Source organism: Martinezella paranaensis (assembly GCF_014200235.1).
Taxonomy (GTDB): Bacteria; Pseudomonadota; Alphaproteobacteria; order Rhizobiales; family Rhizobiaceae; genus Rhizobium; species Rhizobium paranaense.
Window position 1 is genome coordinate 171,162 of sequence record NZ_JACHBI010000004.1, and the last position, 57,671, is coordinate 228,832.

General features: G+C 61.4%; 46 protein-coding genes (1 of these 46 only partly in view). 24 read left to right on the forward strand and 22 right to left on the reverse strand.

The window, feature by feature from the left end; translation table 11 throughout:
• On the reverse strand, positions 1–477 hold the 5' portion of the coding sequence (locus GGD50_RS12080) for a formimidoylglutamate deiminase (protein ID WP_107109738.1). Its footprint begins 867 nt before the window's first position; the window shows 477 of its 1,344 coding nt (coding positions 1–477); it begins with the start codon at positions 475–477; the stop codon falls past the left edge of the window.
• 101 nt (positions 478–578) lie between these two features.
• On the opposite strand from GGD50_RS12080, the gene hutI reads away from it, so the two are divergent.
• The 7 genes from hutI to GGD50_RS12115 all read left to right on the forward strand — a co-directional run bounded on the left by hutI (position 579) and on the right by GGD50_RS12115 (position 8,416).
• Positions 579–1,835: an imidazolonepropionase gene (hutI, locus tag GGD50_RS12085; protein WP_107109737.1), complete on the forward strand. Its 1,257-nt coding sequence runs from the start codon at positions 579–581 to the stop codon at positions 1,833–1,835.
• Positions 1,832–3,367 (forward strand): histidine ammonia-lyase, encoded by a 1,536-nt coding sequence (hutH, locus tag GGD50_RS12090; protein ID WP_107109736.1) that lies wholly within the window; start codon positions 1,832–1,834, stop codon positions 3,365–3,367. Before hutI ends, hutH begins: the two co-directional genes overlap by 4 nt.
• Position 3,368: 1 nt before the next feature.
• Positions 3,369–5,054 carry a urocanate hydratase gene (hutU, locus tag GGD50_RS12095; RefSeq protein WP_104824744.1) on the forward strand — a complete coding sequence of 562 codons (1,686 nt, stop codon included), beginning with the start codon at positions 3,369–3,371 and terminating at the stop codon, positions 5,052–5,054.
• Position 5,055: 1 nt separating this feature from the next.
• Positions 5,056–5,619 carry a HutD/Ves family protein gene (locus GGD50_RS12100; protein WP_107109735.1) on the forward strand — a complete coding sequence of 188 codons (564 nt, stop codon included), beginning with the start codon at positions 5,056–5,058 and terminating at the stop codon, positions 5,617–5,619.
• A gap of 78 nt (positions 5,620–5,697) precedes the next feature.
• The gene (locus GGD50_RS12105) at positions 5,698–6,360 is read left to right on the forward strand and encodes a sulfite oxidase-like oxidoreductase (protein WP_107109734.1); all 663 of its coding nucleotides are present in this window, start codon (positions 5,698–5,700) and stop codon (positions 6,358–6,360) included.
• Between the two features lie 203 nt (positions 6,361–6,563).
• Complete coding sequence (locus tag GGD50_RS12110) at positions 6,564–8,003, forward strand: MFS transporter (RefSeq protein WP_107109733.1); 1,440 nt, start codon at positions 6,564–6,566, stop codon at positions 8,001–8,003.
• Positions 8,004–8,107: 104 nt separating this feature from the next.
• Positions 8,108–8,416 carry a hypothetical protein gene (locus tag GGD50_RS12115; RefSeq protein WP_107109732.1) on the forward strand — a complete coding sequence of 103 codons (309 nt, stop codon included), beginning with the start codon at positions 8,108–8,110 and terminating at the stop codon, positions 8,414–8,416.
• 16 nt (positions 8,417–8,432) lie between these two features.
• Here GGD50_RS12115 and GGD50_RS12120 read toward each other — a convergent pair whose 3' ends face one another.
• Both GGD50_RS12120 and GGD50_RS12125 read right to left on the reverse strand, forming a co-directional pair.
• Positions 8,433–8,828 carry a type II toxin-antitoxin system VapC family toxin gene (locus GGD50_RS12120; RefSeq protein WP_107109731.1) on the reverse strand — a complete coding sequence of 132 codons (396 nt, stop codon included), beginning with the start codon at positions 8,826–8,828 and terminating at the stop codon, positions 8,433–8,435.
• Positions 8,828–9,058, reverse strand: coding sequence for a type II toxin-antitoxin system VapB family antitoxin (locus GGD50_RS12125; RefSeq protein ID WP_107109730.1), 231 nt, complete (start codon positions 9,056–9,058; stop codon positions 8,828–8,830). The genes GGD50_RS12120 and GGD50_RS12125 overlap by 1 nt, the downstream gene beginning before the upstream one ends.
• Before the next feature lie 197 nt (positions 9,059–9,255).
• On the opposite strand from GGD50_RS12125, the gene GGD50_RS12130 reads away from it, so the two are divergent.
• Entirely contained in the window at positions 9,256–10,446 is a 1,191-nt protein-coding gene (locus GGD50_RS12130; protein WP_107109729.1) for an acetyl-CoA C-acyltransferase, read from the forward strand.
• Between the two features lie 252 nt (positions 10,447–10,698).
• Here GGD50_RS12130 and cueR read toward each other — a convergent pair whose 3' ends face one another.
• Together cueR and GGD50_RS12140 are read right to left on the reverse strand one after the other, a co-directional pair.
• Entirely contained in the window at positions 10,699–11,085 is a 387-nt protein-coding gene (gene cueR / locus GGD50_RS12135) for a Cu(I)-responsive transcriptional regulator (protein ID WP_107109728.1), read from the reverse strand.
• 11 nt (positions 11,086–11,096) lie between these two features.
• Positions 11,097–13,580: a heavy metal translocating P-type ATPase gene (locus GGD50_RS12140; protein ID WP_107109727.1), complete on the reverse strand. Its 2,484-nt coding sequence runs from the start codon at positions 13,578–13,580 to the stop codon at positions 11,097–11,099.
• 172 nt (positions 13,581–13,752) lie between these two features.
• Between GGD50_RS12140 and GGD50_RS12145 the strand changes: the two genes are divergently transcribed.
• From GGD50_RS12145 to GGD50_RS12165, 5 genes are all read left to right on the forward strand, one after another.
• A complete protein-coding gene (locus tag GGD50_RS12145) occupies positions 13,753–14,862 on the forward strand; it encodes an RHE_PE00001 family protein (RefSeq protein ID WP_107109726.1) in 1,110 nt (369 codons plus the stop codon).
• A gap of 200 nt (positions 14,863–15,062) precedes the next feature.
• Positions 15,063–16,226: an amidase gene (locus GGD50_RS12150; RefSeq protein ID WP_107109725.1), complete on the forward strand. Its 1,164-nt coding sequence runs from the start codon at positions 15,063–15,065 to the stop codon at positions 16,224–16,226.
• 363 nt (positions 16,227–16,589) lie between these two features.
• Positions 16,590–18,134 (forward strand): efflux RND transporter periplasmic adaptor subunit, encoded by a 1,545-nt coding sequence (locus GGD50_RS12155; protein WP_107109724.1) that lies wholly within the window; start codon positions 16,590–16,592, stop codon positions 18,132–18,134.
• The gene (locus tag GGD50_RS12160) at positions 18,131–21,250 is read left to right on the forward strand and encodes an efflux RND transporter permease subunit (protein ID WP_107109723.1); all 3,120 of its coding nucleotides are present in this window, start codon (positions 18,131–18,133) and stop codon (positions 21,248–21,250) included. The genes GGD50_RS12155 and GGD50_RS12160 overlap by 4 nt, the downstream gene beginning before the upstream one ends.
• A complete protein-coding gene (locus tag GGD50_RS12165) occupies positions 21,247–24,351 on the forward strand; it encodes an efflux RND transporter permease subunit (protein ID WP_107109722.1) in 3,105 nt (1,034 codons plus the stop codon). The genes GGD50_RS12160 and GGD50_RS12165 overlap by 4 nt, the downstream gene beginning before the upstream one ends.
• A gap of 26 nt (positions 24,352–24,377) precedes the next feature.
• On the opposite strand, the gene GGD50_RS12170 is transcribed toward GGD50_RS12165, so the two are convergent.
• The 3 genes from GGD50_RS12170 to GGD50_RS12180 are packed head-to-tail and all read right to left on the reverse strand — an operon-like array spanning position 24,378 to position 29,887.
• Positions 24,378–25,400, reverse strand: a complete 1,023-nt coding sequence (locus tag GGD50_RS12170) for a zinc-binding alcohol dehydrogenase family protein (protein ID WP_107109721.1) — start codon at positions 25,398–25,400, stop codon at positions 24,378–24,380.
• 39 nt (positions 25,401–25,439) lie between these two features.
• Positions 25,440–28,583, reverse strand: a complete 3,144-nt coding sequence (locus tag GGD50_RS12175; RefSeq protein WP_107109720.1) for an efflux RND transporter permease subunit — start codon at positions 28,581–28,583, stop codon at positions 25,440–25,442.
• 8 nt (positions 28,584–28,591) lie between these two features.
• A complete protein-coding gene (locus tag GGD50_RS12180; RefSeq protein ID WP_245407525.1) occupies positions 28,592–29,887 on the reverse strand; it encodes an efflux RND transporter periplasmic adaptor subunit in 1,296 nt (431 codons plus the stop codon).
• Positions 29,888–29,986: 99 nt separating this feature from the next.
• Here GGD50_RS12180 and GGD50_RS12185 point away from each other — a divergent pair, with 99 nt between their 5' ends.
• A complete protein-coding gene (locus tag GGD50_RS12185) occupies positions 29,987–30,670 on the forward strand; it encodes a TetR/AcrR family transcriptional regulator (RefSeq protein WP_107109946.1) in 684 nt (227 codons plus the stop codon).
• A gap of 140 nt (positions 30,671–30,810) precedes the next feature.
• On the opposite strand, the gene GGD50_RS12190 is transcribed toward GGD50_RS12185, so the two are convergent.
• The 6 genes from GGD50_RS12190 to GGD50_RS12215 form a co-directional block, all read right to left on the reverse strand.
• Complete coding sequence (locus GGD50_RS12190; protein ID WP_028751435.1) at positions 30,811–31,053, reverse strand: hypothetical protein; 243 nt, start codon at positions 31,051–31,053, stop codon at positions 30,811–30,813.
• 136 nt (positions 31,054–31,189) lie between these two features.
• Complete coding sequence (locus GGD50_RS12195; protein WP_107109718.1) at positions 31,190–31,912, reverse strand: TfuA-like protein; 723 nt, start codon at positions 31,910–31,912, stop codon at positions 31,190–31,192.
• A complete protein-coding gene (locus GGD50_RS12200) occupies positions 31,909–33,129 on the reverse strand; it encodes a YcaO-like family protein (protein ID WP_245407535.1) in 1,221 nt (406 codons plus the stop codon). Before GGD50_RS12200 ends, GGD50_RS12195 begins: the two co-directional genes overlap by 4 nt.
• A gap of 40 nt (positions 33,130–33,169) precedes the next feature.
• Positions 33,170–33,385: a hypothetical protein gene (locus tag GGD50_RS12205; RefSeq protein ID WP_107109716.1), complete on the reverse strand. Its 216-nt coding sequence runs from the start codon at positions 33,383–33,385 to the stop codon at positions 33,170–33,172.
• Positions 33,386–33,456: 71 nt separating this feature from the next.
• Positions 33,457–35,409 (reverse strand): AfsR/SARP family transcriptional regulator, encoded by a 1,953-nt coding sequence (locus GGD50_RS12210; protein WP_107109715.1) that lies wholly within the window; start codon positions 35,407–35,409, stop codon positions 33,457–33,459.
• 352 nt (positions 35,410–35,761) lie between these two features.
• Positions 35,762–36,220, reverse strand: coding sequence for a helix-turn-helix domain-containing protein (locus GGD50_RS12215; protein WP_107109714.1), 459 nt, complete (start codon positions 36,218–36,220; stop codon positions 35,762–35,764).
• Positions 36,221–37,530: 1,310 nt separating this feature from the next.
• Between GGD50_RS12215 and GGD50_RS12220 the strand changes: the two genes are divergently transcribed.
• From GGD50_RS12220 to GGD50_RS12235, 4 genes are all read left to right on the forward strand, one after another.
• Positions 37,531–38,544 (forward strand): ABC transporter substrate-binding protein, encoded by a 1,014-nt coding sequence (locus tag GGD50_RS12220; protein ID WP_183937747.1) that lies wholly within the window; start codon positions 37,531–37,533, stop codon positions 38,542–38,544.
• Positions 38,545–38,778: 234 nt separating this feature from the next.
• Complete coding sequence (locus GGD50_RS12225; RefSeq protein ID WP_183937750.1) at positions 38,779–39,792, forward strand: ABC transporter substrate-binding protein; 1,014 nt, start codon at positions 38,779–38,781, stop codon at positions 39,790–39,792.
• A 109-nt stretch (positions 39,793–39,901) separates the two neighbouring features.
• Complete coding sequence (locus GGD50_RS12230) at positions 39,902–40,720, forward strand: ABC transporter ATP-binding protein (RefSeq protein WP_107109712.1); 819 nt, start codon at positions 39,902–39,904, stop codon at positions 40,718–40,720.
• A gap of 13 nt (positions 40,721–40,733) precedes the next feature.
• The gene (locus GGD50_RS12235; RefSeq protein ID WP_107109711.1) at positions 40,734–41,615 is read left to right on the forward strand and encodes an ABC transporter permease; all 882 of its coding nucleotides are present in this window, start codon (positions 40,734–40,736) and stop codon (positions 41,613–41,615) included.
• Between the two features lie 191 nt (positions 41,616–41,806).
• Here GGD50_RS12235 and GGD50_RS12240 read toward each other — a convergent pair whose 3' ends face one another.
• Both GGD50_RS12240 and GGD50_RS12245 read right to left on the reverse strand, forming a co-directional pair.
• Positions 41,807–42,070, reverse strand: coding sequence for a hypothetical protein (locus GGD50_RS12240; RefSeq protein WP_107109710.1), 264 nt, complete (start codon positions 42,068–42,070; stop codon positions 41,807–41,809).
• Positions 42,071–42,302: 232 nt separating this feature from the next.
• The gene (locus tag GGD50_RS12245; RefSeq protein WP_107109945.1) at positions 42,303–42,794 is read right to left on the reverse strand and encodes a GNAT family N-acetyltransferase; all 492 of its coding nucleotides are present in this window, start codon (positions 42,792–42,794) and stop codon (positions 42,303–42,305) included.
• A gap of 350 nt (positions 42,795–43,144) precedes the next feature.
• On the opposite strand from GGD50_RS12245, the gene GGD50_RS12250 reads away from it, so the two are divergent.
• Together GGD50_RS12250 and GGD50_RS12255 are read left to right on the forward strand one after the other, a co-directional pair.
• The gene (locus GGD50_RS12250) at positions 43,145–43,825 is read left to right on the forward strand and encodes a peroxiredoxin-like family protein (protein ID WP_107109709.1); all 681 of its coding nucleotides are present in this window, start codon (positions 43,145–43,147) and stop codon (positions 43,823–43,825) included.
• 317 nt (positions 43,826–44,142) lie between these two features.
• Complete coding sequence (locus GGD50_RS12255) at positions 44,143–44,856, forward strand: DNA helicase (RefSeq protein ID WP_107109708.1); 714 nt, start codon at positions 44,143–44,145, stop codon at positions 44,854–44,856.
• A 39-nt stretch (positions 44,857–44,895) separates the two neighbouring features.
• Here the strand turns inward: GGD50_RS12255 and GGD50_RS12260 are convergent, their stop codons facing one another.
• The 4 genes from GGD50_RS12260 to GGD50_RS12275 form a co-directional block, all read right to left on the reverse strand.
• Positions 44,896–46,311: a sensor histidine kinase gene (locus GGD50_RS12260; RefSeq protein WP_107109944.1), complete on the reverse strand. Its 1,416-nt coding sequence runs from the start codon at positions 46,309–46,311 to the stop codon at positions 44,896–44,898.
• The gene (locus tag GGD50_RS12265) at positions 46,301–46,969 is read right to left on the reverse strand and encodes a response regulator (protein ID WP_107109707.1); all 669 of its coding nucleotides are present in this window, start codon (positions 46,967–46,969) and stop codon (positions 46,301–46,303) included. Before GGD50_RS12265 ends, GGD50_RS12260 begins: the two co-directional genes overlap by 11 nt.
• A gap of 82 nt (positions 46,970–47,051) precedes the next feature.
• Complete coding sequence (locus GGD50_RS12270) at positions 47,052–48,839, reverse strand: alpha/beta hydrolase family protein (RefSeq protein WP_107109943.1); 1,788 nt, start codon at positions 48,837–48,839, stop codon at positions 47,052–47,054.
• A 10-nt stretch (positions 48,840–48,849) separates the two neighbouring features.
• On the reverse strand, positions 48,850–50,364 hold the full coding sequence (locus GGD50_RS12275; RefSeq protein WP_107109706.1) for a lipopolysaccharide biosynthesis protein: 1,515 nt from the start codon (positions 50,362–50,364) through the stop codon (positions 48,850–48,852).
• A 187-nt stretch (positions 50,365–50,551) separates the two neighbouring features.
• Here GGD50_RS12275 and GGD50_RS12280 point away from each other — a divergent pair, with 187 nt between their 5' ends.
• The gene (locus GGD50_RS12280) at positions 50,552–51,406 is read left to right on the forward strand and encodes a glycosyltransferase family 2 protein (protein ID WP_107109705.1); all 855 of its coding nucleotides are present in this window, start codon (positions 50,552–50,554) and stop codon (positions 51,404–51,406) included.
• On the opposite strand, the gene GGD50_RS12285 is transcribed toward GGD50_RS12280, so the two are convergent.
• A complete protein-coding gene (locus GGD50_RS12285; RefSeq protein WP_107109704.1) occupies positions 51,373–52,575 on the reverse strand; it encodes a glycosyltransferase family 4 protein in 1,203 nt (400 codons plus the stop codon). The genes GGD50_RS12280 and GGD50_RS12285 overlap by 34 nt on opposite strands.
• A 402-nt stretch (positions 52,576–52,977) precedes the next feature.
• Positions 52,978–53,214 carry an Lrp/AsnC ligand binding domain-containing protein gene (locus tag GGD50_RS12290; RefSeq protein ID WP_107109703.1) on the reverse strand — a complete coding sequence of 79 codons (237 nt, stop codon included), beginning with the start codon at positions 53,212–53,214 and terminating at the stop codon, positions 52,978–52,980.
• Between the two features lie 211 nt (positions 53,215–53,425).
• Between GGD50_RS12290 and GGD50_RS12295 the strand changes: the two genes are divergently transcribed.
• From GGD50_RS12295 to GGD50_RS12305, 3 genes are all read left to right on the forward strand, one after another.
• Complete coding sequence (locus GGD50_RS12295) at positions 53,426–54,709, forward strand: NAD(P)/FAD-dependent oxidoreductase (RefSeq protein WP_107109702.1); 1,284 nt, start codon at positions 53,426–53,428, stop codon at positions 54,707–54,709.
• Between the two features lie 104 nt (positions 54,710–54,813).
• Positions 54,814–56,349, forward strand: coding sequence for an L-piperidine-6-carboxylate dehydrogenase (amaB, locus tag GGD50_RS12300; protein ID WP_107109701.1), 1,536 nt, complete (start codon positions 54,814–54,816; stop codon positions 56,347–56,349).
• Positions 56,350–56,438: 89 nt separating this feature from the next.
• Positions 56,439–57,428, forward strand: a complete 990-nt coding sequence (locus GGD50_RS12305; RefSeq protein WP_107109700.1) for an Ldh family oxidoreductase — start codon at positions 56,439–56,441, stop codon at positions 57,426–57,428.
• The last annotated feature ends 243 nt before the right edge of the window (positions 57,429–57,671 follow it).

Genomic DNA, 57,671 nt, shown 5'->3' on the forward strand with positions numbered 1-57,671 from the left:
GGCGTAGAAGACCGGCAGCAGTGTCAACCCAATGCCCGTTTCGGCGCTTGCTGCGCCGATGCGCTCGGCCAACTCGGCGACATTGGCGTAAGGGCTGCCGTCCTTGTCGTGATGCAGATAGTGGAACTCGCCGACACGGGAGAAGCCCGCTTCCAGCATTTCCATATAGAGCTGCGCGGCCACTGCCTCGACATGATCGGGGGTCATCGAGAGCGCGAACTTGTACATGACGGTCCGCCAGCTCCAGAAGCTGTCGTTAGCCGGGCCACGAACTTCCGCAAGGCCGGCCATGGCGCGCTGAAAGGCATGGCTGTGGAGATTGGGCATGGCAGGGACCAGAATGTCGTGCCGCTCGTCGCCGGCCTCTGCTGCAACATCAGCCTCGATGCCGGCAATGCGGCCGTCCTCCAGAGTCAGGCGGACATTTTCCCGCCAGCCATCGTGAAGCAGCGCCGAACGTGCATGAAGTTTCGTCATGACCTAGCTCTTTCCTTTTGGATACTGAGTCCAAAATCCCTCTTGTCAGCTCTTTTAATATGTATATACATTATGAGCCCATAAGGAAAGGCGTAAAGCTGATGAGTGGGAACAATTTTTCCAGCGATAGCGTGAGATCCGAGGGCAAAAGCCGCCTTTGGCGCAACACCCGTCTGGCGACCTTGCAAGGCGATCGGCTAGGGCTCGGCATTGTCGAGAAGGGTGCGATCCTGACCAAGGGAAGCCGCATCGTTTTTGCGGGCAATGAAAGCGATGTGCCTGAGACCGGCGATGCCGAAGTCGTCGATCTGGAAGGTCGTTGGATCACGCCCGGTATCATCGATTGCCACACGCACATCGTTCACGGCGGTAACCGCGCCCGCGAATTCGAGATGCGGCTGGAAGGCGCGAGCTACGAAGAAATCGCGCGGGCCGGCGGCGGCATCGTCTCCTCCGTCAACGCAACGCGCGCGCTTTCCGTCAATGATCTCATTGCGACGGCCTTGCCCCGCCTCGATACGCTGCTTGCCGAAGGTGTCACCACGATCGAGGTGAAGTCCGGCTATGGTCTCAGCGTCGAATCCGAATTGAAGATGCTGCAAGCCGCTCGTGCGCTGGAAGACGCCCGTCCGATCCGCGTCGTCACCTCCTATCTCGCCGCGCATGCGACGCCGGCGGACTATAGGGGTCGGAACGACGACTATATTTCCGACGTCGTGTTGCCGGGTCTGGAGCAAGCGCATGCCAGGGGCCTGGCCGATGCCGTCGACGGCTTCTGCGAGGGGATTGCCTTTTCGCCGGCCGAGATCGCCCGCGTCTTCGATCGTGCAAAGGCGTTTGGCATCCCGGTGAAGCTGCATGCCGAGCAGCTTTCCAATCTCGGCGGCGCCAAGCTTGCCGCCTCCTATGGCGCTCTTTCCGCCGACCATCTCGAATATCTCGATGAGGACGGCGTGAAGGCCATGGCGGATGCCGGCACGGTCGCCGTCATCCTGCCCGGCGCCTTCTATGCCATTCATGAAAAGCAGAAGCCGCCGGTCAAGGCGCTGCGCGAGGCAGGTGTTGCGATCGCCATCGCCACCGATTGCAATCCCGGCACCTCGCCGCTGACTTCGATGCTGCTGACGATGAACATGGCAGCGACCCTCTTCGGCCTGACCGTCGAGGAATGCATCGCGGGTGCCACCCGTGAGGGTGCCCGTGCTCTCGGCCTGCTCGCCAAGACCGGGACGCTGGAGGCCGGAAAATCGGCCGATTTCGCCATCTGGAACATCGAAAGCCCTGCCGAGCTTGTCTATCGCATCGGCTTCAATCCGCTTCATGCCCGCGTCTTCAAGGGAGAAAAATTCGACCGATGACCGTCACACTCCATCCAGGCTCCGTCTCGCTGAAACAATTGGCCGCGATCTATTGGACTGGCGAGCCTGCCAAGCTCGATGCCTCCTTCGATGCCGGCATTCTCAAAGCCGCTGCGCGTATTGCCGAGATCGCCGCCGGCAACGCGCCGGTCTACGGCATTAACACCGGCTTTGGTAAACTGGCCTCCATCAAGATCGACAGCGCCGATGTCGCCACGCTGCAGCGCAATCTCATTCTTTCGCATTGCTGCGGCGTCGGCCAGCCGCTGCCGGAGAACGTCGTTCGCCTGATCATGTCGCTGAAGCTGATCTCGCTCGGCCGCGGTGCTTCCGGCGTACGGCTGGAGCTGGTGCGGCTGATCGAGGCGATGCTTGAAAAGGGCGTCGTGCCCGTCATCCCCGAGAAGGGTTCCGTCGGCGCTTCCGGCGACCTCGCCCCGCTCGCGCATATGACCGCCGTGATGATGGGCCATGGCGAGGCCTTCTATGCCGGCGAACGGCTGGATGGCGCAGCCGCGCTGAAAAAGGCTGGACTGACGCCGGTCGTGCTTGCCGCCAAGGAAGGTTTGGCGCTGATCAACGGGACGCAGGTTTCGACGGCTCTCGCGCTCGCCGGCCTTTTCCGCGCCCATCGCGCCGCGCAGGCAGCATTGATCACCGGCGCGATGTCGACGGATGCCGCCATGGGCTCTTCCGCACCGTTCCATTCCGATATCCACACGCTGCGCGGCCATAAGGGCCAGATCGACACTGCTGCTGCCCTTCGTGGCCTGCTTGCCGGCTCGGTGATCCGTCAAAGCCATATCGAGGGCGACGAGCGCGTTCAGGATCCCTACTGCATCCGCTGCCAGCCGCAGGTCGATGGCGCCTGCCTGGATCTCCTGCGTTCGGCCGGCCGCACGCTTGAAATCGAGGCCAATGCCGTCACCGACAATCCGCTTGTCCTGTCGGACAATTCCGTAGTCTCCGGCGGCAATTTCCATGCCGAGCCGGTGGCTTTTGCTGCCGATCAGATCGCGATCGCTATCTGCGAGATCGGTGCGATCTCGCAGCGCCGTATCGCTCTGCTGGTCGATCCGGCCCTGAGCTATGGCTTGCCGGCTTTCCTCGCGAAAAAGCCCGGTCTGAACTCTGGACTGATGATTGCCGAGGTCACCTCCGCCGCGTTGATGTCGGAAAACAAGCAGATGTCGCATCCGGCTTCGGTCGATTCGACGCCGACCTCCGCCAATCAGGAAGACCATGTGTCCATGGCTTGCCATGGCGCACGCCGGCTCCTGCCGATGACCGACAATCTCTTCGGCATCGTCGGCATCGAGGCGCTGACGGCGGCGCAGGGCGTCGAGCTTCGCGCGCCGCTGACCACCAGTCCCGAACTGACCCTTGCCATTGCCACCATCCGCGCCGCAGCACCCACGCTGGATGAAGACCGCTACATGGCAAACGACCTCAAGGCCGCCAGCGACCTCGTCGCTTCCGGCGCCCTCAACGCATCCGTATCCGCCGGCATCCTGCCCTCTCTGGAGATATGACATGACCAACCCACGCCATAATATCCGCGAAATCCGCGCACCTCGCGGCCCGGAGCTCAACGCCAAAAGCTGGATGACCGAAGCGCCGCTGCGCATGCTGATGAACAACCTCGATCCGGACGTTGCGGAAAACCCGAATGAGCTGGTCGTCTATGGCGGCATCGGCCGCGCTGCCCGCACCTGGGACGATTTCGACCGCATCGCTGCGACGCTGAAGACGCTCAACGAGGACGAGACGCTGCTGGTGCAGTCCGGCAAGCCGGTCGCCGTGTTCCGCACCCACAAGGATGCGCCGCGCGTACTGATCGCCAACTCCAACCTCGTGCCGCACTGGGCGACCTGGGATCACTTCAACGAACTGGATAAGAAGGGCCTTGCCATGTACGGCCAGATGACGGCCGGCTCGTGGATCTATATCGGCACCCAAGGCATCGTGCAGGGCACCTATGAGACTTTCGTTGAAGCCGGTCGCCAGCATTACAACGGCAACCTCAAGGGCAAGTGGATCTTGACCGGTGGTCTCGGTGGCATGGGCGGCGCACAGCCGCTGGCGGCTGTCATGGCCGGTGCCTGCTGCCTCGCCGTCGAATCCGATGAAACCCGCATCGATTTCCGCCTGCGCACCCGCTATGTCGACGAGAAGGCAAAGACGCTCGACGAAGCGCTGGCCCTGATCGACAAATGGACGAAGGCCGGTGAAGCCAAGTCTGTCGGCCTGCTTGGCAACGCCGCCGAAATCTTCCCGGAACTGGTGAAGCGCATGAAGGCCGGCGGCCCACGCCCGGATATCGTCACCGACCAAACCTCTGCCCACGACCCGCTGAACGGCTACCTGCCGGCCGGTTGGACGGTCGCCGAACACAGGGCAAAGCGCGAGAGCGATCCAAAGGCCGTCGAAGCTGCCGCCCGTGCTTCTATGAAGGTGCATGTGGAAGCCATGGTCGCCTTCTGGGATGCTGGCGTGCCGACGCTCGATTATGGCAACAACATCCGCCAGGTCGCCAAGGATGAAGGCTTCGAAAACGCCTTCGCCTTCCCGGGCTTCGTGCCGGCTTACATCCGTCCGCTCTTCTGCCGCGGCATCGGTCCGTTCCGTTGGGCTGCTCTCTCGGGCGATCCGGAGGATATCTACAAGACCGACGCCAAGGTGAAGGAGCTGCTGCCGGACAACAAGCACCTGCACAACTGGCTGGACATGGCGCGCGAGCGCATTGCCTTCCAGGGCCTGCCGGCACGCATTTGCTGGGTCGGTCTCGGCGATCGTCACCGTCTTGGCCTCGCCTTCAACGAAATGGTCAGGAACGGCGAGCTGAAGGCGCCCGTCGTCATCGGCCGTGACCATCTCGACTCCGGCTCGGTCGCCTCGCCGAACCGCGAAACGGAAGCCATGAAGGACGGCTCAGATGCCGTTTCCGACTGGCCGCTGCTGAACGCGCTGCTCAACACCGCATCGGGCGCCACCTGGGTATCGCTGCATCACGGCGGCGGCGTCGGCATGGGCTTCAGCCAGCACTCCGGCATGGTCATCTGCGCCGACGGCACGGATGATGCGGCCAAGCGTCTGGAACGCGTTCTCTGGAACGACCCGGCAACCGGTGTCATGCGCCACGCCGACGCAGGCTACGACATTGCCCTCGACTGGGCCAAGAAGCAGGGCCTGCGCCTGCCGGCCATCCTGGGGAACTAAGATGAAGCTGCTGCGCGCCAGCGACCATAAGCGCATGCCCTGGAAAAACGGCGGCGGCGAAACGGTGGAGATCGCCGTTTCGCCCGACGGCGCCGGGCTTGCCGACTTCGACTGGCGCGTCAGCATGGCGACCGTTGCCACGGATGGACCGTTTTCAGTCTTTCCAGGCATAGATCGCACGCTATCCATTCTCGAGGGCGAGGGCATGACCCTTTTCATCGAAGGGCGGGAGCCTGAACGCCTGACACAGGCGAGCGATCCGCTGCCCTTCGCGGCCGATGCGCCGACCTCGGCGACTCTAATCGACGGGACGATCACGGACCTCAACGTGATGACGCGGCGGGGCAGATATACGCATTCGGTATGGCGCGTTTCGGTTGATGGAAACAGCGAAGTCGCTTTCAAGGGCGGGACCAGCGTAGTTCTTTGCCATCGTGGCAATGTCGAAATCGATGGTACGGCACTTGCCGTGGGCGATTGTCTCTTGCTTTCTAACGATGGCGCCACGCGACATTTGGTCTCCGGCCAGGCGCAGCTATTCTGCATCGCCATCGAGGCAATATAGTCGGCTATCAGCAGCCCTCCGACTTGACACCCACCCGGCTCCGCTATCCTATTTCTGCGCCGCAGAGAGGATACCTGCATGAGCGACGATCCGATCCCCGCCGATAGCAAGCTCACTACCTCCAAGCGCCGCTGGGCGGCGGAGGGCAAGTTTCTGACCGGGCGGATCAGCCGGCCGGAAACAGAGCGCTTGCCGCCGGGGCAGCATCTCGTCAGGAACTGGCCGGTGCTTGATCTCGGTCAGCAGCCGCAGGTGTCGCTTTTGAGCTGGCGGCTCGACGTGTTCGGCTTTGTGGAAAAGCGGCTCAGTCTCGATTGGGTGGCTTTCCAGGCGATCGAGCAAAGCACCCATGTCAGCGACATCCACTGTGTAACCACATGGTCGCGTTATGATATCCGATGGGAGGGTGTCTCGACGCGCGATCTGCTCGATCTCGCCATGCCGACGCCCGAGGCGCAGCATGTGCTGCTGACGAGTTATGACGGCTACACCACCAACTTGCCCCTTGCGGACTTCGCGGCCGAGGATGCGATCCTTGCCACCGCCTGGGAAGGCCAGCCGCTGACGCGCGAGCATGGCGGGCCGATGCGCCTCGTCGTGCCGCATCTCTATTTCTGGAAAAGCGCCAAGTGGTTGAGCCGCATCGAGCTCATCGGTGCTGACAGGGCGGGCTTCTGGGAAAAGAACGGCTATCACATGTATGGGGACCCCTGGCGGGAGCAGCGATACTCGGACGATTGACCCCTGCACGACGTTGCAGGCCGAAGGTGCGACCGAAGAAAACCCGGCAGAGATCGCGATTTTTTATGTCACCGTGCCAGTTTTTGATGGCTCCGGCATGGGTTTGCGGCTTTGCAAGCAATGCCTACAGGCGTATTCAATGATCGTATGATTGTTGTCGGGGACACCCGGCCCCTTAACGCCATTTTCTGAAATTTCATGTCATGACCGTTGTTCGGACCACAGAGCAGCCTTCCGAAGAAAATTTCGGCCGGCAATCCCGCATCATCGCTTTCGTCGTCGCCGTCGCCTTCTTCATGCAGATCCTGGACGGCACGATCGTCACGACCTCATTGCCGCAGATGGCGGCGACGTTCGGTGTCGAGCCGGTGGCGATGAGCATCGGCATCACGGTCTATCTGCTCACCATGGCTGCCTTCGTGCCGCTGGCGGGCTGGGCCGGCGATCGCTATGGAGCACGGCGGGTGTTCTTGGCATCGATCACGGTTTTCACCGTGGCATCGCTGTTCTGTGGCCTCTCCGGCAATTTGACCGAATTCGTCATCGCCCGTGCGGTGCAGGGTATCGGCAGCGCGTTGATGACGCCGGTCGGTCGCATCATCGTGCTGAAAAACGCGCGCAAATCCGATCTCGTGCATGCCATGTCGATGATCACTTGGCCGGCGTTGACGGCGCCCGTTATCGGCCCGGTGCTCGGCAGCTTCATCACCACCTATCTGAGCTGGCATTGGAACTTTCTGATCAACATCCCGATCGGCATCATCGGTCTCGGTCTCGTGCTGCGGTTCGTGCCGGATCAGCGGGAGCAGAAGGTTGCGCCGCTTGATTTTATCGGTTTCCTCCAGTCGGCGGCAGGGCTGACCTTCCTGCTCGCCGGTTTGGAATTCGTCGTGCAGGGTACGACCGGATTGGTTCCCAGCTTCGGGCTCATCGCTGCGGGCGTGCTTTTCTCCGTCATCGCCACCCGGCATTTCATGAAGGTCGATGCGCCGCTGCTCGATCTCTCCGCCTTTAAGGTGCAGACCTTCGCCATGTCGACGCTTTCGGCGGGAACGGCGAGCCGGGTGGCGATCAATGCCACGCCCTTTTTGGTCCCGTTGCTCTTCCAGGTGGGCTTTGGGCGGACGGCGATCTCTGCCGGTACGTATCTGCTGTTCTACTTCGTCGGCAATCTCGGCATGAAGGCGATCACCACGCAGATGTTGAAAGCCTTTGGCTTCCGCAACGTGCTCGTCGTCAACGGCCTGATCTCCTCGGCCAGCATCGGCGCATGTGCGTTTCTGTTCCCGTCGACGCCGGACATCGTAATATATTGCCTGCTATTCATTGCCGGACTTTCGCGGTCCATGAACTTCACTGCGCTGAATACGCTCGGCTTTGCCGATATTCATGCCGCACAGCGCAGTTCCGCCTCGACCCTATCGAGCATGCTGCAGCAAGTGTCGTTGCTGCTCGGCGTGGCCGTCGCTGCCGCAGTTCTCAATCTCTCGCGCACCATTCATGGCGGTGAAAGCCTTTCCCTGGTCGATTTCCACTGGGCGTTCATCGTTGTCAGCCTGATCGGGGCCGTGTCGGCGTTGCGATTCCTCCGCCTGCCGCATGATGCGGGCGCGGAAGTGTCGCGGCATCGCGTGAACACGTGATGCAGGTCCATCAAACAAGCGTGACGTGTGGCCATGCGATGGTGTAAAATATCTTCGTGATTCATAATATAAAATGGGTTTCAACTTCATAGGAGACACGTGCCATGCTGCTCAAGGCTCTTACCATCTCCGCCCTCATCGTTGGCGCATCCAGCGTAGCTTTGGCTGGCCCCGCTCACAAACATCGCACAACGACCTTCGACGCACAGGCAATCCAGACCGACTTTGGCGTCGTCGATCATTCCAAGGACGCAATCCTTCCGGATGGCACGATCAACACCGATCCGTCGGTCACCGGTCCCATCCGTGCGGGTGATGCGATAACGAGGTTGCAATGCGCCGCAGCGCCGAACGCCGTTGGCGTTTCGAACACATATGCCGCCGGTCCGACCTCGCGTTGCCCTGGACAGTAGTTTCGATACAGACCGGTTAGGCCATATCGATATCCGTATGGCCGAACCGGTCGCCTTTCGCCAATAGCGGTTGCCGATAATAGCGGGCGCAGGCGTAGGCCATGCAATCGTCCAAGTCGAGATCGGCAGGATGGCGGCCTTTTCCGAAACACTCATAGGCTTCGAGCGCGAGAAAAGCCGCGCGCGGGGGCGTGGCCAGCAGTTGAATGTTTACCAGCGTCAAAAACGTTCTGATCGCGTCGCCGGCATCGATAAAAGACAGATCGAGCATGGCGGCGACATGGATCGCCGCCTGCGCCACTGTCGAAGGTGAGGTCATACGCACCGTATCGGCCTGCATGCGCGTGGCAAATTCACGCGCATCATTCTCATCGGTCATCATGGCGGCAAGCACAGAAGCATCGATGAACATCAGGCATCCTCCCCGGGAAGAGGATTGGCCGTCTCTTTGGTGGCTGCCTTCTGCTTCAGGTTACGACAGAAGGTGACGGCGATATCGACGAGCGACGGTTTGGCAAGCTCCTCGTCCAGCGCCTTTTGCAATGCCAGCCGCACGGCTTCGGTTTTAGTGGACGTTTTCGTCAGCGCCTGGTAGCGCCGCGCTAACAGGTCGATGGCATCGTCTTTGATGTAGAGAGGCATGGGATATCCAATTTCTAAATTATGGATATTCATAATGCATGTCGGCGAAACGAACAATCATTCCGGCAATTCCAAATCGTGCAATAGCGGACGCTTTTTGTGCGAGGAAATGTTTCCGAGATATTTACATGACGAACATCATTTAACGTGGTAGCAATGGTTTTGATCACTTAACTTGCAAATTGTGAGGAGCCATCATGTCTGTCACCGATCCTGTCGTCATCGTCTCCGCTACGCGCACGCCGCTCGGCCGTTTCCAAGGCGAATTGTCTCCGTTGCAGGCACCGGAACTTGGCTCGTATGTCATCCGTGCTGCTTTGGAGCGTGCCGGATTGTCCGCGGAGAAGGTGGATGAGGTGCTGTTCGGCTGCGTCTTGCCGGCGGGGCAGGGGCAGGCCCCTGCCAGACAGGCAGCGCGAGGCGCAGGATTGCCGGATGCGGTCGGCGCTACGACGATCAACAAGGTCTGCGGTTCGGGCATGAAGGCGACCATGCTGGCGCATGATCTGATCCTTGCCGGCTCCGCCTCGATCGCGGTTTCCGGTGGCATGGAGTCGATGTCGAACGCGCCCTATTTGCTCGCCAAGGCACGGGGCGGCTACCGCCTGGGCCATGACCGCATCTTCGACCACATGATGCTCGATGGGTTGGAAGACGCCTACGAAAAAGGCCGCTCGATGGGCGAATTCGGCGAGATGGCCGTCGAAGCCTATCAGTTCAGCCGCGACGACCAGGATGCCTATGCTGTGGAGACGTTGACGCGTGCGCGCAAGGCGATCGAGACGGGGGCGTTCGAAGCCGAGATCACGCCGATTTCCGTTGCCGCCAAGGGCGGTCCGGTGACGATCAACAAGGACGAGCATCCGCAGAAGGTCTCGCCGGAAAAGATCCCGACGCTGAAGCCGGCCTTCCGCAAGGACGGTACGATCACCGCCGCCAGCGCCTCGGCCAATGCGGACGGCGCGGCTGCGCTGGTCTTGACACGCCGCTCGATCGCCGAGCGTGAAGGACTACCGATCCTCGCCGAGATTAGAGCGCATGCGACCCATGCCCAAGAGCCGGCCTGGTACACAACCGCGCCGATCCCCGCGATCCGCAAGGTCTTGGACAAGACCGGCTGGAAAGTCGGCGATGTCGATCTCTTCGAGATCAACGAAGCCTTCGCCGTCGTCGCCATGGCCGCCGCCAAGGATCTCGGTATCGACCGCGACCGCCTCAACATCAATGGCGGCGCCTGTGCGCTGGGTCATCCCATCGGGGCCACCGGTGCACGGCTGATCGTGACGCTGCTGCATGCGCTGCAGCGCCAGGGCGCGAGGCGGGGTGTCGCCGCCCTCTGCATCGGCGGCGGCGAGGCGACGGCGATTGCGGTGGAGCGGGTGAATTGACCGGAGGGATTATGGGGCAAGTCAGGCGCGTCTGCCGATGCCGCGCCTGCGGGCATGGCCCCTCATCCTAGCCTTCTCCCCGCTCATGCGGGGAGAAGGGACGACGGTGCAAAACAACGCCTCTTCACTCCGCCGGAGGGCAGTGTAGGGCACGAAAAGCTCCCTCGCCCCGCTTGCGGGGAGAGGGGGGTGAGGGGCCAGGTACGTCGTTCCGGCATCAACGCATTCGCCTGACCTGCCGAGGCAGCAACTTCACCCCTCCGATAGCTCCTCGAGGATCGGACAATCCGGCCGATCGTTGCCATGACAGGCATGCACCAGATGCTCCAGTGTGCGGCGCAGCTCGGTCAGTTCGCGGATCTTGCGGTCGATCTCGGTGAGCTTCGATGTGGCGATTTCCTTAACGTCGGCGCTGGCGCGGCTTTTGTCTTCGTAGAGCGCCAGCAGTTGCCGGCACTCGTCGACGGAGAAGCCCAGGCTGCGGGAGCGGTGCAGGAAACGCAGCTTGTGCACGTCGTCCGAGCCGTAGTCGCGGTAGCCATTTTCACAGCGATCGGGGCTGATCAGGCCGATATCCTCGTAATAGCGGATCGTCTTCGCCGGCAGGCCGGAACGGCGGGATGCTTCGCCGATATTCATCTGAACTCTCCTTATTTCGCCAGTCTCAGCCGCAGCGCGTTGGCGATGACAGAGACCGAGGAAAGGCTCATGGCCGCCGCCGCGATCATCGGCGAAAGAAGCAGGCCGAAGACCGGGTAGAGCACGCCCGCAGCAAGCGGCACGCCGAGGGCGTTGTAGCCGAAGGCGAAGGCCAGGTTTTGCTTGATGTTGCGGATCGTGGCTTCCGAAAGGTGCCGCGCCCGGACAATGCCATTGAGGTCGCCTTTTACCAGAGTGATGCCGGCGCTTTCCATCGCAACATCGGCGCCGGTCCCCATGGCGATGCCGACATCGGCTGTGGCCAGCGCCGGCGCGTCGTTGACGCCGTCGCCGGCCATGGCGACGACATTACCCTTGGCCCTGAGCTCGTCGATCAGTGCCTTCTTGCTTTCGGGCAACATGTCGGCGCGGACTTCGTCGATGCCGAGATGGGCGGCGACGGCCTTGGCGGTCTGGGCGTTGTCGCCGGTCGCCATAATGATTTTCAGGCCGCTGTCGTGCAGCGCCTTGATGGCTGCCGCTGTCGTCGGCTTGATCCGGTCGGCGACGGCAACAATGCCGGCCAATCGGCCATCGAGGGCGACGAACATCACGGTCTTGCCATCACCGCGCAGACGCTCGGTTTCAGCCTGCAGCGCGTCGGTCGCGACGCCGAGATCGGTCATCATCGCGGCATTGCCGAGAGCGATCGCCGTATCGCCGGCGCGACCCTCCACGCCCTTGCCGGTTTTTGCTGCGAAGTCGGATATATCGACGAGGCTCGCGCCGCGCTCCTGCGCGCCGGCGACGATCGCCTCGGCGAGCGGATGTTCGGAGCCGCGTTCCAGGCTCGCAGCAAGCGACAGCAGGCGGGCCTCGTCTACGCCGGCGGCAGGGATGATATCGGTCAGGTTCGGCCTGCCCTCCGTCAACGTGCCGGTCTTGTCGACGATCAGGGTGTCGACCTTGGCGAAGCGCTCCAGCGCCTCGGCGTCGCGCACCAGGACTCCCTCCTGCGCGCCTCGGCCGGTGGCGATCATGATCGACATCGGCGTTGCAAGCCCCAAAGCGCAGGGGCAGGCGATGATCAGGACGGCGACGGCGGCAAGCAGCGCATGCGCCAGCCTTGGCTCCGGTCCGACAAAGGCCCAGATCGCAAAGGCGATGATGGCGGCCACCACGACGGCGGGCACGAAGACGGCCGAAACACGATCGACCATCGTCTGGATCGGCGCACGGGACCGCTGCGCCTTGGCGACCAGCTCGACGATGCGCGACAGCGTCGTTTCCGCGCCGACTTTTTCAGCAATCATGATCAGCGTGCCGTTTTTATTGATCGTGCCGCCCGTCAGCGCATCGCCCTCGGCCTTTTCGACCGGCAGCGGTTCGCCGGTGATCATCGATTCGTCGATGGTCGACTGTCCGTCGATGACTGAGCCGTCCACCGGCACGCGCTCGCCGGGCCGTACGCGCAGCCGGTCGCCGGCTTGGATATCATCGACAGGCACGTCCGTCTCGCTGTCGTCGCTGCCGATACGGCGGGCGGTCTTTGGCGCGAGGTCGAGCAGGGCGCGGATTGCCGAGCCGGTGCGCTCGCGGGCCTTCAGCTCCAGCACCTGGCCGACGAAGACCAGGGCGACGATGACCGAAGCCGCCTCGAAATAGACGGGCACAGCCTCGCCATGGCCGCGAAAGCTCATCGGGAAAATACCGGGCGCCAGCGTCGCCACGAGACTGTAGAGATAGGCTGTGCCGACGCCGAGGCCGATCAAGGTCCACATGTTGGGGCTGCGGTTGACAACCGAATTCCATGCACGGCGGAAGAAGGGCAGGGCGGCCCAGAGCACGACCGGCGTCGCCAGCAGCAGCTCGATCCATGTGGCAGCGGGCTCGCCGATCCGGTCGCGCAAGGGCAGGCCGAGCATCGGCCCCATGGCAAGGGTCAACAGCGGCAGCGACAGCGCGGCGCTGACCCAGAGGCGGCGGGTGAAATCGACCAGTTCCGGATTCGGGCCTTCATCGGCGGCCGGTACGCCCATTGGCTCCAGGGCCATGCCGCATTTGGGGCAATCGCCGGGATGGTCGCTGACGACCTCGGGGTGCATCGGGCAGGTATAGAGCGTGCCCTTCGGCATCGGCTTCGGTGCCGGCCTGTTGCCGTCGAGATAGGCTGTGGGATCGGCTTCGAACTTGGCCTTGCAGTCTGTGGAGCAGAAATAGAATTTCTCGCCCTCATGCTTCAGGAAATGCCGCGCGGTGGCGCGGTCGACATCCATGCCGCAGACCGGGTCTTTGGCCGTCAGATAATGTTCAGGCGTCGCTTCGAATTTGCTGCGGCAACCTTCGCTGCAGAAGTGGAAAGTATGGCCACGATAATCCAATGACGGCTTGCCGGCCTTAGGATCGACGGTCATGCCGCAGACGGGATCGCGGATGACCGCATCCTGCGGTGCATCTTGATGGTGGTGGTGTTCGTGTTCGTCATGCAATGTCATGGGAACTCCAGTGACCGGAAGCGGGCGTCGGATAGGTTTATGAACCTTCCTGTTGCTGGAAGGTCAAGAGGAAAAATGGTGATCACCGTCCACAGTTGAAAGAGGCTGCTTTCTATCCCGGTGCCGCCAGGGGTGTTAACTTCCGTAAGATCGAATCAATCATGTGATTCCAATGCGATATGATCTTGCCACCCTACCGCTGACGACGCTTCTGCCCGCGATGACCAGGGCGGAGGATATGCTGGCGCGGCTGGATGAGCGGGTGTTGCGGCATGTGGTCGGCAACGGTTTTCGCGAACGTGGGCATTTTTTCGATGCGGTCGGCGCGCTCTGGGTCGGCGGCGAATTGGTGCATGTCGAGGATCTGGTGCTGCACGATGCGCATGTGGATGCCCGCGCGCCGACGCATGAGCTGACCATCGCCCATGCCGTGCTGCGCGCCCGGCGGCGGCTATGGAGCGGCGAGCCGGATTGGGGGCTGGGAATGGCCGGTCTTGCCGCCTTGCGCGGCGATGTCGGTGATGCCGAGGAAACGGCCACGCCGCGCTTCATCTCCGTGGAGAGGGCGGAAGCAGAAGAAGATGGCGACGACGATGACGCAGATGATTTCGGCATGGATTTTGCCGAAATCGATGCCATCATCGCCCGCTCCGGCCAAGTGCTGGATGGAAAGATCCCGGAAGCCAAGGTTGTGACCACGGACGATCCGCTCGGCCTGATCCGAGATCAGGATTGGGACGAAAACGAGCGGCTGGAGAACTGGCGCGCCGTCATCCATCAGGCCGATCTCCTGCCGCCGGCTTTGGGGGCTGCCGTGCTGTTCGATGCCTGGGAGCGAATCGAGCCTCTGCGGCGGCAGCACTGGCTGGGCAGCCTGCTCGTCAGTGCCTATCTTCGCAGCCGCGGCAAGGTCACGTCACATCTTTTCTGCCTCAATACCGGCCTCAAGTCCGTTCGGCGCGAGCGCCGCCGCTCGTCTGACGGCACGATACGGCTGGCGGCGTTTCTCGAGGCCATGGCACTGTCAGCGGAGGCGGGGCTGAAGGAGCTCGATCGCCTGTCGCTCGCCAAGATACAGATGGAACAGCGGCTGAAGGATCGGCGGTCGAACAGCAGTTTGCCCGGCGTTATCGAGATCGTGCTTTCCCGGCCCATCGTCTCCGCCAGCATGGTTGCACGCCATGTCGGCGTCACCTCCCGTGGTGCTCTCAATCTGGTGGCCGAACTCGGCATACGCGAGATGACAGGACGCGGGCGCTATCGCGGCTGGGGTGTCCTTTGACGCGGTGAGCGCTAAAGCTCGTCGCGATCCTTCAGATTCGCTCCAACGCTTTAGCTCCTTGTTTTTGCATGTCATTTTCGCAAAACCGCCGCACACTTTTGCGCGACTTGCACTAGATTGCTCATCGAAAGGTAGAGCCGTCATTGTCCGCAGAGCGGAATGCCGCTAGCCTATTATCCTACCTTCACGGAAAGGCACCCATGCCGCTGATCGATACCGCCAATGCCTTCATCGAACTCTTCGCGCAACCCGTTCGCACCGGGGATAGCGGCTCGTTGGCCGGGCTGACCTTTGCCGCCAAGGACAATATCGATGTCGAAGGGCGGATCACCGGCAATGGCAATCCGGTCTGGCGGCGCGCGCATGGCCCGGCGGCGGCGCATGCACCTGTCGTCGCCCGGCTGCTGGCCGAGGGCGCAGTGCTTGCCGGCAAGACGCATATGGATGAATTTGCCTATAGCCTGATGGGCACCAATGCGCACTACGGCACGCCGCTGAACAGTGCCGCGCCCGACCGTGTGCCCGGCGGCTCCTCCTCTGGTTCGGCTTCGGCGGTCGGCGCCGGTCTCGTGGATTTCGCGCTGGGGACGGATACGGGCGGCTCGGTGCGGCTGCCGGCCTCTTTCAACGGCATTTTCGGCATGCGGCCCAGTCACGGGGCGATCGACATGGGCGGCGTGGTGCCGCTCGGGCCGGGTTTCGATACGCTCGGCTGGTTCGCCCGCGATGCCGGGACATTGGTTCGTGTCGGCCGCGCGCTCGGCCTTGCCGGCAAGACGGATTTTTCGGCCGCCTGGCTGCCTTCGGATATCTGGACAGGCATCGATCCGGGGCTTGCGGCCTTGCTGCGGCCGGCGGCGGAAAAGATCGCGGCCCGGTTCGGCAAAACCGTTACCGATCCGCTGCCGATCGTCGGGCCGGAAGAAAGGTCCGAGGTCTATCGCTTCTGGCAGGGCTATGATGCATGGAAAGCGTTGGGCGGCTGGGTCAAGGCGCATGATGCCGAACTCGGCCCGGATATCGCCTCGCGTTTTGCTGCGGCCCGATCCGTCAGCGACGAGACCTTTGCCAGGGTGGATGCCACTCGCCGCGAGATTGCCGGAGCGATGGACGCAGCCCTTGCCGGCGGCCTGGTGATCATCATTCCGACGGCGCCGGGGCCTGCTCCCCGCAAGGATTCATCGCCAGAGATGTTCGAAGTCTACCGCCAGCAGGCTCTCGGTATTCTCTCCATCGCCGGCCATGCCGGCCTGCCGCAGATTTCCATGCCGGCCGGCAAGATGGATGGCGGACCGGTAGGGCTGTCGGTCATCGGCCGCCGCAACAGCGACGGTGGCCTTCTGGAACTGCTGGAAGGCCTGTGACTTCTGTCCCAGCAGGCCCGTCGATTGCCGGACGACTAGCCCACCTAATATCCGCATTTTATCGGCGTCCACACGTAAAGCGAGAGGCGCCGGCGGCAAGGCCTGAGTGGAAACACCAAGGCGTTCGAACCATAGGCGTTGCCCAGAGTTTGTAAGACAAGGAGGACGTGCTCCGCGGTTTCCTCGCCTACAACCGCAATCTTGATTTTCGTCCAATGTAACAGTTTGTTGCGCTAAGCCACACAAAAATGGACAAAATTTAATGGCCATACCAAATTCCTTAGCGACGAGCTGCAAGCTAAAGTCGCGCCTGTATCGCACCGGCAGATCATTGAAGCCGGAGCTGTGAAGGAAGGTGTGTTGATGGCTCGGACATTTCGGGTCCTGATGTCGATAGCAGTGATTGGCGCCGTGGCCTATGGCGCCTATGTGACGCGTGAGCGCTGGCTTGGCAGCGCCGAGCGTCTGCTCGGCTATCAGAGCGCGGCTGCGCCCGGCGAGCAGGCCCAGGGCGAACGCCGTGGCAATCAGGGTCAGGGTTTTGGTCAAGGCGGCGGACGGCGGCGTGGCAGCCTTTCGCAATTCACTGGCCCGGTCCCGGTGCTGGCGGCGGATGCAAAATCCACCGATGTGCCCGTCTATATCGACGGTGTCGGCTCGGTGAAGGCGCTGAACACGGTGACGGTGCGCGCCCAGGTCAGCGGCAAGATCGTCGAAATCGGTTTCGAGGAAGGCCAGGATATCAAGAAGGGCGACGTCATCGCCCGCATCGACGATGCCGTCTATAAGGCCCAGCTCGACCAGGCCATCGCCAAGAAGGCGCAGGACGAGGCCTTGCTGGCTGGTGCGAAACGCGATCTCGAGCGTTTTCAGCGCATGGTGGCGACCGCTTCGGGTACCCAGCAGCAGGTCGATACCTCGACATCCCTGGTGGCGCAATATACGGCGCAGATCCAGTCCGACCAGGCAGCCATCGAAAGCGCGCAGGCGACGCTCGACTATACGACGATCGAGGCGCCGATCGACGGGCGCACCGGCATCCGCAATGTCGATGTCGGCAATCTCGTCAGCTCGTCGGATGCGACGGGCATCGTGACGCTGTCGCAGATCAAGCCGATTTCCGTCCTGTTCTCCATTCCGCAGCAGCAGCTTGCCCGCGTTAACGCAGCGAGCGCGACGGGGGCACTTTCCGTCCAGGCGATCGCGAGCAACGGCCAGACGGTGATCGACAACGGCACGCTGGCGGTGGTCGACAACCAGGTCGATCCGACCACGGGTACGGTGAAGCTGAAAGCCAATTTCCCGAACGACAAGCTGGCGCTGTGGCCGGGCGCCTTCGTCAACGCTCGCCTGCTCGTCGAGACGCTGAAGGGTGTGACGGTCATTCCGACCGCCGCCGTGCAGCGCGGCCCGAACGGCACCTTTGTCTATATCGTCCGGCAGGATCAAACGGTTGCCATGAAGCCGGTAACAGTGCGCCAGCAGGACGATGTGCAGGCTGTCATCGCCGATGGTCTAGCCCCCGGCGACAAGGTGGTGACGACGGGCTTTGCCCGGCTGCAGGACGGTTCGAAAGTGCAGATTTCCGCCGGAGCCGGCGCGGCTGCACCGGCCGCAACGCCGCCCGCGGTCGATGGCCAGCCGGTTGCCGAAAACGCAGCTCAACCCAATCAGGCTCAAACTGACGGCAATACGGCCAGCGATGGCCAGCGTCCGCATCGCCAGCACAATGGCCAGGGCGGTAGTGGGGGCCAGAACGGTAATGGCGGCCAGGGTGCCGGCAACGGTGGCCACCGCAGGCACAATGCGGACGGTGCCGGCGGCAATGACGCCAATACCAACGGTAATACAGGCGGGGGCGACGCCGCTTCCACCAATCCATCCGCTACGTCAACGCAACAGCAATGAACGTCTCGTCGCTCTTCATCTCCAGGCCGGTTGCCACCTCGCTTCTCGGGGTCGCGGTGCTGCTGGGCGGCATTCTCGGCTACCTCTTCCTGCCGGTGGCGCCGCTGCCGCAGGTGGATTTTCCGACGATCCGGGTGACGACGCAATTGCCAGGTGCCGATCCCGATACGATGGCGGCATTGGTGACCGCGCCGCTGGAACGGCCGCTCGGGCAGATCCCGTCGCTGGCGTCGATGACCTCGTCGAGCGCCTTCGGCATCAGCCAGATCACGCTGCAATTCGATCTCGGCCGCGATATCGATGGCGCGGCTCAGGACGTTCAGGCGGCAATCAATGCCGCCGGTTCGACATTGCCGCGCACGCTGCCCTATCCGCCGACCTACTCGAAGGTGAACCCGGCCGATACGCCGATCGTCACGCTGGCATTGCGCTCCAATAGCTATTCGATCCGCGAACTCAGCGATTTCGCCGATACGATGATGGCGCAGCGGCTGAGCGAAGTCACAGGGGTCGGCGACGTCAACATTCAGGGCGGCGTCAAGCCGGCAATCCGCATCCAGGCCGACCTTCCACGGCTTGCCTCCTACGGCCTGGCACTGGAGGATCTGCGCACAGCAATTACCAATGCCAGTGTTGCCGGCGCCAAAGGGGCGCTCGACGGTACGCAGCAGAGCTTCACGCTCGCCGCCAACGACCAGATCGTCGATCCCAACATCTATAAATCCGTCATTGTCGCCTATCGCAACAACGCGCCGGTCCAGTTGAAGGACGTCGCCACCGTTGTCGAAGGGCTGGAAAACAATCGCGTCGGCGCTTGGTATCAGGGCCAGCCAGCGGTTATCCTCGACATCATGCGTCAGCCGGGCGCCAACGTCATTCAGACGGTCGAGAGCGTGCTGCAGCAGCTTCCGCGACTAAAGCAGGCGCTGCCGGCCGGTATCTCGCTCGACATCGTCAACGACCGGACCGAGACGATCCGCGCTTCGATCCATGACGTGCAATGGACGCTCGTCGTCAGTATCGGCCTGGTCATCCTCGTTGTTCTCCTGTTCCTGCGAACGGTGACGGCGACCTTCATCGCCGGCGTAGCCTTGCCGCTGTCGCTGATCGCGACTTTCGGTGTCATGTGGTTTGCCGGCTTCAGCCTCGACAATCTATCGCTGATGGCGCTGACGATCGGTACCGGCTTCGTCGTCGACGACGCCATCGTGATGATCGAGAACATCGCCCGCCACATCGAGGAGGGCGAGAAACCGATGCAGGCGGCGCTGAAGGGCGCCGGCGAAATCGGCTTCACCATCATCTCGCTGACTTTCTCGCTGATCGCCGTCTTCATCCCGCTGCTGTTCATGACCGGCATCGTCGGGCGCATGTTCCGCGAGTTTGCGTTGACGCTAACCATCGCTGTGGTGGTGTCGGCGGTGATCTCGCTGACATTGACGCCGATGATGTGCGCCCGCATCCTGCGCAAGCCGAAAGAGCATCGCGGCGGTTTGCTGGCGGGTACCGATCGCGGCATGGGACGGTTGATCGAGGGCTATCGCCGCAGCCTCGTCTGGGTGGTGGACCGCAGCGCCTTGATGCTGCTGGTCACGGTGGTGACGCTTGCCGCTACGATCGCGCTTTACATCGTCATTCCCAAGGGCTTCCTGCCGGCGCAGGATACAGGCCTGATCACCGCCGTCGTCGAGACGGAGCCCACCACTTCCTTCGAAGCGATGAAACAGACGCAGGAGACTGTGGCTGAGCGGCTGCGCAAAGACCCTGACGTAACCGGTATCGTCTCGGTCGTCGGCACCAGCGCCAGCAACCTGACGTCCAACACCGGCAATCTCAGCCTCATATTGAAGCCCAGGGGCCAGCGCGCGGCGTCGGCAGCCGAAATCATCGACCGCATGCGTGGTGAAGTGGTCGATCTGCCGGGCATCCACGTTACCTTCCAGAGCGTGCGTGGCATCTCGATCAGTACGCGTGTCAGCCGCGCACCCTATCAGTATACGCTAACCGGCACGGACACCGCGACCGTGGTGGAGTGGGCTGAGAAACTGGCGCAGCGGCTGCAGGAGAGCCCGAAGCTGATCGACGTCGCCTCGGAGGTCGAGATGGGCGGCGGCCGCATCTTCGTCAATGTCGACCGCGAAACCGCCTCTCGACTGGGTGTGTCGATGCAGGCCGTCAGCGACACGCTGAACGATGCATTCGGCCAGCGCCAGATCGCCACGATCTACGGTCAGGCCAATCAATACCGCGTCATCCTCGAGGCCGCACCGCAATATCAATCCGACCCGAAATCGCTCGACAAGCTCTATGTCGCAGGCGCCGGCGACACGCAGGTGCCGCTCAACGCCTTTACGACAGCTTCGTTCATGACGGCGCCGCTGGTCATCAGCCATGACGAACAGTTTCCGGCCGTGACCCTCAGTTTCGATCTCGCCAAGGGCGCGTCGCTCAGCGAGGCCGTTACCGAAGTCCAGGCGGCGGAACGCGATATCGGCATGCCAAATACGATTCAGCGCAACTATTCCGGCGATGCGGAGGAGTTCGCCTCGTCGCTTGCAGGTGAGCCCTGGCTGATCCTCGCCGCTGTCGTGACGATCTATATCGTTCTCGGCCTGCTTTACGAGAGCGCGGTGCATCCGGTGACGATCCTGTCGACCTTGCCGTCGGCGGGCGTCGGTGCGCTGCTGGCGCTGATGCTGTTCGGACAGGACCTGTCGATCATCGCGCTCATCGGCATCGTGCTGCTGATGGGTATCGTCAAGAAGAACGCGATCATGATGATCGACTTCGCGCTGGAGGCCGAACGCAAGGAGGGGCTGGCGCCGCGCGAGGCTATACTGAAAGCCTCGATCCTGCGCTTCCGCCCGATCATGATGACGACGCTCGCGGCCCTCTTCGGCGCCCTGCCATTGGCGCTGGCGCAAGGCACCGGAGCGGAGCTGCGCATCCCTCTCGGCATCACCATCATCGGCGGCCTGGTGCTGTCCCAGCTTCTGACGCTCTATACGACGCCGGTGATCTACCTCGCTTTCGAAAACCTGCGAGCCCGGATCGTCGGACGGCCGACCGGCACGCCGGCTCAGGAACTGGACGAAGTTGCGGGTGGCGGGACATGAATCTCTCCGAGCCGTTCATCAAACGTCCTGTCGGGACGACGCTTCTGGCGATCGGGTTGATGATCCTCGGCATCGTTTCCTACCGCTTCCTGCCGGTGGCGAGCCTGCCGACCGTCGATCTGCCGACGATCGTCGTTTCCGCCAGCCGTCCCGGCGCCGACCCCGCCAGCATGGCGGCAAGCGTCGCAGCGCCCCTTGAGCGACATCTCGGCACCATCGCCGGCATCACGCAGTTGACCTCGGTCAGCTCACTTGGATCGAGCAGCATCGTCGCACAATTCGATCTGTCGCGCAGTGTCGATGGCGCGGCGCAGGATGTGCAGGCTGCGCTGAACGCGGCCGCGACCGATCTGCCCGGCGATCTACCGACCTTGCCCTCCTTCCGCAAGATCAACCCGGCCGCAGCACCTGTGCTGATCCTGGCGCTGACATCGGACAATGTATCGCCGAGCGCCATCTACGACGCGGCCGATACCGTGGTGGTGCAGCGCATCTCGCAGGTGGACGGCGTCGGCGGCGTCACCGTCAGCGGCGCCGATCAGCCGGCCGTGCGCGTGAGGCTCGATCCCGATAGGCTCTCCGCCATGGGCCTGTCGCTGGACAGCATCCGTACGGCAATCGTCAATGCCAATGTGCTCGGCCCTATAGGCTCGATCGACGGCAACAGCGCTGCCTTCTCCATTTCCATGAATGGTCAGTTACGGACCCCTGAGGCTTATGGCCGGATCATCGTACAAAGCGGCGACGGCACGGCCGTTCGCCTTTCCGATGTCGCCACGGTCGAGCCGGGCGTGCGCAACAGCCGCTCGGATGCCTGGTATGACGGCAAACCGGCCGTGCTGCTCAACATCACCAAGGAAGCGGACGCCAACGTCATTGCCACGGTTGATGGCGTCAAGGCGCTGATCCCCGAATTGCAGAGCCTCATCCCGTCCGGTGTCCGCATCGCGGTTCTCTCCGACCGCACCACAACGATCCATGCCAGCGTCACCGACATGCAATGGACGCTGCTCGCCACCATCTGCCTGGTCATGGCTGTGGTCTTCGTTTTCCTGCGGCGCGCAACAACCACCTTCGCGGCCGGGGTCACCGTGCCATTGTCGCTCTGCGGCACCTTCGCCGCCATGTGGCTCTTCGGACTGTCGATCGACAATCTGTCGCTGATGGCGCTTGCCGTTTCCGTCGGCTTCGTCGTCGACGATGCCATCGTGATGATCGAGAACATCTACGCCAATCTCGAAATCGGCATGAAGCCGATGCGGGCCGCACTCGAAGGCGCGAAACAGATCGGCTTCACGGTCGTTTCGATCAGCCTCTCCTTGCTTGCCGCCTTTATTCCGCTGTTCTTCATGGGCGGCATCGTCGGCCGTTTCTTCCAGACGTTCTCGCTGACGCTCGGCTTCACCATCGTGGTCTCGACCTTGGTGTCCTTGACGCTGACGCCGATGATCTGCGGCCACCGGCTGCGGGCGCGCGATATGGAAGCCCGACCGGGTTTGTTCGGCCGGATCGTCGAAGGGACGCTCGGCGCAATCACCAATTTCTATGGCCGGACGCTGAAGGCGGTGCTGCATCATCGCGTGCTCTCCGTCCTCGTCATCCTCGCCTGCGTCGTCATGTCCGGCTATCTCTATGTCAAGGTGCCGAAAGGCTTCATTCCGCAGGACGATACAGGCTACATCCAGGGCGGCACGGAGGCGGCAACCGATATTTCCTATCCCGCCATGGCCAAGTTGCAGCAACAGGCGGCCGATATGGTCGGCAGGGATCCGGCCGTCTCCGGTGTCGGCTCTTCCGTGGGTGGTGGTGGCTTTTCGAGTTCGATCAATCGCGGGCAATTGTTCATTTCGCTGAAACCCGAATCGGAACGCGTTTCGACCGCCGAGGTGATCGACCGGCTGCGTAAGCAACTGATGGCCATTCCCGGTCTCAGCACCTTCCTGTTTTCGCCGGGCGATATCCGCGCTGGCGGGCGCCAATCGCAGTCGCAATATCAATTCACGCTCTGGGGTGCGAACTACGACGAGCTGGTGGATTGGGCGCCGAAAGTGCTCGCTCGCATGCAGAAGCTGCCAGGGCTAACCGATGTCGCCACCGACCGGCAGCCGAACGGCTTGCAGGCGACGGTCAACATCAACCGCGCCGAAGCCTCGCGGCTCGGCGTCAGTATCCAGTCGATCGACGCAGCGCTCAACAATGCTTTTGCGCAGCGGCAAGTTTCGACCATCTATACCCAGCGCAATCAATATCGCGTCGTGCTGGAGGCCGATCCCAGCTACGCCCGCGATCCCAACGATATCTCCAAGCTCTATGTGCCGGCGTCGGGCGGCATTCAGATTCCGCTCAGTGCCGTGGCGTCGGTCGAGCGGACCCTGGCGCCGCTGGTGGTCAATCACCAGGGGCAATATCCCTCCGTGACCATCTCCTACAATCTGGCGCTCAATACGACGCTTGAAGCAGCAAACGATGCCATCCAACAGGCGGTGCTGCAAATGCATCTGCCGGATACGCTGCATGCGGATTTTGCCGGCGATGCGGCCAGCATCACGCAATCTTCGAGCAGCCAGCCACTGTTGCTTCTGGCGGCGTTGCTCACGGTCTATATCGTTCTCGGGATCCTCTACGAGAGCCTGGCGCATCCGCTGACAATCATCTCGACGCTGCCCTCAGCCGGTCTCGGCGCTCTGCTGGCGCTGGTCATCAGCGGCACGGAACTGACGATCATCGCCTTCATCGGCATCATTCTCTTGATAGGCATCGTCAAGAAGAACGGTATCATGATGGTGGATTTCGCGTTGCAGGGCGAACGCATGTTAGGCCTGCCGTCGGACGAGGCAATCTACGAAGCCTGCCTGAAACGCTTCCGTCCGATCCTGATGACCACGCTCGCCGCCCTGATGGGCGCCATCCCGCTGATCATCGCCACCGGCCCCGGCGCAGAACTCCGCCGTCCCCTCGGCATCACCATCGTCGGCGGCCTGATCGTATCGCAGGTCCTGACGCTCTACACGACGCCGATCATCTACCTGATGCTAGCCAAACTGCACAGTAGGTGGTCGACGAAGCAGCAAGTAGAGACGCCGATATCTTCGACGTCTTGAGTGGGCGGTTCGGGAATGTGCGAATGTCAGGCGCCGCGCTCAATCACGATCTTCAGCGCATTGCGGTTGCTGTCCCAATAGGGCAGCGCTTTTTCGGCCTCTTCAAACGGAAAGACCTTCGAGATCAGCGCGTCGGCCTTGTCGCCGATTTTCTCAAGATGGCTGATGACGTTTTGGAAATCGCGCATCAGGGCGTTGCGGGAACCCATGATGTCGAGTTCCTTCAGGTTGAAGAACTGCGTCTGGTAGGTGACCGGCGCCTTGGAATAGCCGACATAAACGACGCGGCCGCCGAAGCATGCGAGATCGATGGCCTGGGTGAAGGTCGCGGGCAGGCCGACGGCCTCGAAGGCAATATCCACGCCGTCATCGCCTGTCAGTTCGCTGATCTTGGCGACAACATCCTCGCTGCCGGCATCGATCGCCTCGACGGCGCCGAATTGCCGGGCGAGCGCGCGTTTTTCCTCGCTAAGATCGACGGCAATGACCTCGGCGCCGCGGGCGACGGCGGCGATCAGGACGCCCATGCCGATCATGCCGCAGCCAAGGACGACGACGCGCTCGCCTTTTGCTACGCGCCCGCGTTCGACAGCGTGAAAGCCGACCGATAGCGGCTCGACCAGTGCCAGGTGGCGCGGCGGCAGCGTATCGTTGAGGATCAGTTTTTCAGCCGGCAGCACGATCTCTTCAGCCAAACCGCCATCCTGTTGCACGCCGAGAGTCTTGTTGTAGCGGCAGGCGTTGAGGCGGCCCTTGCGGCAGGAGGTGCACTCTCCGCAATTGGTATAGGGCATGACGATGACGCGGCGGCCGGGCGCATAGGCGGGATCGACACCAGGGCCGACGGCAAGGATCTCGCCGCCGATTTCATGGCCGGGAATGCGCGGCAGCTTCACCAGCGGGTTGAGGCCCTTGAAGGTGTTGAGATCGCTGCCGCAGAGGCCGATGTGCCGCACACCGACACGGACCTGGCCGGCGCCGAGCGACGCTTCCGCGACGTCGTGGAAGCGCGTCACGTTTTCCGCCTCGATCATCAAAGCCTTGATCACAGCATTCTCCTCCCATAAGCCGCATGCAGGTGACGCTTGTTAGTGCGCCGTGTCCGGAGTTGGCTCCGATGCCGCGGTCGTCGGCCGCTTCCCACCCTTGAAGATGCGACGCACCGATACGAAGAGCAAGGGGATGAAGAAGATGCCGAGCACGGTCGCCGAGATCATGCCGCCCATGACGCCGATACCGATCGAATTCTGGCTGCCGGAACCCGCGCCGTTAGCGATCGCCAGCGGCATCACACCGAGGATGAAGGCGAGCGAGGTCATCAGGATCGGTCGGAGGCGCTGACGGGCTGCTTCCAACGTCGCCGGGATCAGATCCTTGCCGTTCGCCTGCTGCTCGATCGCGAATTCGACGATCAGGATGGCGTTTTTCGCCGCCAGACCGATGGTCGTCAGCAGGCCCACCTTGAAATAGACGTCGTTCGACTGGCCGAAAATGGTGGCGGCGAGAAGGGCGCCGAAGATGCCGATCGGCACCGAAAGCATGACGGCAAGCGGGATCGACCAGCTTTCATAGAGGGCCGCCAGCGCCAGGAAGACCACCAGGATGGAGATGGCATAGAGCTGGGTCGCCTGGTTGCCGGAAAGCTTTTCCTGGGCTGACAGGCTGGTCCATTCGTGGCTGAAGCCCGGCGGCAGAGACGCCATGATCTGGTCGATCTGGTTCATGGCGACGCCGGACGAGACGCCGGGAGCGGCAGCGCCCTGAATTTCGACGGCGGAGGAACCATTGTAGCGTTCGAGACGTGGCGAGCCATAGGTCCATTCGCCCTTCGAGAAGGCGGAGAAGGGCACCATGGCGCCATCGGAATTGCGCACATACCAGCGGCCGAAATCCTCGGGCTGCATGCGGAACTTCTTATCCGCCTGGACATAGACCTTCTTGACGCGGCCACGATCGATGAAGTCGTTGACATAGGTGCCGCCCCAAGCGGTCGACAGCGTCGTGTCGATGTCGGAGAGCGTGATGTTCATCGCGCTCGCCTTCTCCTGATCGATGTTCAGGGAATATTGCGGCGTGTCTTCCTGGCCATTGGGACGCGTGCCGAAGAGCAGCGGGCTTTTCGCGGCGGCGCCGAGCAACTGGTTGCGGGCGGCGATCAGCGCGGCATGGCCGGAGCCGTTGATGTCCTTGATGAAGAAGTCGAAGCCGCTAGAGCTGCCGAAGCCGGGAATGGCGGGCGGCGCGAGTGCAAAGACGCTGCCGTCCTTGATCTTCGAGAAGGCGCCCATGGCACGGCCGGCGATCGCTTGCGCCTTCGATTGCGGCGTCTTTCGCTCGGCAAAGTCCTTCAACCGGACGAAAACGATGCCGACATTCTGGCCCTGACCGCTGAAGCCGAAACCGGCGACAGCGAATGCGCCTTCGACATAGTCTTTCTCGTTGTTGAGATAATAGTCCTTCACCTGGTTGAGCACGGCCCAGGTGCGGGATTCCGTGGCGCCAGGCGGAAGCTGGATCGCGGTCAGGAGGATGCCCTGATCCTCATCCGGCAGGAACGAGCTTGGCAGGCGGTTGAACAGATAGCCGACGGCGCCGCCGATCAACACGAACAACAGCAGGAAGACGGCCGCGCGGCGGATCATGCCGTGAATGCCGCTTTGGTATCGAAGCGTTGCGCGTTCGAAATTGCGGTTGAACCAGCCGAAGGCGCCACGTTGCTTGGAACCGTGCTCGGGCTTCTTGAGAATGGTGGCGCAGAGTGCCGGCGTGAGGATCAGCGCGACAATGACCGACAGGACCATCGCTGAGACGATCGTCACCGAGAACTGACGGTAGATGACGCCGACGGAGCCCGAGAAGAAGGCCATCGGGATGAACACGGCAGAGAGAACCGTCGCGATGCCGATCAGCGCGCCGGTGATTTCCTGCATCGATTTGATCGTCGCCTCGCGTGGCGAAAGCCCCTCTTCCTCCATCACGCGCTCGACGTTTTCGACGACGACGATCGCGTCGTCGACCAAGAGGCCGATCGCCAGCACCATGCCGAACATCGTCAATGTGTTGATCGAATAGCCGAACAGCGACAGCACGCCGAAGGTGCCGAGCAGCACGACCGGAACGGCGAGCGTCGGGATCAAGGTGGCGCGAATGTTCTGCAGGAAGACGAACATGACGATGAAGACGAGCACGATGGCTTCGAACAGCGTCTTGACCACATCTTCGATCGATAGCTTGACGAAGGGCGTCGTGTCGTAGGGATAGACGATTTCGACATTCGGCGGCAGGGTCTGCCTCAGGCTGTCGATGGTCGATCTCACGGCTTCTGCGGTATTGATGGCATTGGCGCCGGACGCGAGCATGACGGCGAGACCGGCCGAGGGATGGCCGTTATAGGTGCTCGACGTGTTGTAGCTTTCTGCTCCGAGCTCGACCGTCGCGACATCGTTGAGGCGGACCAGCGAGCCGTTGGACTGGCTCTTCAGGATGATGTTGTTGAACTGTTCGGGCGTCTGCAGGCGGCTCTTGGCCGTAACCGTCGCGTTGAGCTGCTGGCCCTTGCGCTGCGGCAGCGCACCGAGCTGGCCGGCCGAGACCTGCGAATTCTGCGACTGGATCGCGCTGGTGACGTCGCTGACCATCAACTGGTATTTGGCCAGCTTATCCGGATCGACCCAAATGCGCATGGCATAACCGGCGCCGAAGATCTGCGTGTTGCCAACGCCTTCGATGCGCTTCAGCGTGTCATTCAGCGTGCTGGAAACATAGTCGGCAAGGTCGTTGGAATTCAGCTTGCCGTCTTTCGACACGAAGCCCACGACCATCAGGAAGTTCGATGTCGACTTGGAAACGGTGATACCCGTCGACTGCACCGTTTGCGGCAATTGCGCCGTGACGAGCTGCAGCTTGTTCTGCACCTGCATCTGCGCCACGTCGGAATCGGCCTTGTTGGTGAAGGTCAGCGAAATGGATGCCTGGCCCGTCGAGGTCGACGTCGACGTCATGTAGTCGAGATTGTCGATACCGGTCATGCCCTGCTCGATGACCTTGGTCACCGAATTTTCGACGGTTGCGGCATCGGCGCCGGGATAGGTCGCGTTGATGCTGACCGTCGTCGGGGCGATCTGCGGATATTGCGAGATCGACAAGGTGAAGATCGACAGCGCCCCCGCCAGCATGATGACGATGGCGATGACCCAGGCAAAGATCGGCCGGTCGATGAAAAAGCGCGACATCGCTTACCTCACTTCTGAGCGCCGGAGGCGGGCTGGGGATCGGTCTTTTCCAGCTTGGCCTGTTCGGCGGGCTCCCCGGCGACCTGCTTCACTTCGCCGGTCGCGTCGTCGATCGTGACAGCGGCGACATTGACCTCCTGGCCGTCCCGGACGCGCTGGCTGCCTTCCACGACCAGGCGGTCACCATCGGCCATGCCTTCATTTACCAGCCAGCTATTGCCGACACTTCTTTGCACCTTCAGCACACGCTGCTGCACCTTGTTGTCGGCGGTCACGAACATCGCCGTCGGTTCGCCCTTGGTGTTGCGGAAGACTGCACGCTGCGGCAGGAGATAGCTGTTTTCCGCGATGGCTTCCTCGATGCTGGCGCGAACATACATGCCGGGCAGCAATACGCGTTCCGGATTGGGGAAGACCGCGCGCACGGTGATCGTTCCGACGGTCTCGGCGACAGAGGCCTCCGAAAATTGGAGTTTACCGGTTTCCTTGTACTCGGAACCGTCTTCCAGCGTCAGGTGGACGGAGACGTTGTCGCCACTGGTCTTCAATCGGCCTTCCGCAATGGCGCGGCGGAACTCAAGCAGGTTGGTGCTCGACTGCGTGACGTCGACATTGATCGGATCGAGTTGGCGGATCGTGGTCAGCGCCGTCGTCTGGTCGGCGGTGACGAGCGCGCCGACGGTGACCGTCGAGGCATCGACGCGGCCGCCGATCGGTGCGCGCAATTTCGTATAGTCGAGATTGATGCGTGCAGTCTCGAGCGCGGCCTTGGCCGAGGCGACATCGGCCTGCGCCTGGACCAGGGTCGCCTGCGCAGTGTCGTAATCCTGCTGGCTGACGGCGTTCTGGGCACTCAAGCCCTTGTAACGGTCCATCTTGGCCTGCGCACTCGGTATGGCGCCTTCCGCCTTCTGCAGAGCGGCGGCGGCGCTGTCAAAGGCGGCCTGATAGGTGGCGGGGTCGATTTCGTAGAGCACGTCGCCCGCCTTGACTTCGCTGCCTTCCTTGAAATTACGGCTGCGAATGATGCCGCCGACCTGCGGCCTCACTTCGGCAATCAGATAGGCGCTGGTGCGGCCGGGCAGCTCGGCGGTGATCGCAACCGATTGCGGATGCAGCGTCATGGCGCTGACTTCGGTCTTGACGGCCGGTGCATTGTTTTGAGCAGCCTTCTGCTCATTGCAGCCCGCCAGCAGCAACGTGGCGGCGACCCCGGCTGCGATCAGTGAGATCCGCGAGGCTAGGAGGCGTTCGGATGTCGCCGGACGTATGAATACACGGGTAGAAGAGGCGAGCTTTCCCACGTTGCTATTTCCCATCGTCTTAATTACAGTACCAATTAGTACGGAAAATATTTCTACCGCTGTAAATGTCAATCTCATTTGGCTTTTTTTGAGGTGAAGATGGAAGCTCGGACGGAGCTAAGGGCAAGAGATGCAGATCAAACCGCCGCTCGCCGGCCGCGCGGCCGTCCGAAGACGGCGAGTGACGACGCAAAGCGGGCGGAGATCCTGACGGAGGCCCGCGCGACGTTTCATGAGCTTGGTTACGGCGGTACGACCATGGATCTCGTGGCGGCACGGTGCCGGATTTCCAAGCAAACCCTCTATCGCTTGTTTTCGAGCAAGACCGAACTTTTCATGGCGATCATCGCCAGGCATCGCGCCTCGATGCTGGCCCTGCCGCGCGATCCCGAGGAAAATCTGCCGCTCGACAGGGCGTTGGAACAAATTTTCATGATCGATATCGATGAGGCGGCGGAGCGGGACCGCGAAGCTTTCATTCACCTCATTGTGAGCGAAGCGCAGCAATTTCCCGAGATGGCAGCGCTGTTGCGCACCTACGGCGCCGAACAGTCGCGACAAATGCTCGCCGATTGGCTCCATCTGCAGCAGAAACGCGGTCTCATCGAAATTGTCGATGCCATTAGCGGTGCGCGCATGCTGATGAACATGATCTTCGGCGCGATGATTTCGCATCCCGGCAAGCTGAACGACTGGCCCGACCGCGAAACCCGTCTGCGGCACTTACGTCAATGCATCGCAATCTTCGTCGCGGGTGTGCAGCCGCATCGGAAGCCGCGATAGGGTTCAGTGCTCTTTTCCAGGAAAACAGCCGCGCACGTTTCGAGCCTACGCTCTCACCAAAAGAGCAATGCCGGCATGGCTCCGAAGAACCATACCGGCATCTTTCTCCGGCCCCCCGCCAGAAATCCGAGAAACTGCGCTTAGTGTGCGACAGCCCTATTCACTTTGTCCATACCCTCTTCGAAAAGTGGCATCTGCAGGCCGTTTGCATACATTTCCTGCAATACGGCACCGAGTGCGAGATCCAGGCACCAGACCGGGAATTCGGCGTTCATGCTCTTGGCGCTCTGGCGCGCATAGGTGATCAACCGCGCGATCGACGCCAGTTCTTTCAGTGAATCCGAATCGTGGTGTGCCATTTCGATAGGAAGTATTGCTGTCATTTCACGCCCCTTTGACCTCAGTTCCTGGAGAACTAGATACTCATCGCCAGGAACATGAGCAGACATTAACTCAAGTCGAATGTGTTGGCGCGTGACATACAGCGTGACACGAGGTGAGATTGCGAACGAGTTTTTACTATGCAATTTCAAGACGGTGGAAGGCGCTGCGCCACAAACTATTGGCCTTGAACGTCCAGTCACGCGGCGGTTGTTGCGGTTCGTCCGGGCAGTCGGCAATCACACGGAGCAATTCCAGCGCATCGATGCGCTTCTGGTTGACCGCCTTGGTGCGCAGGAGATCGTAAATGGTTTGCCGGCGTGCTGGATCTGGCAGATCAGCGGTTTCCGCCAGGGAGCGATAGGTCAGTGATTTGAAGAACATAGTTTCGGCGCGCGCCTGCAGAGCGGCATGTTCGGCGTCACTGATCGCGCCGGTCTCGGCAAGCGCCCCCAATGTTGCCTGCACATTCACCAGCGGCTCGCTGAGCGGAAGGTGTCCGAGTTCGGCCGGACCATGAATCTGCGCCACGGCGGAATCGTCTGCAACCGCACCGGAGGCATAGGCCTCGAAAATGCGGCCGATGCCGACCATGCCGAAGGCGGCGCATTCGGAGGCGCGCAGCGCGCCCATGCTGGCCGCACCATAGACGCGGACGCCCTTCGACAGCGCAAAGAGGATTTCCTTGTGCCAGACGGGCGCGACATTTTCGAAAAGCCCGTCGATCAGGCCGATGACATTGGCTCCCTCTTCCATGGCGCCGACGATGTCGCCCTGCTTTGCCGGCGGCCTCAGAACGATGCCGGGACCGGCAATCTCGGTGGCATCGGGAAGCGTGGGGCCGACAAACAGGATCTTCATAGGAGTTGCAACGTTTTCGAGATGGCGCGGTAGCCGAAGCGGCGCTTGCGGTCCCCAGCCGGATTTTCCAGTTGCGGCAGGATGAGCTTGGCGACGGCAAAGGGAAGCGAGGCATCGCCGAGGGAAAGCGCGATGGCGGAATTGATGCCCGCATGGCGCAGACGGTCGATGGTCAGGTGCAGCAGGGCCTCTGCGCCATCCGGCAGGGCTTCATCCGGTCTTGCCGCCGCTTTGGGCACCGCCTCAAAATAACGGCGGATGCTTTCCGGCAGCTCCCGAGTGAAATCCTTGGGATGAATATCGTCGCGGGCGCCGCTGATGAAGGTGAGGCGCGATTGCGCCGCCTCCGTTACAGCGCGGATTGCTGCCCGCACCGACGATGGATGCGCGCCGCAGCCCATGGTCACGTCGATATAACGGACATGCTTTGCCCGGTTTATTTCGCCTGGGCCGAGAAAGACGGTGTAGGCCGGTATTTTCACATCGCTTGTCATGTCGAACAGCTTGAGCGTTAGACCGGCATCCTCAATCTTTCGGAGCAATTCGTTCAACACTGGATCTGCCAGCGAAGCGGGGTCGACGCAGGTTTTCGTGCGCAGGGCCGGCTCGGAAACATCCCACAGTTCCTTGGCGTCCCGCTCGATGCGTTCAAGCAGGCCGTGGAGGATGGCCTCTGTCAGCACATTGCCGGAGGCGAGGCCATCGGAGGACTGCCAGAAGCGTGCGTTAAGAGGGGTTCGATCAAGCGTGATGGCGCCGAAGGGAATCCAGACGTTTCGATCGGCGATGAGATCGCGACCCTCAGTCCAGGCGATTTCTTCGTCATCGCCAATGTCGGCTTGGCCGCTTGCAATGAGAGACGAGAGCGGATCGGCATGCTGTCCTTTGGCCAAGAGCTCCCGTTGACTGGCAGAGATCGTCTTGACCGCAGGGGCGCCGGCCACCGTTCGTTCTAGCGCCTCCATGGCCGCGGAAACTTTCGCGTCGAGATCGGTGATGCCCTTGCCGTTGTTGATGACGATCGACTTGGCATTCGGGCTAATGGCCTGCCAGACCGGAATGCCAATGCGATCAAGCCCCGTCAGCCGGCCAAGGCGGGTGATGCCGTGGCCGGTGAGACAGGGCTCGATGCGCCGAAACGTTTCTTCGGCAGTGCAGACGCGATCTGAATAAAGAGACGCGGCTACAAGATCCCGCTCACTGGAATTCCGTGCCAGGAATTCGGCAAGAGACAGGGATAGGTCTGCCGTCACGATATCAGCCGTCAAATACGCCGCTTGCGGCCTTCGCGGCGCCGCCAACAACAACAGCCAAGTTGACGCCCTTGACGACGGTTGCGCCGGCATGGCGCAACTGGTCGGCTGCGTGGAGTGGACTTTGCGCCTGCGGTGCAAGTGGCGTGACTGTGCCTGCGCTGAGGTCGGCGAGGTAAAGTTGCGGATCGCCGGGGATGCCGATTACGACGTGTGCCATTTCTAAATCTCCAATTTGATCGATGGTTAAGAACGAGCTGAGGAAAAGTGTGAATTGGTGTTTATCGGCGCCTAACTAAAGCCTGCGCGTTTTAGCCCCTCCCTATAATGTTCCTTCTGCCATTGCTCGCGCATGGGCACGACGGAAAGCCATTTGTCGACCTCGAATTCTGGATAGGTTTCCTTGACCTTGCGCACGAGGCGTTTCGCCTTGCGTGTATCGCCTACCATGCCAGCGACAGCGGCGGCGAGCCGCGCCGCGGGTGCGGGATCGGCCATGCGGTCGATATAAGTCATTGCCTGATCATATTGTTCAAGAAAGTAGCTGGCTCCGGCGGCCGTCCAGTAATAGAAGTCCGGGCTCATCGGATTGAGCTTGATGGCACGCTCCATCTTCTCCAGAGCCCTACCGGGCTGGGAGGCATGAACCAGCGCGTCCGCATAGTCCGTGATGATATCGGCATGATGTGGGCTGATGGTCTCGGCGAGTTCAAAGGAATTGAGGCTTTCGTCGAAGTCGCCCTGAAAGAGTTTCGCAGCGGCAAATTCACGATAGCCGTTGGCGAGATCCTGGCCCGTGGCGATCGCCTTGCCTGCCTCTTCCTCGATGCGCTTCAGCAGGTCCGCATCTCCGCGCGCCGTCAAGAACCACTCGAGATGATAGGTGCGGGCCATGCCGCTTAGGGCCGGCGAGAAATAGGGGTTTTCCTTCAAAGCTGCCTGGAATGCCTTGCGAGCTCGACGAATGTCCGGCAGGCCGAGATGCTTCAGATGACGCTGACCCTGCAGATATTGGTGATAGACTGTCGGGTTGCGCTCGAAGTAGTCGCGGGAAAATTCGTTGCGCTCGACATAGCTGGCGACAAAAGCCACGATGCGTTGCGCGATTTCGCGATGCTGGCGCGGCAGATCCTGGGCCTCCATACTGAAGCGCGCCGCCCAGATGACTTCGTCGTTGCCGGCGTAGATTAGCTGCGCGAAAAGCCAGTAGGCGTTGCCGTCGAAGCTAAGCCTGGTGTCCAGCACATAATTGATGCCGTATTTGTCCAGCATTGCCGCGCGATCGAAGTGCAGCGCAATCTTTTCCGCGGTGTAATGCGCCACCATCGTCACAGTCTTCAGCACGCACAGGCCGACGGTGATATCTTCCAGCAGTGCCGATGAGAGGAAGACGGCCGCTTGATGGTTGCTGGCGGTGTTCACCGGCGGCAGCAGCGCGAGCTTGGGCGGCCCGCGGGGCTCGGGCGGAACGATTTCCACCTGCTGGCCTGGTACCTCTCGAAGCTGAGGCACGACGCTGCGCTGGCGTTCGAACAACCGTCGCGCAACGCTGAGCGTCTGCTGGTCGGGGTCGACAGGCAATTCGCCCCAGCGGTATTTTCTGCGGCTCTCAAAAATGTGGCGAGCGTTTTCAAGCTGGGGTTCGCCGGCATAGGTCTCCCCAAGGATCTGGTAGACCGCCTCATCTTCGGGATGGGCCTCGAACAGTCGCAGCGCCGCTTCCTTGATGATCGTGGGGTCCGCGTCTTTGCTCATGGCCGCAATGGCATCGCCAAGCGTCGTCAATAGCTGCGCCTTGATGCGATCCCGCTGTGCGTGCAGCCACATGCGGGCCTGACCACCGATGACTTCCGTGCGGGCGAGAAAATCCCAGCGGCCGAGTTGCAACAATTCTTCCAGCGCGGTGTGGGGATTGGTTTGCGAAACCGCATTCAACAGCGTGAGATCGCTGGTGAAGGCTTGCACATTCACGCTAACGGTTGCCTGCTCGATCAGCAGCAGCGTGATTCCGAGTTCGTCCTGCCGGTTTTTGATGCGGGACAGAGTCTGCCGCAGATTGGCGAGCGCCTTATCCAGGGGAACGTCGCCCCAAAGAAATTCTGCAAGCTCCGCACGGGTCTTTTGCGGCGAGGGGCTCGTCAGCAGAAAGCAGATCGACAGCAGGCCCTTTTCCGGAAAAGGCACTGTCGAGCCTGTTCCGTCCACCAGACGTAGATCTCCGAATGTCAGCAGCCTGAAATCCATACGCCCCTACTGCATTTAGCAGCGTCCCGATATCGCAACCGCGATTTCCCGTTTTGCTTGCGATCAACAGTGTCATGTGTATCACAGGTGTCATCTGCGATTCATGAATTTCACACTACGATGACTGCTATCCTATCGCAATCGCTAGAACATCCTGCTTTGAGATGAATCACCTGAAAGCGGGAAAATGCTCTGGATCAAAAAGTCGCAGCCATCCGTCTAGGGTCGAATGAACGCATCGCGCTCAAGCACTTTCTGCGATTGCGGATGCCGCGATCGTCGATATGGGGACAATCTGCCCCCTCGATCAAGATCCGCGCCTCACCCGTTTTAACGGGGCGAGGCATGGAGATCAGTTTCTGAGGCCGAAAGGAGCTTCGGCCGCAGGCGGCGCATGCACGACCGAGGGTTCGGAGGCATTGGCCAGCGACTTGATAAGCATCAGCACGGATTGGCGGACGGTGGGATCGTTGATTTTCATGAAGGCCTTGTTGAGGCTAAGTCCTTCTTTGGACGTCAGAAAATCGGACAAATCTTCAAGGCCACTGATGGCGCCCAGCCCTTCCGTCGACAGGGGCTGCGAATTGTCCTGCTGGAAGAAGAAAGCGACTGGGACAGCCAGAACCCCCGCGATCGCCTGCAATCTGCTGGCGCCGATGCGGTTGGTGCCTTTTTCGTATTTTTGCACCTGCTGAAAGGTAACGCCGATCTGTTCGGCGAGCCGTTCTTGGCTCATACCGAGCATCAGCCGGCGCATGCGCACGCGTGAGCCGACATAGGCGTCAATCGGATTTGGTACTTTTGCACTCACTGCGCAATCTCCTCATTCGAACGGGGGTACCCCAGCGGGCGCCACCTTACAGATGCCCGGGGAAGAGGCAAGGACACGTCCCCAATCTGCCCGTTCAGTGTGTATTAAATGTCGATAAAGTTCAACCAAAAGTCCTGACGCCAGAGTTTTTCCTTCAAGCGTCAGATAGATAAACGTCAGAAAAGATTCCTCGCGTCAATGTGGACTAAAGGCTGATGACGACCTGAAATTGTACAGCGGCCTATCGGGTTATCCTTGCTAGGTACACTGGCGTGAGCCGCAAAATAGGCCGGTTTTGCACGGCAGTTACTGGCGAAGTAGCGATCGTATAGGGTCACTATTGTTGCGGAGATACTGAAAACTATCTGTGGATTCTTGGAAAAAAATTCCAATATACTATGGTTTTCTAATATACGCGCAAAATCATATTCGCCCGTTTGCGACAATGCTTCCGGCGAAATCATTCGCAATCCGATGACCCGTTCTGCGCTCCTCCTATTCCCGGATTAGCAATCCCGCTCCTGCGATGAAGATTGACGTCGAAATATTCTTGTGGCTGCTCAGCATCTTACGTGCACGTTAGCCGCCTCAAGCGGTCAATTGGCATCGGATCGTTACATTAAGTTTTTCTTACTTAACGTAACGTCAGTCTTTTCAACTATGTCAATGAGGGAATTGCCCATCCTTTGGAGGAGTCGAGCGGGGTTGGAAGCAAAAATTTTTTACGGGAAAGCTTTTTCTTTGCGAGATAGGCTTGGCTATATTTCTTATTATAAAATCAACGCTCTAGCGTATTTCGCAACGGACGACTCTATTTTCGGTTGAGTGACATTACCAAAATTGGTCGGATTCGCGTCTTGACCCTGTTATATTAGACGGTCTTAATGCCCATCGTCCGGTCGTGCCCGCGCCCGGACAAGTTGCTGGAGTCCTTAGGCCCGCTGCACCAAGAACAGCGGGTCCTTTTTTCCCACCTTCATTGGTTATTTTTGCGGGGCCCGCCATGCCAACACAGCAGGGGGGTCAGCGAGCCCCGGCCGTCCAAGCACGGCGGCACGACGATCCACCAGAACTCCTCTGCCGTCCACAAACTCCTGCTTTAATTGCTGGTGATGCAACTCGCACAAGCATTGCAAAACGCCGGTACTCGCAAATATTTGCATTGCGAACCGCAATGCTCTTCCAGCTTCAAAGGTAACCGACGCCTTTCAGCTCACTGAAAGGTTGTTGATGCATGCCTGTCCCGCTTCGGGAAGAAGCATTTGTCGAGGTAGCGATCAAGCGCTCGGCATCCATAGGAGGAGATATTTATGCGTTCGTCAGGCATGTTCCTTTATTCTGCGGCCCTTTCCCTCGTTATCGCCGGCAGCTCACTCGGTGTCACGGCGGCTCATGCCGCCGACAAGATTTCCATCATGGTGGGCGGCTATGAAAAGCAGATCTATCTGCCGGCCAAGCTGGCGGAATCCCTCGGCTACTTCAAAGACGAAGGTCTGAATATCGAGCTTCTGAACGAGCCTGCGGGCGTCGATGCGGAAAACGAAATGCTTGCCGGCGCCGTTCAGGGTGTCGTCGGTTTCTACGATCACTGTATCGACCTGCAGGGAAAGGGTAAATTCGTCGAATCCGTCGTGCAGTTCAGCCAGGCGCCCGGCGAAGTGGAACTGGTGTCGGCCAAGCATCCCGAAATCAAGTCGCCTGCCGATTTCAAGGGCAAGAACCTCGGCGTGACCGGCCTCGGCTCCTCCACGAATTTCCTGACGCAATATCTGGCGGTGAAAAACGGCTTGAAGCTTGGTGACTTCACCTCCGTTCCGGTCGGCGCCGGCCAGACCTTCATCGCCGCCATGCAGCAGGACGCCATCCAGGCCGGCATGACCACCGAGCCGACGGTCTCGCGCCTCCTGAAGACCGGCGAGGCCAAGGTCCTCATCGACATGCGCACAATGGACGGAACAAGGGCCGCTCTGGGCGGAACCTATCCTGCCGCGTCTCTTTATATGCAGGAGTCGTGGGTCAAGGATCACAAGGAGGAGACGCAGAAGCTTGCGAACGCTTTCGTCAAGACGCTGCATTTCATCAACACACATTCCGCCGCCGAGATCGCCGACAAGATGCCGAAAGACTTTTATGTCGGCGACAAGGAAGGCTACGTGAAGGCGCTCGAAAACGGCAAGGCGATGTTCACCGCCGATGGCGTGATGCCGGAAGATGGGCCGAAGACCGTGCTTGCCGTGCTCTCCGAGTTCTCCAAGAATGTTCAGGGCAAGTCGATCGACCTGTCGAAGACCTATACGACGGAGTTCGTAAATAACGCCAAGTAAGGCGTTCCATCGTGCCGCTTCCGGCAAATGCCGGCGGCGGCGATCGCCTCGGATTATCCGTCTCGACCCTGTCTGCAGGCGGCGCTGCGAAAAAAATCGCACTGCCGTCCCGCGAAATTTCCGCTGAAAGCTTACTGAAAGGTTGCCCGCGCTAGGCTTGCCAAGCTTCGTGGAGGAAGCACATGCCGTGCGCGAATACATGTGACGCAGGCATCCTAACAGGAGGAGACATTCATGCGTTCATCGCGCACGCTTTTTCATACCGTAGCCCTTTCGCTGGTCATGACCGCCGCATCCCTCGGCGCGACAGCGGCGCATGCCGCCGACAAGATCTCCATCATGGTGGGCGGTTATGAAAAGCAGATCTATCTGCCGGCCAAGCTGGCGGAATCCCTCGGCTACTTCAAGGATGAAGGTCTTGATGTCGAGCTTCTGAACGAATCCGCCGGCGTCGATGCCGAAAACCAGCTTCTCGCCGGCGCTGTGCAGGGCGTCGTCGGTTTCTACGATCACTGCGTCGACCTGCAGGCCAAGGGCAAGTTCATCGAATCGGTCGTGCAATTCAGCCAGGCGCCGGGCGAAGTCGAGCTGGTGTCGGCCAAGCATCCGGAAATCAAGTCCTTCGCCGATTTGAAGGGCAAGAGCGTCGGCGTTACCGGCCTCGGTTCATCCACCAACTTCCTGACGCTCTTCATGGCGTCAAAGGCAGGCCTATCGCCGGCTGACGTCACCCCGGTTCCGGTCGGTGCCGGCCAGACCTTCATCGCTGCCATGCAGCAGGACGCCATCCAGGCCGGCATGACCACCGAACCGACGATCTCGCGCATGCTGAAGACTGGCGAAGCTTCGGTTCTCGTCGATCTCAGAACCTTGAAGGGCACTGAGGCCGCGCTCGGCGGTACTTACCCGGCCGCGTCGCTCTATATGGATGCCGCATGGGTCGATGGTCACAAGGAAGAAGTGCAGAAGCTTGCAAACGCCTTCGTCAAGACGCTGCGCTTCATCAACACCCATTCCGGGGCCGAGATTGCCGAAAAGATGCCGAAGGATTTCTACGTCGGCGACAAGGAGGGCTACATCAAGGCTCTCGACGCCGGCAAGGAAATGTTCACGGCCGACGGCGTGATGCCGGAAGATGGTCCGAAGACCGTTCTCGCCGTGCTCTCGCAGTTCTCCAAGAACGTGAAGGGCAAGACGATCGACCTGTCGAAGACCTACACGACGGAATTCGTCAAGAACGTCAAGTAAGCAGTCATAACGCCGCTTCCGGCCGGTTCCGGAAGCGGTAGTTCAAGAGACTTTGCAGTTCACTGGGCTTTGCGTGCACGCCCCGAAGGCACGCGTCAGGATCAGCACCATGCAACAGGATGAACGCCGTACACCGGCGATCGAGCTCATCAATGTCAGCCGCCGTTTCGTATCCCCAACCGGCAAGTCGCTGACGGCACTGCGCGATTTCAACATGACCGTCGAACGCGGCGAGTTCGTCGCCGTCGTCGGCCCGACCGGGTGCGGCAAGTCGACGACGCTCAATCTCGTCACCGGGCTGGCCAAACCCAGCGCCGGTGAAGTTCGACTGATGGGCGGACCCGTCAGCGGCATCGATCCACGCGTCGGCTTCGCCTTCCAGACGGATGCGCTTTTCCCCTGGAAGAACGTCATCGACAATGTGATGTCAGGCCCGTTGTTCCGTGGCAAGTCGAAGGCGGAAGCCGAAAAGAGCGCTAAGGACTGGCTTGCCCGCGTTGGCCTCTCGAAGTTCCTGCATCACTATCCGCATCAGCTCTCGGGCGGCATGCGCAAGCGCGTTTCGCTGGCGCAGACCTTCATCAACGAGCCGGAAATCCTACTGATGGACGAACCCTTCTCGGCTCTCGATGTCCAGACCCGTACGGTCATGCATGAAGAGCTCCTGAAGCTCTGGGCAGAACGCCAGGCGTCTGTCGTCTTCGTCACGCACGACCTTGAAGAAGCCGTGGCGCTCGCCGACAAAGTCTATGTGCTGACGGCAGGCCCGGCGACGGTGAAGTCGGTCTATACGATCGACCTGCCGCGTCCGCGCGTCGTCTCGGAAATCCGTTACGAGCAGAACTTCATCGATTATTGCAAGACGATCTGGGATGACCTGCGCGAAGAGGTCGAGACCAGCTATCGCCGCGCCGCGGAAGCGGCATAAGGGAGGATTGATCATGGCAAACACAGCCCTCGAAACAGGCAATGCCCCGATCTTCCGCGCCGGTACCTCGGACGCGGAAATCGAAGCTGCAGCGCTGAAGGCGCTCGCCCGCCGCAAGTACGTTGTCGTGGCTTGGCAAGTCGGCATTCTCCTTGCCATCCTCGGCCTTTGGCAGGTCGCGTCCGATCTGCACTGGATCGATCCGTTCTTCTATTCCAGCCCCTATGGCATTGCGTTGCGCCTCTGGGACTGGATCAGCGAAGGCACCGAAAGTGGCTCGCTTTGGTACCATCTCGGCGTCACCATGGAAGAAGCGCTGATCGGCTTCGTCATTGGCTCGGTCACCGGCGTTCTCGTCGGCGTGGCGCTTGGCCGCAACAAGCTGGCTTCCGATATCCTGTCGATCTACATCAAGGCGATCAACTCGATCCCACGCGTCGTGCTGGCGCCGATCTTCGTGATGATCATGGGCCTCGGCCTTGCCTCCAAGGTCGCGCTTGCCTTCATCATGGTGTTCTTCGTCGTGTTCGCCAACGCTTTCCAGGGCGTTCGCGAGGCCGACCGCAACATGATCGCCAATGCCCGCATTCTCGGCGCCTCGAACTGGCAGGTTACCCGCAATGTGATCCTGCCGTCGGCGATGAGCTGGATTTTTGCAAGCCTGCACATCTCCTTCTCGTTCGCCATCATCGGTGCGATCGTCGGCGAATTCGTCGGCTCGCTTGCCGGTATCGGCTACCTGATCTCGATCGCCAAGGGCACCTATGATGCCGCCGGCCTCTATGCCGCGATCATCCTAGTGATGGTGGTGACGCTCGGCGCCGAATACGTGATGACGCTTGTCGAAAACCGCATCACCAGATGGCGTCCGCAGCAGCACATGGACGTGCAATAAGCCATCGAGGCATTCAGTTTCCTCCCAAGGCCGGGCACCCCCACCCGGCCTCTTTTTTGCCGCCAGTTGGCCGCCCCGGCGTGGACGACGGCTATGCGAAGACGCTTATGGGAACAATTTTCCGGAACTCTGCAGCAGTCGTCACCGCGTCGCCAGAAACTCCATCCGCCAAAATGCCTTCAGCATCCCCGCTACGATTGAACGAGGATCACCAAGGTCTCCGGCAATACTCCGTCATACTCCATCGCATCCGCCGCTGCCTTGGACTTCATAAATTCCGCCAAGCGGTCCATGTCGGGAACGTCCATGACTAGGCCTACTCGGTTCGACGCTTGCGGATCGATAAACGTGCGTATGTTTGCGCACCCGAGGGGTTCGAAAACCTCTTTACGGCGTGGTGAAGCAAGCCAGTGTTTGACGTCTTTGACGTCGTGATAGGCCAATATGGTAGGCATAGCATCCTCCTCTCAAAGCCAAATGGAACACTACGCCTCGATTGATCACATTGATATTACCCGGATGGGCGGAGCGCATCGTCGCAAATGGCAGAGATGTCGATGTTCTCGCCTGCTTCCGGCCCTAAAGCGGCACCTGCGCCGGGTCGCCTCTGTTGAAGTTGTCCTATGGTGGACACGGAGCGGTGGGGACACCTACTGTCTGATCTGCTGCTGAGGGAACTGTCCGCGATCACAGCCGCTTGGCCATCCAAAGGTGCGGCTGGCCCTCGTCCTCGCAATCGACATCGCTGATCTGCGTATAGCCCTGCTTGGCGTACAGATCGTGCGCGTATTCCTGGGCATGCAGCTTCACCAGTTTGGCGCCGGCCTCGCGCGCGGCCTCGTCGCTCGCAGCGATGATCACACTCGCCAAACCCCGGCGGCGAAACGCCGGCATCACGGCTACGCGGCCCAGCAGGTACGTCTCCCCTGCCATCACGCCCTCGTCGAACGTGCATGTGGGCGACGGTGGCCTATCGGGCGCAAGGGCGCGCTCCAGTAGCTCGGGGAACAGGCGTGAGCACCCGGCTAGCTCGCCATCGATATAGAGGGTTACATGTACACAGGAAGGGTTGTCGTCGATGCCATCGAACTCGTTCTCATAGCCCTGCTCGTCCATAAAGACAGCGCGCCGCACCGCAAAGGCGTCGTCGCGCGCGTTGGTCTTGATCTGCCGAGACATAAAGGGGCCCCTATCCGCCGGTTCGCTTGCGCACCATAATATCGGCAGGCAAACCATGTCATCTCTATTTCCCGATTGTATCGTTTCGGCGCCTAGTCCCTTCGTGGTTCGTCCGCTGTTGGCACATTCCGGAAGTGACGACCTTCCGCCTGTTCTTCCTTACGGGCTCTTGGACCTTCTACCGGCCGAAGAGGCAAGATGCGGGGGCAGCTTTGACACCGGTCGGAGCGGTGAGCAGCGTGCCTGGCCACTCTCGGCGATCAACATCGGGCGGTGGGCCTTCTTGCGACAAGTGATATAGTTCAATTTCGGTCGTTTCATCTTGGACGATACGAGAAAGGAATTATTCCATGGGAGACCAAAAGCGCCCGCTGCAACCTGGAGAAACCGCGCCCGCGTTCGCGCTAGCCACGGCCAACTTCGACGGAACGGTCTCTTTCGCCGACTTGAGCGATCGCCCGTTCTTGATCGGTTTCTTTCGCGGGCTGCACTGTCCGTTCTGCCGGCGTCAGGTAGAACAGCTCGCCGGCATTCAGCCCACCCTGCGCGCTGCCGGGGTGGAGACTGTGGCCGTTATCAACACGCCGGTGGAACGCGCTCGCCTGTATTTCCGCCACCGTCCGACGCCAGTAACGCTACTTTGCGATCCGGACTGCCGCACACATCGGGCCTACGGTGTGCCGTATGCTGAGTTCCTGCCCGATGGGAGCAGCGAGCAGCCCGAATGGCCTTATAGCGCGACGATGGCGCAGTTCCAGGCGGCGCGCATCAACCCCACAGGCGAGTTGCCGGAACCGCTACACCCGATGGAAGCCAACACGATACTCAACGCCAAGGACCGCTTCGAGCTTGATGAAGCCGATAATGCGATCTTCGCGAACCACGCTACCCAGCTCGTCGGCCACTTCCTGGTCGATGCGAACGGCACAATCCGCTGGGTACAAATTGAGGCGCTGGACGGACCGAACAGCATCTCCATCTTCCCGACGGCAGCGGAGATCATCGCCGCCGCGAGCGACCTTGGACGCTAACCTGCAGCGAACCGTCTGCCGGCGTTGCTGCGCGATGTCGAATGAGGGCGGCGTGACGCATTGATCGGGCGATGACCGCTCTTGGCGCAAAGCTGGGTCCATATGCGGCGGAACCGCCGGGTGATGGTTGGTCCCCAATCGCGCAATTTTCACCGAACGAGAATCAGCTTATGGTCCGATTCCGGCAAAGCCCATGCCTCCCCCCTCCATCTGGGAAAGTATCATTCATGCGGGGCTGATCGATCATCGAACCGACTGTTCGGGCGCCAAGCATAAGGAGGGGTTGCGGTCGTTGCTCGCAATAGGAGGTTTTTCACATGAGGCTTTCTGGCCCAATCTATCGTTTGAAGCGTAAAGCCCGGCTCATGTCGCGCGAGGAGAACATTCCCTTGCACGAAGCACTTGACCGGATAGCAGTCGAAGAAGGTTTCCGCGGCTGGAGCTTGCTCGCAGCGCGTGCCGAGACGACCACGTCAGCCGAAGAGATGTTCGCTCAATTGGACCGTGGCGATCTGGTGCTTCTGGGCGCCCGCCGTGGCCACGGTAAAACCTTGATGAGCCTCAGGCTGGCGGTCGAGGCGATGAAATCCGGCAATCGGGGCGCCTTCTTCACGTTGGAAGATACCGAAAGTGATGTTCTCGATCGTTTCCGGGTGATCGGCGCTAAGTTCGAGCTTTTTGAAGGCTTGTTCGAATTTGACAGTTCGGACGCGATCAGCGCCGACTATATTGTCGACAAACTGGCGTCGGCGCCCGAGGGAACGCTTGTCGTCATCGATTACCTGCAAATACTCGACCAGAACCGGCAGAAGCCGGAATTGATGGTGCAGGTTCGGGCGTTGAGGTCCTTTGCGCAGGAGCGAGGTTTGATCATCGTCTTCCTCTCGCAGATCGACCGGTCCTACGATCCGTCGGCGAAAGCCTATCCTGGTCTGGAGGATGTCCGCTTGCCCAATCCGCTGGATCTGGCGCTGTTCGACAAGACATTTTTCCTGAACAGGGGCGAAGTCCAGCTTCAGGTGGCTGGGTAGCGGTTCCGCTTAATCCGGTTGCCGGCAGTTGGGAATCGATCAAACCGCCGGCAGCCTTACCGTCACCAGTAGGCCGCCGCCGGTCGCATCGCTCAGCGCTATCGTGCCGCCGGCGCCGTCGACGACTTCGCGGACGATGGCGAGCCCGAGGCCGCTGCCCTCTGGTTCCGTGCCGATGATGCGGTAGAAGCGCTCAAACACCTGGCCGCGCTCGGCCTCGGGGATACCCGGACCGTTGTCCTCCACCCACAGCAAGGCGCTGTCATCATCGCGCCGGACGCCGACCGTGACCCGGCCATTGGCGGGGGTATACCGCAGGGCATTGTCGACGAGATTAACCAGCATTTCGCGCAGCATGGTGCCGTCGCCTTCGACATGAACCGGCGCATCATCGGCCTCCAGTCCCAGGTCGATGTTGCGCCTCAGGGCCTCCTCCGCTAGGTTCTCCAGGACCTGTCGGGCGGTCGCGACGAGGTCGATCGTGTCGCTGCGCGGACGGCGGCTGCCGGGCTCGGCCCGCGAGAGGGTGAGAAGCTGGCTCGCCAGCCGTGTCACTTGTCGCGTGCTGGAGCGCAACGCCGTCAACGCTTCGTCGCGCCTGGCATTATCATCCTCGCGTGCCGCCACGCTTGCTTGCGTCGAGATCAGCGCGAGCGGCGTGCGCAACTGGTGAGCGGCGTTGGAGACGAAGCGACGCTGTGCCGCCATCTGGTTCTGCACCCGCTCCATATGATCGTTGAGGGCATGGACCAGGGGGCGCAGCTCGCTCTGCACCATGTCCGGTTCCAGCGGGTCCAGCCGCTGGCGGCCGCGTTCGCGCACCGCATCGCGCAGCCGGAGTACCGGCGCCAGACCGCGCTGCAGCCCGATGATGGTGACCAGGCCGGCGAGCAGCACGAGCACGAGCTGCTTGGTGAAATCCGAGAGCCACAGCCTGCGACGCATGGCGTATTGGCTGTTATGGGTGACGGCGACGGTAACGGAGATCGTGCTGTCTTCGCTGAGGCCGACGATCGGGTGGTTCAGCATCATCACGCGGACCTGATCGTTGCGAAATGCCGTGTCTTCACCGACCTGCGGTTTCTTTGGCTGCGGTAGATCGGGATAGCCGGCGACGAGGTTCCCCCAGGCGGTCACCACCTGATAGAAGACGCGATCGCCATAGCCCGTATCGAACATCTCCAGCGCAGCCGGTGGGATATCGACCTGGACGGTGCCGTTGCCGTCGACATGCACGGCTTCGGCGATGACGCGGGCTGAGGCAAGCAGCGTGTGGTCGGTGACGAGGTCCGAAGTGGCATTCGCCGAGTGGAAGCTGAGATAGAGATTGATGCAGATCGCCCCGATCAGCGTCAGCACCACCCAGGCAAAAAGTTGCGCCCGCAGGCTGGAGCTCAGCCCTGCGACGGCGCGGCGCAAATGTCCTTTGCGGGGGCGGCTTTCGTCATTGCGCATGGCGTAGGAGGTAACCGAGGCCACGCAGCGTGGCGATCTGCACGGCACTGCCTTCGAGCTTCTTGCGGACGCGGTGCACGTAGATTTCGATGGCACTGGTATCGGCGAGATCGTCGAAGCCGAAGACGCTTTCGGAGAGCGCGGTCTTGGTGACCGTCGTGCCGACCTTCATCATGAGATGTTCGAGCACGGCATGTTCGCGAGGCGTGAGCGCCAGGGTTTCCCCGCCGAGAAAGAACTGCCGCGTGCCGCCGTCGAAGAGCAGGTCGCCCACGGCGATTTCGGGCGCGGCGCGGTCATGGCCGCGGCGGACGACCGCGCGGACGCGGGCTTCCAGCTCGGCGATTTCGAAAGGTTTTGCCAGATAGTCGTCGGCGCCGCTATCGAGCCCGGCAACGCGGCCGTCGAGGCTGGCATTGGCGGTCAGGATGATGACCGGCACTTTGTTGCCGCCCTGGCGCAACCGCTTCAACAGCGTCAACCCGTCGATTTTCGGCAGTGACAGATCCAGGATAACGACTGCGTAACCCGCCACTTTCAACATATGTTCGGCGTCCTCGCCGTCATAGGCGATGTCGACGGCATATTGTGCCTGACGCAGCGCCTTGCCGAGCCAGGACGCCAGTTCGCGGTTGTCTTCGACGATCAGGAGCCTCATGGGGCGAGTATACAGCAAGTGCAGGGTGTTGCGAGTGTTTTGGGCCGCCCGACACCTATCTCGCCAGCGGCGAGATAGGCACTCATTTGCCGAGCCTCAATGCCATCTCTCTCACCTCGTGCAAGTACACTTTCCGCGCATAGGACGGTGTCAGATTGTGATCGGCGTCGGGGATGATGGTGAGGCGGATGTCCGGAAAGTTCTTCAGGCCGGCGGCGTCTTCGCCAAAGTGTTCGCGGAAATGATCCAGACCGATGTCGTGGGCGCTGTAGATCAGCGAAATATCGACCTGACGTTTTGTAAGCGTGCGGAAGCCGTTGATGACGGTTTCATGCTCGCCGGCGAAGAAGGGGAGAACGCCGAGCAGCGGGCGACCGAGACGGACGGCGCGCCGCGCCAGCGCCACGACGATGTTGCGCGCCGCGCTCTTGGCGTCGATCTGGCCGCCATAGAGCCGCTTCAAGGTCTCGAACTGCAGGAATTTCAGGCCGTAGGTCTCAAGCGAACGCGGCACGAAGCGCAGGGCTTCGTCGACCGGCTGGGTTTCATCCCAGAAGAAAGCGTAAGGATTGACGGTGATCAGACCGCGGCATCTGCTATCGCGGATAGCGCTCTGAAAGGCGAGATAACCACCGCTGCAGCGGCCGACGGCAAAGGCGGGCAGCAGCTCACGATTCTCCAGAAAGTTGAGTGCGGCGTCAACGTCCTGCTGCTGATCGCGGGAATAAAGCACCTGCTCCTGCGCGTCGGGAAGCGGCGGGCTGTCGGCAACATTGGCGGTATCGAAACGCAGCGAGGGGATGCCGTCGCGGGCGAGTGTCCGCGCCATGGTCACCGACATCCGGCCCCAGCCGGCATGGCGGTCATAGGCCGTCGTTAAGAGCAATGCTGTCGCGCCCGCACGGGCGCCTGCGGGTTCGCAGAGAATGCCGAAGAGGCGGTCGCCCTCGCCAAAACGCAGCGGCGTCTCGCGAAAACCATCGCCCTCAAGCGCTTCGGCACGGGGCGTGCGGAGAATTCTGCGCGATGCCGTCGTGGATTCCGTCGCGATCGACCGCGCCCAATCCAGAATTTTCCGGCCGGCTTCGAGCGGCATGGTGGCGATAGTCGGGTTCGACACCAGCTCGTCATAACCCTCATAGGCAGCGCGTTCGACACGCGGGCCGAGGGTTTCGAGATGAGCAGCGAAATCGGCATCGGCGGGGCGACCGGGCCGTGTCAGGACAAGGCAATCCGGCACGCCGACATGGGCAAGCGTCATCAGGTTGAGTTTTTTGACAGCGGCGGCGGTAGTGTCCGGCATATGTAGGCTGGCGATGGTGACGCCTTCGGTCCGGCGCTGTGTTTCGGTGAGCCCCATGCCCTCGTCGATCATTTTCGACCACATGGTCAATTCGCGCAGATAAGCCCGGCCGGAGATGGTGGGGGCCAGCAGCGCGATGCCGTCGGCGGTGGAGAGCTGCTCTGCAATATTAAGGGCGACGACACTTCCGAGCCCTTGGCTCACCAGAATCAGGCGTTCGCAGCCGGAGAGCGATCGCAGCAAGGCCGCGGCGTCGCGCGCCGTATTTTCCCACAGCGCCAATCCTTCGCCTGGATCGTCAACGTCGAGCGCATCGCCGGTGCCGGCATAGTCGAAGCGGAGGCTGGCGATGCCTGTCTTGGCGAGATCTTCGGCGAGGATGCGCCAGAATTTGCGGGTGCACATTTCCTCGAAGCCCCAGGGGCTGAGGAACAATACGGCCGTCTGGCTCGTCGGCGCGACGGCGGGCGTGAACAGGCCGACAGTTCGGGAGAAGGTCACCGGCATGGCGGCGGCGGTCATCTCCTTAAGCGGACCCTGGTATTCGGCGGCTCCCAACGCAGCCATGGCATTCTCCTCAAATTCGGCGCGGCGCCAGCCATGCCAGCGCGTGAACGGCAAATGGATGCGCGCGCCGGGGTAGACGCGCAGCAATTTGTTGCAGGGCGGCGATATCCTCCGGCGGCACGGCATTCAGCAGCCGGAGCGCCAGGCCGTAGACCAGGATGCCGGCGATGACGGCGCTGGCGAGGCCGGGAATACCGGGCAGCACATGAACGAAACCGTAGGCCGCGGCGGCGCAGAGCGCGGATGCGCCGGTCACCTTGGCGAGGCTAACGAACATGCTGTGCATCGAGCCTTCGAATTCCATACGGCGCACCATCAGCACGCACATGGCGGTGAAGGCGAGCAGCCGCACCAGAGCGCCACCTTCGCCGCCATAGAGAGGCACTGCGATGAAGCAACCGACGACCATGATGGCGCTGGCGACGCCGCCGATAATGGTACGCTCACGCATGCGGTCGATGGAATAGAGATATTGCGTGCAGATCTGCATGAAGACGTAAGGGGCTGCGGTCAGCGACAGCAGCGCCACCATGCCACCGCTCGGGCCGAAGGGTTTGCCGAAGATCGTCACCACCAGCTCGGGGGCGATCGCCGCAAGGCCGAAGCTCATCGGCAGGGTGATATAGGAAATGGCGCGCGCCACACCTTCGAAGACATGGACCGGCAGCTTGCCCGACGCCTGCGAATGCATCTGCTCGGAGTAATAGGGCAGCAGGCTGCCGCTCAACTGTACCGGAAGCTGCAGCGCCAGATTGGCAAGCGACAGGCCGACAGCATAGAAGCCGACGGCTTCGATGCCCCAATAATGCTGCAGGAACACCAGCTCGATGCGATTCAGGAAGATCGAGCTGTTGATGAATTCGGCCGAGAGAATGAGCGAGGAACGGACGAGATAGCCAAGGCCGACGCCGCAACTGTTCCGGGGAGCGGCGGCGATCCTCAGGCTCGAGATGAACATCGGGATCTGACCGATGGCATAGCCGGCAAGGGCGCCGGTGACACCGAAGAAGATGGCGCCGAGAAGCACGGTGGCGAGCTGCAGCACCGAGCTGGTCAGGGTCATGCGGAAGAAAGCGCCGAGCTGCTGTTCGCCGACCAGATAGTTCTTGCTGTAGGCGCCGAGCGACTGCAGGACGAAAAACGCGCCGGTGATGACGATGATGGACGATGCATCGTTTGCCCAATGCATCCGCTCCGCTTCCCAATAATAGGCGGCATAGCCGGCAAGCAGGATCAGCGTCGACAGGATCGTTGGATGCAGGAGATAGGCCGCAAAACCGCGCCGCTCCTCCGTCGAATAGCCCTGGACCTTCAGTTGCGGCAGGATGCGCAGCAGCGTGATGCCGGTGCCAAGTTCGGCAACGAGCGCGCCCGTCGTCGTCAACCAGAGCGAAAAGGCGATGATGCCGTTGGCCTCCGGGCCAAGCAGGCGGGCCGCGATAATCGAACAGGCAAAACCGGTCGCCAGCAGGGTCAGCCCCGCCGCTGCGTTCAACGCCGAATTCGCCATGATGCTCTTCGTCATGAAGATTACCGTTTTCCCAGGTCGCAGAAAGTGGCCGCAAATGTCCGGCTCTTCATGGAATAGCGTCTGCTGTATTTCATATGCCTTAATATTTACCGTCTATTCCTAATGTAACTTTCATTTTTACTTCAGCTAATATGCGATATCCCCATATTGGCTGGCTTGCCGTTTGTTCGGAGGGTCCTCCTTGTTCAGCCTCGTCGTCTGCACGATCGACCGTTTCGACCAGTTGGAAAGGCTGTTTCTGTCGCTGATGAATCAGCGCCAGAGGGATTTCGAGGTGATCCTCGTCGATCAAAATCCGGACGATCGGCTGTTGGAGTTGATCGGAAGCTTTTCGCCCTCTTTCGCGATCCGCCATATCCGTTCGCCCAAAGGCCTTTCGCGGGCACGCAACAATGGGATGGCGGCAGCGAATGGCGACTATGTCTGCTTTCCCGACGATGACTGCTGGTATGAGCCGGATACGCTGGAGATGGCGGAGCGGCTGTTCGCCGAGCATCCCGAGCTTGCCATCGTCACCGGCCGCACGCTCGATGCCGGCGGCTTGGCCTCCGTCAGCCCGACGGGCGAAATCTCGCTTGCGGTGACGCGCTGGAACTACCTGAAGTGCGGCAATTCCAACAGCATCTTTGTGCGCCGTGCAGCACTGCCTGATATCGGCGGCTTCGACGAGAATCTCGGGGTCGGTTCGGACTCGCCGTTCCAAAGCGGCGAGGAGGCGGATTTTCTGTTGCGGGCGCTTGCTGCCGGCAAGCGGCTGATGTTCTTTCCCGAATTGATCGTTCATCACGATCAGGTCACCAGTGAATACGGTCCGCGTCAGATCGAGCGGGCGCGCAAGTATGGCCGCGGCTTCGGCGCGCTGATGCGCAAGCAGCGCTTTCCGCTCGCCTATGTCGGCTATCGCCTGTGCCGGCCCGTCGCCGGCTGGCTGGCGGCGCTGGTACGATGCAGGGCCGATACGGCCCGTTACAAGCGGGCCTGGCTGATGGGCATTCTGGAAGGTTATGCGACCTGGCCGCGGTGGGGCAGGGGCTGATGCCGTTCGCCGCGCGGCGTCATGGCTTCGGCATAAGCATCGATATAGCGCTGCGCGACCTCATCCCATGCATAGGCGCGGGCGTCATGAATGAGTTCTTCCCTGAGGCCGAGGCCTTCGGCCCCTAAGCGTGCGAAAGCGGCGGCTAGGGCGTCGGCAGCAGTTTCCGGATTGGAAAAATCGGACAGCATTAGCATCGGATGGGTCTCGGCGAGCGCCTTGTAGGCGTCGTTCGTGTGCAGCACCGGCAGCAGGCCGGCACTCATCGCCTCGATCGCCACAAGGCCGAAGCCCTCATATTCGGAGGCCGAGGCGAAAATCGAGGCGCGGGCGATGATGTTGCGGATGGCGCAATTGTCGATCGATATATGTAGCGACACATGGCGGCCAAGGTCGCGGACGGCAATTTCCTTTTCCAGCGTCGGCTGATCGAGATCGGAGACGGCGCCGATAATGTCGAGATGCCAATCCGGATTGCGGGCAGCAAGCACCTTCATGACATCAAGCATGCGGTCGAGCCGCTTGTTGACGGAGAAACGACCGATGGTGACGATGCGGCGGCGGGCTTCGAGCGCGGCGCAATTGGCGAATTTGCCGACATCGGCGCCGTTTTCGATCAGGCGGGTGCGGCGGCCGGCGATGCTGGAAAACAGCCGTTCGTCCGACAGGCTGCAGCAGATGAGCTCAGCGTAGGCGAGGGCGGAAAGCCGGGTTGCGGTGTTGAACCAGAGCTTCTTGATGGCGACATATTTCGGCGTGTGGAAGAAACCGCCATGGGTGGTGGCAACCATCGGACGGCCATGGAACAGCTTGCCCCAAGCAAGTGCGTCGAAGAAGAAATCGACGGCATGGACGTGGATGAGGTCGGCATCGGCGATATGCTTGAACACCTGCGGCGCCAAGGGATAACGGCTGGAGCCGGACCAGGGGATGCGGACGATCTCGATATCGTCGATCGTTTCGGCCGGCGCCAGTTCGCGGGTGGGATCGGAGAACAGGCTGTTGCAGGTGACGACCCGGACACGATAGCCGCGGCCGATCAACTGCCGGCAGAGATTGGCAACCACGTCTTCCAGCCCGCCCTTGTTGGGCAAAAACTGGCGCACGACATGCACGATCAGCGGTCCCGCGGCATTCTGTGCCTGAATATCCGAAATAGCCGATGTCATTGACCCGCCCTCGATCCCTAAGCCGCGCAAAGCCGCGGCGATCAGGCGCACGAAGGCGCCGTCTCTTGATCAGCGCGCAAAGCACATCATCTTGCCGGTTAAAAAGAGCTTAATTGCGGACGAGAGGCCGCGGCGTTTCAAGCAAGAGGGTTAATATCGGAGCGTTCCGTTAGGGAAGGTTGGGCTTGTCAGGCGGGTGTTGTTTTGTGCCCGGCGGCTCCGGGCCCCTCACCCTAGCCCTCTCCCCGCAGGCGGGGAGAGGGGACTGCTTCGGTGTTCGCGGCGTGACCGTGCTCCTGGACACAGAACTCTGTATGCCCCCTCGCCCCGCTTGCGGGGAGAGGGTTGGGGTGAGGGGCCATCTCGGAAAGAGAGGCATAACCCGTCACTCAATCGGACCTCTCAAAACGCCCGGAACGTCAATGTGGTCAGCGAGCGGACGATGCCGGGGATATTGGCGATGTTGTCGTTGATGAACTTGCCGATATCCAGCTCGTCCTTGATGTAGACCTTCAGCAGCAGGTCGTAGTCGCCGCTGGTGGAATAGAGTTCCGAGACCAGCTCCGTCTGGTAGATCGCATCGGCGACCTCGTAGGTCTTGCCGGGGGCGCATTGGAGCTGAACGAAAATGGGCTTCATGAGATTGTCCTGGTTCTGTCCGCGACCGCGATGGCGGCTGTCTTGACTCTGTCCCGGCCGCGATGGCGGCCGCCGCTTTGCTCTATAATGGTCGAAAGCGGCGTGGCCATGCAAGTTTTTCTCTATCCACCGGATGTCGTTGTTCCTGCTTCCGCAAGTCGGGAGGTGGCGCTAGATTGGCCGGATTCTTTTAGGCAATTGGATCGACTCGATGCTGAATGACCCTCGCTCTCACGGACTCTGGGAGAAAACTGCTCCGCCGCCGCCTGCGACAGAGCCGCTTGCCGGCGATGTTTCGGCCGATGTGGTGGTGGTCGGCGGCGGCTATACGGGGCTCTCCTCGGCACTACATCTGGCGGAAGCTGGAACCAAGGTCGTGCTGCTGGAGGCCAATGAAATCGGCTTTGGCGGTGCAGGGCGCAATGTCGGCCTGATCAATGCCGGCATGTGGGTCATGCCCGAAGACCTGCCCGGCGTGCTCGGCCCGGTCTATGGCGAAAGGCTGCTGGAGCTTCTGGGCGATGCGCCAAAGCTGGTGATGGCGCTGATCGAGAAACACGGCATCGCCTGCGAGCTGGAGCGCAACGGCACTTTGCATTGCGCCGTTGGATCCGAGGGGCTGAAGGAGATCGAGGAGCGTGCCCGTCAATGGAGCAAGCGCGGTGCCCCGGTCACCGTCCTCGATGCTGGCGAGACGGCGCGGCGGGTGGGGAGTTCTGCCTATGCGGGGGCGTTGCTCGATATGCGGGCCGGCACATTGCAGCCGCTGGCCTATGTCCGCGGTCTGGCGCATGCGGCGGCCAAGGCCGGTGTTGTCATCCACACCGGCAGTCGCGTGACGGCGACCGAGAAGAACGGTGGGCGATGGATCGTCGGGACTGCCGGCGGCACTGTCAGTGCGGATTGGATCATCGTCGCGACGGATGCCTATAGCACCGGCCCCTGGGAACAGGTGCGCAGTGAGCAGGTGCATCTTCCCTATTTCAATTTCGCCACCGTGCCGCTTGGCGACAACCTGCGCAAATCGGTCCTGCCGGGACGCGAGGGGGCGTGGGATACGAAGGAGATCCTGTCGTCCTTCCGCATGGATCAGGCCGGCCGCCTTGTCTTCGGCAGCGTCGGGGCATTGCGCAATACCGGGCTCGCCATCCACAAGAACTGGGTGCGACGTTCGCTGAAGAAGCTGTTTCCGCAACTCGGAGACATCGCCTTTGAAAGCGAGTGGTACGGCAAGATCGGCATGACCGACAACGCCCTGCCGCGCTTCCACCGATTTGCGCCGAATGTCGTCGGCTTTTCCGGCTATAATGGGCGTGGTATCGCGCCCGGCACGGTGTTCGGCAAAATATTGTCCGACCATGTTCTCGGCCGCGTTTCCGAAGCCGACCTGCCGTTGCCGCCGACCGATCCCAAAGAGCCCAGCTTTCGGGCGTTGAAGGAAATGTGGTACGAAGCCGGCGCCCAGGCCGCGCATTTTGTTGGCGCGAGGGGCTGAAGCGCCGTGAGTTCGTTTGAACGCACAAGGGTCGCTCCGGTCCGCGTGCGAGTGACGTCCTGGGGACGGGAACTGGACCATCAAAACAAGAAGAGGAAGACGACATGACCGCCACACTCGATCTCGCCGCCGAGACAAAGGCAATCCTGACCGAACTCAGCGTTGCCGCCGATCGTTATACGGGCGGAACACTTGCCGTCACCTCACCCGTGACCGGCGCTGAAATCGGCCGGCTCAGGGAGCATTCGGCTGCCGAAGCGAAAGCCGCAATCGACAAGGCGCATGAGGCATTTCTCTCCTGGCGCGCCGTGCCGGCGCCGAAACGTGGAGAGCTGATCCGCCTGCTTGGCGAAGAGTTGCGTGCCGGCAAAGCCGCGCTTGGCCGCCTCGTTTCCATCGAAGTCGGCAAGATCACCTCCGAAGGTTTAGGCGAAGTGCAGGAGATGATCGATATCTGCGATTTCGCCGTCGGCCTGTCGCGCCAGCTCTACGGCCTGACCATTGCCACCGAGCGCTCGGAACATCGGATGATGGAAAGCTGGCATCCGCTGGGGCCGGTCGGCATCATTTCCGCCTTCAACTTCCCCGTTGCCGTCTGGTCGTGGAACGCAGCGCTCGCCATTGTCTGTGGCAATTCCACCGTCTGGAAGCCATCGGAAAAGACGCCGCTGACGGCGCTTGCCGTGCAGGCCTTGTTCGAAAAGGCGCTGAAACGCTATGTCGCCGAGGGCGGCGAGGCGCCGGCTAATCTCTCGACCCTGATCATCGGTGGCCGCGACGTCGGCGAAGTGCTGGTGGATCACCCGAAGATTCCGCTGGTTTCGGCAACCGGCTCGACAGCCATGGGCCGCGCTGTCGGCCCGCGTCTTGCCAACCGCTTCGCCCGCGCCATCCTCGAACTCGGCGGCAACAATGCCGCGATCGTCTGCCCGACGGCCGACCTCGACCTGACGCTGCGCGGCGTCGCCTTTTCCGCCATGGGCACCGCCGGCCAGCGTTGCACGACGCTGCGCCGCCTCTTCGTGCATGAAAGCGTCTACGATCAGCTCGTGCCGCGGCTGCAGAAGGCTTACGGCTCGGTCACCATCGGCAATCCGCTGGAAACGGGCACGCTCGTTGGCCCGCTGATCGACAAGCAGGCCTTCGACAAGATGCAGGCGGCGCTTGGAGAGGCGCAGTCGTCCGGCGGCAAGGTGACCGGCGGCGAACGCGTCGAAAACGGTACCGCCGATGCCTTCTACGTTCGTCCGGCCCTGGTCGAGATGCCTCAGCAGGCCGGTCCGGTCGAGCATGAAACCTTCGCGCCGATCCTCTATGTGATGAAGTACAGCGATTTCGACGAGGTCCTGGCGCTGCACAACGCCGTGCCGCAGGGCCTGTCGTCGTCGATCTTCACCAATGACATGCGCGAGGCGGAAGCCTTCGTTTCGGCGCGCGGTTCGGACTGCGGCATCGCCAATGTCAATCTCGGCCCTTCCGGCGCTGAAATCGGCGGTGCCTTCGGCGGCGAGAAGGAGACCGGCGGCGGCCGTGAATCCGGCTCCGACGCTTGGAAGGCCTATATGCGCCGGGCGACCAACACCATCAACTATGGCAGGACATTGCCACTGGCACAGGGCGTCAAGTTCGACGTCGAGTAAGGCGAGCATGGCAATCGTCGCGTTGCGATGAGGAGGGCGTGGGCGTAGGATCGCTTTCGCCCTCCTTAATCGTTCCAAGGTTCCTCCCCATGTATCTGTCGCTCGCCGAGGCCGAAACGCTGGTTGCTGAGGCGCTGCGGCGAAATCGGGTCAGTCCCGAAAACGCCCGTTCGGTGGCCGTTGCCCTCGTGGCGGCGGAGGCGGCCGGGCAGAGTGGGCACGGTCTGCGCCGCGTGCCCGCCTATGCCGCACAGGCAAAGATCGGCAAGACCGACGGCTTCGCCAAGCCGCAGCTCGTTCGGCCCTATCCTGCTGTGCTGCGCATCGATGCCGGCAACGGCTATGCTTATCCGGCGCTCGACCTTGCCGTTGCCGAGCTTTCGGTCATTGCCCGCGAGCAGGGGATTGCGCTCGCGGCCATCAGCCGTTCGCATCATGCCGGCGTCATGGGCCTCACCGTGGAGCGTTTTGCCGATCAGGGGTTGGTGGCCCTGATGGTTGCCAATGCCCCGGCTTCCATGGCGCCCTGGGGCGGCAAAAGACCTGTCTTCGGCACCAACCCGATCGCCTTTGCCGCGCCGCTTCCCGATGACGAGCCGATCGTGATCGATCTAGCGCTTTCGAAAGTGGCGCGCGGCAAGGTCATGGCCGCCCGGCAGAAAGGGGTGCCGATCCCGCCGGATTGGGCCTTCGACCACAGCGGCAAGCCGACCACCAATGCCGAAGAAGCCTTGGCCGGCACGATGATTCCCGCTGGCGATTCGAAAGGAGCAGCCCTCGCCCTCATGGTCGAGATACTGGCGGCTGGCCTGACCGGTGCCAATTATGCCTTCGAGTCCTCTTCGCTCTTCGATGATCAAGGGGCGCCTCCGGCACTCGGCCATATGATCATCGCGATCAATCCGGCAGCCACGAGCGCCGTCGACACGGCGCAGCGGCTGGCATTGCTGGCAAGCGAGATCACCCAAGATCCCAATGTCCGCCTGCCGGGTCGGCGCGGGCAGACGGCGCGGCGTCTTGCGCTAAGTGAGGGCATCGACGTCGAGGACGCAGTGATTGCCGCGATAGAGAGGCTTTGAACCGCCGACGGTGATGGTCGGGTGAATGTATTTTTTGCCGCGCTCTTGTGCACGGCCCCTCACCCCAGCCCTCTCCCCGCAAGCGGGGCGAGGGAGCTATCGCGCAAACAAGGCGCTACATGCATGAGGCTTGTACGCGTGAGAGGGTATTTGCTTGACTCGATCGTCCCCTCGCCCCGCTTGCGGGGAGAGGGCTAGGGTGAGGGGCCAGGCACATGGCTGCGACATTGATAGAGATGCCTG

What these genes read in the sequence shown, in the direction of transcription:
- hutI (WP_107109737.1), top strand. Translation starts at nt 579, where the DNA reads ATGAGTGGGAACAATTTTTCCAGCGATAGCGTGAGATCCGAGGGCAAA.
- hutH (WP_107109736.1), top strand. Translation starts at nt 1,832, where the DNA reads ATGACCGTCACACTCCATCCAGGCTCCGTCTCGCTGAAACAATTGGCC.
- hutU (WP_104824744.1), top strand. Translation starts at nt 3,369, where the DNA reads ATGACCAACCCACGCCATAATATCCGCGAAATCCGCGCACCTCGCGGC.
- GGD50_RS12100 (WP_107109735.1), top strand. Translation starts at nt 5,056, where the DNA reads ATGAAGCTGCTGCGCGCCAGCGACCATAAGCGCATGCCCTGGAAAAAC.
- GGD50_RS12105 (WP_107109734.1), top strand. Translation starts at nt 5,698, where the DNA reads ATGAGCGACGATCCGATCCCCGCCGATAGCAAGCTCACTACCTCCAAG.
- GGD50_RS12110 (WP_107109733.1), top strand. Translation starts at nt 6,564, where the DNA reads ATGACCGTTGTTCGGACCACAGAGCAGCCTTCCGAAGAAAATTTCGGC.
- GGD50_RS12115 (WP_107109732.1), top strand. Translation starts at nt 8,108, where the DNA reads ATGCTGCTCAAGGCTCTTACCATCTCCGCCCTCATCGTTGGCGCATCC.
- GGD50_RS12120 (WP_107109731.1), bottom strand. Translation starts at nt 8,828, where the DNA reads ATGTTCATCGATGCTTCTGTGCTTGCCGCCATGATGACCGATGAGAAT.
- GGD50_RS12125 (WP_107109730.1), bottom strand. Translation starts at nt 9,058, where the DNA reads ATGCCTCTCTACATCAAAGACGATGCCATCGACCTGTTAGCGCGGCGC.
- GGD50_RS12130 (WP_107109729.1), top strand. Translation starts at nt 9,256, where the DNA reads ATGTCTGTCACCGATCCTGTCGTCATCGTCTCCGCTACGCGCACGCCG.
- cueR (WP_107109728.1), bottom strand. Translation starts at nt 11,085, where the DNA reads ATGAATATCGGCGAAGCATCCCGCCGTTCCGGCCTGCCGGCGAAGACG.
- GGD50_RS12140 (WP_107109727.1), bottom strand. Translation starts at nt 13,580, where the DNA reads ATGACATTGCATGACGAACACGAACACCACCACCATCAAGATGCACCG.
- GGD50_RS12145 (WP_107109726.1), top strand. Translation starts at nt 13,753, where the DNA reads ATGCGATATGATCTTGCCACCCTACCGCTGACGACGCTTCTGCCCGCG.
- GGD50_RS12150 (WP_107109725.1), top strand. Translation starts at nt 15,063, where the DNA reads ATGCCGCTGATCGATACCGCCAATGCCTTCATCGAACTCTTCGCGCAA.
- GGD50_RS12155 (WP_107109724.1), top strand. Translation starts at nt 16,590, where the DNA reads ATGGCTCGGACATTTCGGGTCCTGATGTCGATAGCAGTGATTGGCGCC.
- GGD50_RS12160 (WP_107109723.1), top strand. Translation starts at nt 18,131, where the DNA reads ATGAACGTCTCGTCGCTCTTCATCTCCAGGCCGGTTGCCACCTCGCTT.
- GGD50_RS12165 (WP_107109722.1), top strand. Translation starts at nt 21,247, where the DNA reads ATGAATCTCTCCGAGCCGTTCATCAAACGTCCTGTCGGGACGACGCTT.
- GGD50_RS12175 (WP_107109720.1), bottom strand. Translation starts at nt 28,583, where the DNA reads ATGTCGCGCTTTTTCATCGACCGGCCGATCTTTGCCTGGGTCATCGCC.
- GGD50_RS12185 (WP_107109946.1), top strand. Translation starts at nt 29,987, where the DNA reads ATGGAAGCTCGGACGGAGCTAAGGGCAAGAGATGCAGATCAAACCGCC.
- GGD50_RS12190 (WP_028751435.1), bottom strand. Translation starts at nt 31,053, where the DNA reads ATGACAGCAATACTTCCTATCGAAATGGCACACCACGATTCGGATTCA.
- GGD50_RS12195 (WP_107109718.1), bottom strand. Translation starts at nt 31,912, where the DNA reads ATGAAGATCCTGTTTGTCGGCCCCACGCTTCCCGATGCCACCGAGATT.
- GGD50_RS12205 (WP_107109716.1), bottom strand. Translation starts at nt 33,385, where the DNA reads ATGGCACACGTCGTAATCGGCATCCCCGGCGATCCGCAACTTTACCTC.
- GGD50_RS12210 (WP_107109715.1), bottom strand. Translation starts at nt 35,409, where the DNA reads ATGGATTTCAGGCTGCTGACATTCGGAGATCTACGTCTGGTGGACGGA.
- GGD50_RS12220 (WP_183937747.1), top strand. Translation starts at nt 37,531, where the DNA reads ATGCGTTCGTCAGGCATGTTCCTTTATTCTGCGGCCCTTTCCCTCGTT.
- GGD50_RS12225 (WP_183937750.1), top strand. Translation starts at nt 38,779, where the DNA reads ATGCGTTCATCGCGCACGCTTTTTCATACCGTAGCCCTTTCGCTGGTC.
- GGD50_RS12230 (WP_107109712.1), top strand. Translation starts at nt 39,902, where the DNA reads ATGCAACAGGATGAACGCCGTACACCGGCGATCGAGCTCATCAATGTC.
- GGD50_RS12235 (WP_107109711.1), top strand. Translation starts at nt 40,734, where the DNA reads ATGGCAAACACAGCCCTCGAAACAGGCAATGCCCCGATCTTCCGCGCC.
- GGD50_RS12240 (WP_107109710.1), bottom strand. Translation starts at nt 42,070, where the DNA reads ATGCCTACCATATTGGCCTATCACGACGTCAAAGACGTCAAACACTGG.
- GGD50_RS12245 (WP_107109945.1), bottom strand. Translation starts at nt 42,794, where the DNA reads ATGTCTCGGCAGATCAAGACCAACGCGCGCGACGACGCCTTTGCGGTG.
- GGD50_RS12250 (WP_107109709.1), top strand. Translation starts at nt 43,145, where the DNA reads ATGGGAGACCAAAAGCGCCCGCTGCAACCTGGAGAAACCGCGCCCGCG.
- GGD50_RS12255 (WP_107109708.1), top strand. Translation starts at nt 44,143, where the DNA reads ATGAGGCTTTCTGGCCCAATCTATCGTTTGAAGCGTAAAGCCCGGCTC.
- GGD50_RS12260 (WP_107109944.1), bottom strand. Translation starts at nt 46,311, where the DNA reads ATGCGCAATGACGAAAGCCGCCCCCGCAAAGGACATTTGCGCCGCGCC.
- GGD50_RS12265 (WP_107109707.1), bottom strand. Translation starts at nt 46,969, where the DNA reads ATGAGGCTCCTGATCGTCGAAGACAACCGCGAACTGGCGTCCTGGCTC.
- GGD50_RS12270 (WP_107109943.1), bottom strand. Translation starts at nt 48,839, where the DNA reads ATGGCTGCGTTGGGAGCCGCCGAATACCAGGGTCCGCTTAAGGAGATG.
- GGD50_RS12275 (WP_107109706.1), bottom strand. Translation starts at nt 50,364, where the DNA reads ATGACGAAGAGCATCATGGCGAATTCGGCGTTGAACGCAGCGGCGGGG.
- GGD50_RS12285 (WP_107109704.1), bottom strand. Translation starts at nt 52,575, where the DNA reads ATGACATCGGCTATTTCGGATATTCAGGCACAGAATGCCGCGGGACCG.
- GGD50_RS12290 (WP_107109703.1), bottom strand. Translation starts at nt 53,214, where the DNA reads ATGAAGCCCATTTTCGTTCAGCTCCAATGCGCCCCCGGCAAGACCTAC.
- GGD50_RS12295 (WP_107109702.1), top strand. Translation starts at nt 53,426, where the DNA reads ATGCTGAATGACCCTCGCTCTCACGGACTCTGGGAGAAAACTGCTCCG.
- amaB (WP_107109701.1), top strand. Translation starts at nt 54,814, where the DNA reads ATGACCGCCACACTCGATCTCGCCGCCGAGACAAAGGCAATCCTGACC.
- GGD50_RS12305 (WP_107109700.1), top strand. Translation starts at nt 56,439, where the DNA reads ATGTATCTGTCGCTCGCCGAGGCCGAAACGCTGGTTGCTGAGGCGCTG.